The sequence below is a fragment of the Chryseobacterium subflavum genome, assembly GCF_055762745.1.
Map to the genome: position 1 here is coordinate 173,014 of NZ_JBVTMR010000005.1, position 57,671 is coordinate 230,684.

Genomic DNA, 57,671 nt, shown 5'->3' on the forward strand with positions numbered 1-57,671 from the left:
CATCTATTAAAAGTAACGGAAGATTATTTAATATTGATTCGCCTTCTGAATTCTGTAAAACGTATTCATCACCAAGCGTATCCAAACTCTCGCGAAAATATCTTATAAGATTTCCTAGTACTGAAACATTTTTCTTTACAATAAGAATCATTGGTCTGTCAGATCCGGGTTGAACTCCTCCGACCTGTTGAGCAAAGCTTCTGGAAAAATCACCACCGTCATTTTGAGTAGTAAAGGTATCTACATTGATGTACCCTTCACCCGGTAAAGTTGTAACACCAATTCTTTTTAACTGTGCCTGATCACTTGTATCTCTACCAATTACTTCTTCATCAATTCGCATCTGGGTCTGACTTCTTAAATTTTTATGCATTCCACTAAGAACAATTATCACTTTATATCCGGAATCAATTGCTTTATTAATTAACCCGGTAAAGTTTGCCGTTTTTCCTGATTGAACATATCCAACCACCAAACCTCTTCTATCAAATGCTCTATCTTTTACTGTAGGATCTTCTAACCTCTCTATGATATCATCAGTAATTTCATCAAGTCGATCTACGGTTGATACAGGCCATTGCTTTATATTTAGAAGATATTTTCTGTAACGTTTCCAAAATTTAAAATCAATCTTATCTGTTGCTACTTTATCTCGATACCAGGGGATATGCCCCGAATCATCTGTAAGTGTGTGATATTCTCCAGCTTCAACACCTTGATTTATATTTACTTCATACTGTAATTCCGAAATCAAAAAGTCTCTGATTTCTTCTTTAGAACTGAAAGTAATTGATGGGTGATCAACACTTTTAACATCCAATGGCGTCAAGACATTCGACACTGCCATATCCATTGCTTCTTCATAAGACATTGAATCTTTAAAAAGCTCATAGTTATCCTTAACAATACTTTTAATAAAATTGTAGGGTTTGCTCATTTTTAATTCATTTTAATTGTTGAAAGCACTCGATACTGTTTACTTTTTCAGTTGCTTCTTTTTCTGAGAAGCCAGCATTAATAAGTGCTGACAATGTATTTTCATATATTAGTTTAAGTTCTTTTTTTGAATCTTCAAAGAAGTCTTTCATTACAATTGAATGATCAGAAAAATCTGATACTATAAAACTGATCGGCAATGATTCGCCAACTAATTTCATATAATCATTAAAAATATATGCCTCTTCTTCAAGATTGTCTGCAATAAGATTATAAATCGGATGCTCTTTATTTATTTCATAAAATCTTTTACCCTTTTTTTGTCTAGCCTTCCATAAATAGACAATTTCTTTTTTGAGTTCTGTACGTCTGAGATACGCCCCTCTATGGGTATAAACCTTTACTGCTTTTTCTATAGAAATAATACATATTGTCTTAATTCTTTTGCGAATGACATCCGGGATTTTAGCAGAAGCTTTTTTTACATCAATTTGCCATTCAGGATCAAGAGTGTTTGGTATGTCGATTCTGATTCTACACAGACGCTGATTTTCTTTTTTCTTAAAACCAAGGTCAAGCCAGGTTCCATCTGCTATAAGACGTTTATTTCTGTAGAGATAAATTCCCTGGTGTTCTATCCATCCTTTTGTTATCTCAAGATTATTTCTTTCAACATTAGAAAGTTTTGATTCATGTGGAAGTATAAATGGCTGTATATATATATTCTGCTGCTTTATTGAAAGTTGCTCTTCCGCAAGTTCTACTGAAGGATACTCATTAGAAATATTAAAAGGATTAATAGCATGTAACTCTTCATCGAAAATAAAAATTCTGATTTTTTTCTCTTCAATAAAACGATGAAATACCAGACCCAAATGCTTGCGAACATTCACAAATTTTCTGTAAAAATGTTCTTTATCTGATTTTAATTCCTCAGACTCAACTAGTCTGTCAAGTTTTTCCCAAAGTACTATTGTTCCTGAACCAATATCTGGAAATTTACCAAGAAGCTTTTCAGAGTTTTTATCTGCACAGTTTCGAAGCAATATCCAATCTTTTTTTTCTTTTACAATATCCAAATCCCAACAACGAATAAATTCATTATTTGATTTATTCCTTGTTTTTACAGTAAGTCGTTTACATTGAGAGAATGATGCGGTTTTTAGCCCCAAACCAAATCGTCCTAAATCATTATTGTTTCTATTATCAAGAGGATTAAAACTACCCATTTTCATTGCGTTCAGCAATTCTTTTTCATTCATCCCCTTTCCATTATCTTCAATTTTTATATATGAAGAATAGCGATCAATTCCAAAAGTAATTTTTATATCCTTTGCTCCGGCTGTAATACTATTGTCAATTAAATCTGCCAGAGCTGTTTCAACAGAATACCCAAAAGATCTTGCTGACTGAAGCAAGCTTTCTGGCTGCGGTCTTACAATATCATATTGATGATTCTGTTTTTTCATTTAGTTTTTTTTATTAGCTTTTTTAAGTCAGAAGCATAAAGAAGTCCAAAATTTTTGTCCAACACTTTATGACAATTGCTGCAAACAATTATTGAATCATTTATTTCCGTCGAGTCCAATGTTGGTTCATTTTTAAGCTCAAAATGTACTTCCATCAAGTCGTCTCCTATTTCTCCATAAAAAGATTGTGAATTAAAACCACAAACTTCACATTTAAGCTGATTTGTAGTAACCAATGCCATTTCTTTTTTTATTTTTATAAATAATGGATCTGTTTCCCTATTTTTATGAAAATGAAACAGAAATTCAGATTTATATTTTACTTCAGATTGTATTTTTGATTTTGGTTTTAGATAAATCTGCCTAATAATGTCTGCCTCATTATTAAGCTTTTCTCTATGTTTATAAAATTCATTCCATATATCTTTATCCATTTTCCCCCCCATCTTCATACCCTTACCTTTAAAATTCCCATCTAATCTTTTAAAATTTGCTAATTTGAGAGAAACACTATTTATACTTCTAAAAGTATTGATATTTGCAATATTTTTATGTAAGTCCAACTCTCTCAAATCTTTACTTAACTTTATAATTGCTGGATTACTACCATGCATTTGGCCATAGTCCATTTTAAAATATAAGTCTAAGCAAAGTATAAGTTCTTCTCTACTAAAGTTGGGATTCTTTTTCATATTTCTTGAATCTTTAGATGTACAAATAAATAATGAAGAAGAGCATATCCGGTATTTACACTTAGTGCATTTCCTGCCTGCTTATAAAGTTGATGTTCACTAACTCCAGCAGCTATAGCTTTATTATAGAATGTTTCATTAAATCCTTGCAACAGTAAAGCCTCTTTTGGGGTTAATCTTCGAACTGGTTTTTTAAAAAGAATCTCTTTTGAAGTGTTTTTATGAGATTCCCCATTGATAATAAAATCATCAGAATAATAATTATCTTGACAAGCCCTATGCATTTTCATCATTGTTGCTGTCAGTGTTCTTGCTATTTCAAGATCTATTTGTGATTTGCTTTTAAAATTTTTAGAACCATCAGCAAGAATAGTATGTTTAATTTTTTCTGAAAGATAATATTTTTTATCAACTGATTTTTCCAGTATGTCTAAGACATTATTATAGGTTTTAAGAGAATGTTTTTTTATATTTCTAAAATTCTCAATAATTGCTTCTTCGGTTAAATCAATGTTAATTTTTCTTGCACTACAAACAAAAAAAATCCTAGCTCTTTTTTGTGGTAATCCAAAATTCTGAGTGTTGAGCACTACGTAATTTACATAGTTATATTTATGTTCTTTAAAATATTCAAGAATCTGATTTAATGTTTTACCTTTATCATGACTAATAATATTTCTTACATTTTCTAATACAATGAATTCTGGTTTTTTTGTTGTCAAAAGTTTATCAATACTAAACAAAATTCTCCCTCTTTCATCTTCAAGTCCTAGTTTTTTACCTAGTAGACTGAATGATTGACATGGAAATCCGCCAAGTAATAATTCAAAATCTTTAAGCTGTTTAAGTTTTTCCTTATCTTCAACAAATTCTATGATATCATTCATTCGCATTTCTCCATTCAGATTATAATTACTATTATATGTAGAAACTGCAAATTTATCAATCTCAGAAAATCCTACACATTTCAGTTTAATATCAGTATCACTCGAAATACTTTCTGCTGCACTTCTAAAGCCTCCTATGCCTGAAAATAATTCTGCATATTTCATAAATAATATTTTTTTATTTCTTTAGCAATCATTTCCGCAAGTTTTACTGGTACAGCATTACCTATCTGTTGGTACCAAGCGTTCAAAGAACCTCTGAAAACATAATCATCTGGAAAAGTTTGAATCCTTGCTGCCTCTCTTGGGCTTAACCCGCGAGCTTGTATCGGATGAATATACATGTGACAATCATATTTCATATGAGATGTTATTGTTTTACAAACTTCATTTTGCTTTAGCTTATAATATTTATCTTTAAAAATGTGATTACGGTTATTATAATTACTTAATTTTTGAACACTTGGGTGAAGTGAATTTTCGCCTTCTGGTAAGGTTTTGAATATTTCCAGATCGTTCTCATTATTATATCTTGATTTGTGATTAAAAACATAATTAATTTCTTTATTTCCGTTTATTCCTTTCAAAAACTCATTTTGTTCTGTTTTTAACTTCCTGATTTTGTAGCCATGAATATTACTTTCATAATCAACTCTCAGTTTATATGGATTTGTAAATATTTCAGGAAGACCAAAAAGAGCATCGATAAGTTTATATTTACTCGTGCGATTTTTTTTGCTGTAAATAGTTTGTTTTACTTGCTCAATAAACATAAAATCTTTTCCTCCAATAAGAATATACCTTTTTCTGCTCTGTGGAATATCAAAATTTTGAGAATCTAATTCGAGAGGAATAAAAAAGAACTCCTCATTAGTTTCTTTCTGAATATCTTCTTCGATCTGTTTTTCAACCTTCATCATACCTCTTACATTTTCCATTATGAAAAAATCAGGTTGAATCAAACCTAACAATTTTACAAAGTATTTATAAAGAACATTTCTTTCATCCTCTATAAAACGTTTCTTTTGAGTTGATTCTTCAACTTCAAAATTCCACCTGTTTGCGTTCGAAAATCCTTGACAAGGAGGTCCTCCGCAGATAATTTTCACATTTTTAAAAAGATGTTTATAGTCAGAAAAATTCTCTACCAATATTTTTATATCCCCATTATAAAAATTATCAAGAGGGAGAGTGTGGTTAAAATAATAAGTTTCTAACGCATCAGTTTTATTATCATTAACAAATGCAGGATAGAACCCAGCATTAATTAGCCCTTGACTTAATCCTCCTGCACCACTAAAAAAGTCCGCAAATAAAAGCCCTTCAGGCTTTTGTCTTGTTTCTGGTAAATATTTTTTTAATAATGGATGATTTAATCCATTATTTTGTCTAATTGTAAAATAAATATTATTTAATCTGATAAATAAATCTTCACCTAATTTTTCTTTATATTCAATTGGAAGATCGAGTTGCTCTGTTGCTATTATTTTTATTTTTTCATTTTCTAAAACAGATGCAAGTTCATCTGCAATCTGTTTGCATTTACCTTTGAAAGATTTCAAATGAAAATTATAATAAAATTCAAGCATCAGTTTATTATTTGTTTTAAAAGTTTTTGCATTCTTATCTCGTTTTTTATTTCGCATTCCCAAATTATAATGACGTTCCATCCATCTTTTTTTAACGCTTCTATATTTTTGTTATCGTTTGAGATATTTGTTTTAATTTTATTCAGCCAAAAATCAGTTCTAGTTTTTGGGATTACAAATTTTTTACATCCATCGTGACCGTGCCAAAAACAACCATGAACAAAAATAACAGCATTATACTTACGTAAAACAATATCAGGTTTCCCCAGCAATTTTTTGTCATGCAGTCTATATCTAAATCCATGTGCAAACAAAAACTTTCTCACCAAAATTTCAGGTTTTGTATCTTTCCCCTTAATTTTGCTCATATTATAACTCCTTATTTCTTTGGAATGTACATCCATCATTGTTTTTTTTAGAATACCCCTTTTTAACAAATATAGAAAAACTGAATAACTATATCAAGTCCTATTTTGATATTCAAAGATTTTGTAGTAGAATATAATATTAAAATGTAAAGAAAAGGAAAACGAAAGAAAAAATAATACGGATAACCGTAAGCAAAGGTATTTGACATTACCTTAACCTTAAAATAATTCTTTTCTCATTACTTTAACCAGGACAAACTACTCCACTCCCAACATCTTTGTAATAGAAGTAACATTCTCTACAGTATCCAGTCTATAATCTGCATCACCCCTTTATTAACATCAGCTTGAGCCTGTACATTTGTTGGTCTTGATTATTTATAGCATTTTCAAACATAATTCCTGTAGAATATGCCAGTAATTGATATACAGTTATCAAAGCAATATTAGTTGAAAGCAGTCATTATAATACAAGATTTCATTTTCTAGTTTTTCACTCCAGGGTATTCCTAACAAATGTACTCAACAAAACAGGAACAGCAATCCGTAGAAAAACTGATTTTTTCAGAAAGAAAACTAGCTCTTTAGCCGAAAAACAATTAAAAAAACAAAAATAATTCACATTAGAGCTGGAATTCTTAATATTTACAAACAACTATATATCAACACATTAATCAACACAACACTGTTCTCAAAGCTACCTCATTCGACCGGTAATTCACAATCCTGCAACACAATTTCTCCTATTTCTTACCCGCGTGATTTAAAAACCATTTTTTTTGTAAATTTCAAAAATAATTTATTATTATTTACAAATAACTAATACCATGACAACTGAAAGTATTTACCAATCCATTAAAAAATGGAAAACTTTAATTGACGCTTACAAGAGCGGAATTGACGGAAGCGAGGCGGAAATCCTGGGCTACCTCAACCAGGGTACCCACTTTTCTGTTTCCGGAAAGGAGATTGACCAATGGAAAATTAATCTTGGAAATTCAGAAGACCCAAAGATCCATGCGTACCTGGGTATTGATGAGGACCGGCTTAAGTTCTTCCTGATCGATTCCGAAAGCGATAAGACCGCAGATTTCAATGATATTGTTATCAGGGAATTCACCCGCGATTCCCCCAATGTCACTGTACAAAACACCACCAACCTGGAAGTTGATCCGCCGATCACTTCGGAATCAGCGATCAACCGAAATTTCAGATGGAATATGTATTGTACGACCTGGCTGAAGGCCCAGAAAGTTCAGGACTTCGTCCAGATAGTAGCAATTCCGTTTGCAGATTTTGACCGCCTGGGACTGGATGGTGATCAATCCGGCACCTGTTTCTTCGGACTTACGGATGATCCTGAGAATGCCTCTGTCTTCGCTTATCATGTGGAGATCATTACCGTAAAAGACCTTACGATCAGCGAAATGAGTAAAACCGCAGAGAACTACTCTACTCCGCGACCTCCGTTTACCGCTGCCGATCCTGTTGACAATTACCAACTTTTGAAAAAAAGCGGTGCTTTCTTATAATGACCTATCCCTCTGTTTACAGGTACTGATCAACCTCACCCTATTCACCGGGCTGATCCTATTGGTAAGAAGGGGGATAACCTCCAAGGAAGCGATCCTGCTATTCCTGCTGGGTGAACTGGCCCTGGAACTGACGGACCTCGTGGACCGCCTGCTGAAATTAAACACACTGAACACCTACAACTATGCATTGAGCCAGTCTTTTGGCCTTATAATGCTCACCGAGATCTACAGCAAATACTGTATCAAGCTTCCCCAACCGCTCAGGTGGATGATCTACCTCTATGCTGCAGTATTCCTGGTCATCAATATCGTGAATGTCCGGGACCATACACCCGCTACCTTTTATTCCAACATCATCAGCAGTATTATCATCTGTAGTTTTGCGGCAGCGTATTTTGTGAAGGTATTGAAAAGAGGAAGCGTAAAAAAAAGCGTGTTGATCTTCAACATCTCTGTTTTTCTTTTTTTTTCTGTTGAATGCCTGATCTCCACTACTTTTGATTTCCTGATCAGCAATCACCTGGAATGGGTGGCTCCGATCTGGCTTTTCAGAGGGATCCTGTTATGGTGTTTTTATCTTGCTCTTATTAATCTGGGATGTTGCAGTGGGAAAATCCGGGCCTGGTAGTTGAATGGATATGGATTGGCATTGGTTTATTCCTTTTAACAACAATACTGATCACCGTATTGGTGGTGAACTACCTGAAAAGCATCAGGAAAAGCAGGCAGAAAGTAATGCAGCTCGTCCGCAACACCCAGACGGAATGCTGGGAAAACACCCTGCACATCCAGGAAAAGGACCGGGAACGTCTTGCGGAAGAACTTCATGATAACATAATCTCCAACCTGAACCTGATCCGCCTGAACATCAATCATAAAAACAGGGACGAACTGAACCTGGATCTGAAACAGTCGATGCAGCTGATCCGGGAATTATCCCATAACCTGACGCCTCCGGATCTGGGGGAGATTACGTTAACGGATCTGATCGCCGATTACCTGAACCAGATCAGTAAAACCATAGAGATCGATTACCGTCACAGGGTTACCGATGCATCGATCAGCAGTCCGGTAAAATTAAATATGTTCAGGATCGTCCAGGAGCTGGTCACCAATACTTTAAAACATGCCAATGCCACCCGGATTGATGTATCACTAAGGATATCACTGGAATACCTGATGCTGACCATAGAGGACAACGGAAACGGATTCCGCCAGGAAAACAATTACAACGGGATCGGCCTCAGAAATATCCAGTCCAGGGCACAAAAGATCAGCGCGGCGTATAAGCTGAAGTCGAAACCGGAAAAGGGGACAAAGTTTATAGCGTGTGTGGTAATAGAGTGATGGGAGTTGAGGGTGCGAGTTCTGAGGTTAGAAGGTTTGAGAGTTTGGGGGTTTGAGGGTTTTGGAGATGGCGGGTGAGAGAGTGAGGAAAAGTGGAAAATTGAAAGTGGGAAATTGTGAAAAGGCAGAATTGCTGAGGGGTTGAAAGACTAAACTGCGGAAACGTGAAATCGTAAAATAGTAAAATGGCTGAAAAGCAAAGGGGCGAAATGACTGAAAGAGGAAAAAAGAAATCCGCCTATTTGCCCATTTGCCTAAATAAAAATTAAAAAATGAAAAACTTAAAAATTAAAATTGGTATCGTAGATGATGACCTGTTGTTTGTACAACTTTTAAAAAACTACATCGATCAGGATGATCGTTACGAAGTGGTAATGACCTCAACAAGTGGTCATCATTTTCTGAATGAAACGAACATTGATCTGCCGGACGTCCTTTTGCTGGACCTCAGAATGGCTAACGGGGACGGTATTGAAGTTATGTCCGCCCTGCCACAAAAGGAAGCGGAGGTAAAAATCATTGTCCTCTCCAGCTTTTACCGCCGGTCATTTATGGGACAAATGCTGAAAATGGGAGCCCATGCTTTTTTATCCAAGGAAATTGAGCTTGATGAGCTTTTAAAGGTGATCGATGCAGTGCATCATCATGGCCATTATTTTTCCGATGAACAGGTGGATGTGATGCGCGGACAGCTGTCCAATAAACTTCCGGAGTTTCATGCCTACTCTAAAGACGATCTTACGGAAAGGGAAATTGATGTGTTGCGATTGGTTTGCCAGCAGCTCAGCACCAAAGAAATTGCAGATCATTTATTCATCTCTCCCAAAACAGTGGAGACCCACAAAACCAACCTGATGATCAAAACCAGTGTGAAGAATATGGCCGGGCTGGTGATCTATGCGGTACAGAATAATTTTGTGAATGCTCACGAGATCGTACTGCTGGATAAATAGCTGGAAAACGGTGGTTGAGAGTTGAGAGTTGATGAGTGATGATTGATACTGAAGAGAATACAAATTTGTGAGGGTTATTTTTACCGGTTATATAATTTGTATTCTTTTTCAGTATTATCTGTTTTGAAAGATCATTTTTGAAATTTGCCCTGAAATTATATTGCAGGAGCACTAATTATTGATTTCTTCAACCGTATGCTTTATACGGGGAAGGTTACGGTATTCTCTGTATGCTTCTATATTGGCTCTTCCCATATTCGGAAATACCCAGCTTCCAAAACCTTGATTTATGGTAGAAAAATTATTGTATCCACCTCCTTCAAGGATAACATATGTATTCCCGTCATTCTCATCTACAAATGCCAGATCCAAATACCCTTCACTGAAAACGTGTCCCGGCTCAGCATAATTTCTCATCGTCATGTTTTCATCATCATGAGTCATTCTTACCTGTCCACCGAACATAGCCGTTGTGACTACGTTCTGACCTCTTCTTCCCATGAAGACCCCTCCTTCCCCTCTCATCGCACCTGGTACTGTTTGCCCTACAAAATTCTTTGAATGTTCAAAAAGCAAACGTGCATTCAAATCGTAATCCGTAGGTCCTGCCAGTATTTTAAATTTAAATTTATGCTCGTCGTAACAGATCTTCCAGCTCAGGGCTCTCCCGAGAATACGGAAAGGTTCCATGAACGGTGATCCCACTCTTCCTGCGGGTGATACGATCTGATCAACAAAACGAAGTTGAGGGGCAAATTGCGGCAAACGCAAGATGTGTCTGTAAACCGGTGTTGCATTATCCCAACGGACGCGCATAGCTCTTGTTACCAGCACCACTCCATCTTTTAAAAATCCCATATTAATTTTATTTTAGGTTATTAAGGTTTTATCCTATTAAAAAAATCAGGGAGAATCAATAAAGCATTCTCCCTGAACAATATAATTCTAAAAACACGCTCTGATTAAGATGGATTCAGCATCTTAGCGATGGAAATAGCATCCGCTACGGTATCCACGCTATAGATCTGCATCACGCCTTGTGTAGTCGCTGCCTGACCTAGGATGTTCTGTTGATTTTGCGTATTTACCGCATTTTCAAACATGATCCCGGTAGAGTGCGCTGCTGTCTGATACACATTCCCTAGAGCGATAGCCGGAGCTTCTGCCACTACTTTTACGTTGGACTGCGTTACAGCATCTGTGATTTGTTCATTAACTACTGTTGCCATAATGATAATTGTTATTAGATTTTATACGGCCGGACTCTCCGGCCGTGGTTGTATTGTGTTTCCCGCTATTGCAGAAATGAGGTATTAAGATCCTGCGTTAAGCATTTGAGCAATAGAAATCGCATCTGCTACGGTATCCATGCTGTAGATCTGCATCACCCCTTGTGTTGTTGCAGCCTGTCCTAAAATATTTTGCTGGTTTTGGTTATTTACCGCATTTTCGAACATAATCCCGGTTGAATGCGCCGCCGTTTGGTATACATTTCCTAAAGCGATTGCCGGAGCTTCTGCTACTACTTTTACGTTGGACTGGGTTACTGCGTCTGTAATTTGTTCATTAACTACTGTTGCCATAATGATTGATGTTGATTAGAGTTTTAAAAAATGATCAGTCGATCCGATCATGGTTATTGATTTTTAAGAGTTCGGGTTAAGCATTCTTGCAATAGAGATTGCGTCCGCTACGGTATCCAGGCTATAGATCTGCATTACACCTTGTGTAGTGGCCGCCTGTCCTAAAATATTTTGCTGATTTTGATTATTTACTGCATTCTCAAACATGATTCCTGTTGAATGCGCCGCTGTCTGGTATACATTCCCTAAAGCGATTGCCGGAGCTTCTGCCACTACTTTTACGTTCGTTTGCGTTACCGCGTCCGTGATTTGTTCGTTAACTACTGTTGCCATATTATTAATTTTTAATTTGATTTTGAATAACAACCGGATGATCCGGTTGTTACAAGATTATTTTGCTTTTACGCATCGGGACTTTTATGCCGGATTCAGCATCTTTGCAATAGAAAGAGCATCTGCAATGGTATCTATACTATAGATCCTCATTACGCCCTGCGTATTAGCCGCCTGTCCTAAAATATTTTGCTGATTTTGCGTATTCACCGCATTTTCAAACATAATTCCCGTTGAGTGAGCGGCAGTCTGATACACATTACCCAAAGCCATAGCCGGAGATTCCGCCACTACTTTCACATTCGCCTGGGTAACGGCATCCGTAATTTGTTCATTAACTACTGTTGCCATAATGATTGTTGTTGATTAGAGTTTTCTTTAACCTGATATTCCGGTTATGGTTATCGTTTTTCTACTAAAGCAGAAACAGGTTATTAAGAATTAGGATTCAACATTCTTGCAATAGAGATCGCATCTGCTACGGTATCCAGGCTATAGATCTGCATTACTCCCTGAGTAGTTGCTGCCTGACCTAAAATATTCTGTTGGTTTTGCGTGTTCACCGCATTTTCAAACATGATTCCCGTAGAGTGAGCCGCAGTCTGATAAACATTACCCAAAGCCATTGCAGGAGCTTCTCCTACTACTTTTACATTCGATTGAGTAACCGCATCTGTGATTTGTGAATTAACTGTTGTTGCCATAATTGTAATTTGTTTTTTTTGAGATTTAAATCCCGGTTAATAATTATTTGATTGTTAAACTAGTTTTCTGTTTCTTTTGATCTTTGCGATCTTTTTTTTCCTATCTCACCGATCAGACAGATGGAGCAGATCTTTTGATTATCTGCTATACCTGCTGAATCAACAAGAACTTTACAATCACCATTTGTGATGAATCTTATCTGCATTATCCGCGAAAACGGCAGAAATTAAAATTCTGTGTTGGTTTGATAAACACGTGGGTACTAACTATCACGACCTGATGTGTTTTTTATATTACTTTTATTTTTTTCCGCGGATCTTGCGGACGGGGCAGATAGTATATATACATTGTTATTTAAAAAAAAGGATGCGGTCCCTTCTTTGGTTCTTACCTCTATATGAAAGAAACCATTCTTCTCCTGCAGGCTGTTGTACAGTGTTTACATTTTGAGCGAGAGATTGCATTTCCACATGATATTTGCTCTTTGGGGGCATCGGCAACATTCTAAAAGCGGGTGGGAGGATGAAAAATTTTGACTAATATATATGTTGAGGTCACCAGCTTTTATTTCTGCAGGGAAGAAAACCGCATCCGTAATCTGAGTATTCAGACTGATCAGAAATTAAAACGTCCTTTTCTGAAATTCAGCAGCTCTTTTTTTAATTTCCGGGAGCCGATTTTTTTAATTCCCATAACTGAATTGCTTAAACCGATCAGGGCATCCCTTTGTTGGTGCGATACAGATTGCTCGTACATCAATCCTGTAGAGTGCGCATTCACCTGCATAGATATCGCCGTAGGTACAGTGGGAGCCATTCCTACAATTTCCAAATTGATTTCATTTTGATTGTGTATCATAACTATTAATTTTTGGTTATTTGGTTATTTGATTATTTACGGATATTGGCAAATCTTGCCTGCAGCTTGGTCATCCTTTCGGCGATCTTCAGTTCTTTCTCTTTTAATTTTCCTGTGGAAGCCTCCTGAAGTTTTTTCAGCTGTTCTTCATAGGTCATCGCAACCGGATTTCCTGTGGCCGGCGCTGCAGCCTGATAAGCCTGCTGCTGTTTAACCGCTTCCTCAAGCTTTTCCAGCAAAGGAGCTAAAGATTTCAACGTTTCCTTGGTTGCTTTCTCCTTGATGTAATTAATGATCTCATCTTCGTTCGTGATCACAAAAGGCATTAAGTCTTCTTCCACAATTTCCGGCTCAATGGTCTGTATAGATTCGATGATTTCTACAGGTTCAGTTTCTATCGGAACCGGGGCAGGATCAGGGGTACGCGCAGGTTTGGAAGACCTGTGATTGATTCTTCTTCGCATAGGTATTATTTTTTGATGGTGAGTGAAAAGAGACAGCCGCGCAGGAATGATCTCCTACAGCAAATAGCCGAGAAAAGCGCCTGCAGTCGTCCAGTCCCTGTTAAGGTCCAGAATCACATTGGCTCCGATAATTTCCAGGGCAATACATCCCGTGATCGCACACGCTGTCATCATTTCTTTGATCTGGTCGTTGGGAAGGCTCAGGATATAGTCGTCCGGAATTACCGGCGGCTTGCCATGCACGGGAACAGCTTCATTAAGGATAATATCAAGGATTTCCTGGAAATAATGAGCCATTAGTTTTGATCCCTGGAATTCCAGCTCCCTTTTTAATTCTATAATTTCCTCCGGAGTCACCAGGTTAGCAATTGCGTTCACATCTACATCATGCACTGAATAAAGGGCTTCACCTGTATTGGATGCGGTGATCGTAATATCGGTCTTGAGAACACATTTCGATTTTTCAAGATTAATGGTAAGAAGCCTGGAATCTACTTCCGGTTCGGTAATATCTGCCAGGGTGCTCAGAGGAAGGATCCTTATATTACAGAAAAAAGTCTGATTTTCTTCCAGTTTGATCATCACCACTACAATTCCGGTCGCTTTGTCTTTAGGTTCGATAACAAACGACTGATAGTTGTTGGTTCTTTTGCCTTTCATACTAATGACCGGCCTTACCGTAGGCTGAATGGTGACATTGGAGGTTTGCAGACCGAATATATCACGATCGCTGTTATTTTCCGGCTTCTTTACACTGAAATAGGCATTGTCATCCGTTCTGGTAAGATAAAGGCTTTCATTCAGCTCCCTGAGGGTACGCAGGTTTAAAACCTTCGCTGGTTTTGGTTCAATTGAATAATTCATCTCTTATTTTTTTAAGTTTTTCGATTAGTTTTGTTAGTATAGTTTTTTTGGTGTGTTCACTGATGTGTTGTTCAACAGGAACTACCGCTTCTTTGATTTCCGGTTTTACTAATGGCTCCGTTAATTTTATAGATTTCAGCACAACTCCCCCTCCCTGCTCGTCAGCCACGGTAAAGTTCTTTTTCATAGGATCTTCCGGTATCGGGGTTTCTTCCGCTGCCGGCAGCGTTACTCGTTTTTTTTTTCGGAATCCTCACTTTCCACGGTTACATCTGCCAAAGGGGGAAGGTCTGTGTTTCCGTTTGAAAAAGGAGTAATGTTGCTGTTGTAAATGGTCCCGGAGAGCTTTGTCTTGGCTTCTGCATAATCACTTACTATTTTGAAAAGGTCCTTCATCATTGCATTTCCGTTTCCTCCTGCCGGATCATATTCCGGCACTTCCATATCTTCATCATCTTCTTCCTTTGGACTCTTTTTTTTCCCGCCGGGATAGTAATTTCCATATGTTAAATAATTGAAAGCCAGTTTACTCAGAGCTACCAGACCCACCTGTTCAAATCCTTTTAAAAATGACTGTAAATCCTGCACCATCATCCCGGTCGACTGATCAATCATTATTTTCGCAGCGCCTAACATCGGGTCGGTAGGTGGCGGCGATAAAACTTCTGTGTTCACAAACACTACTGCTTTCTCCTCCGGAGTGGTAGGATCAGCTTTTGCAGCTTTTTTTGTTGCATCTTTATCATTCTCAGCCATGGTTGTAAGGTTTTAGGTTATCCTTTTAAAATCTTTATGGCATCCGCAACAATCGCAGGGTTTAATTGATTCAGGTTCTGCTGATTGGATACCGAGTTCTGGATAGAAATCCCGCTGGCGTGTGTGGCCATCTGATAAAGCATACTCATGGCCTGTGCCGGAGACTCACCAAGCACGGTAACATTCGTCTGCGTAACTGCATCTGTAGTCTGGTTGTTTACTGTATCTGCCATATTTTTCGTTTAAATGGTTATTTTAGTTTTAGTTTTTTTTGACATTCTATAAGATTTCTCTCATCTCCATTCAGTCTTTTGTTTTATATTGCGATTGAAATGGTAAGTACTTCGTTACTTTCTCTCTTTTGTCTGATACAAATTTCATAAACTAAAAGAAGTCATCGTTCAGGGAAAAAACTGATTTTTAAAAATGAGGGTATTCTCCTAAAGGTGAAATTAAAAGCACAATACATTGCATAAAAAGCCCATCCTATAAGCCTTTTGATACTGTTTTAGGATTATAAAGTTCTTTGAAAACATTTAAAAAATTTCAATTTTAATAGTAAAATCCATTTAATTTCTTTCTTCAGGATTTATTAACCGGTATTCAGGATGAAGATTCTTAATTACGCATCTGTATTTTTACCTCCTGTTCTCCATGTATAATAACCGACACCAGATACACTTCGGGAAATATCGTCAACACCGCGGGAAATGCAGGTACCACTTCTGAACGGATGTCCCAATATCTTTGCTTTGTAATTTAAAATACTTAAGCAAATGAAAATGAATAAATTAAAATCCAGTTGGCTGACATTAGCTGCAATACCTTTGGTCCTGCTTTCGTGCAATGACAATGATGACAGCCCTATGGAAAATGGAATGCCATCAACGATCACAGTTGAAAATGTTCTGGACTCAAGACCCTTGGTGGAATCCGGAACGTTTAAAAACAATGGAGCCTCACCGGTTATTATGCCCGGAGAATCTATCTCTTTCCAGTTTTCTGCTGCTAAAGGACAAGCTTTAAGCTTTGCTACGATGTACGGCTGGTCCAACGACCTTTTTTTCGCACCGGAAAATCCAGGAATCAAATTATATCAGGATAACGGCACTCCTATAGAAGGGGATGTTTCGGCCCAGATTAAATTATGGGATAACGGAACAAGAATCAACCAGACACCGGGAGCAACCCTAATACATCCGGGAACGGCAGAGACGACCGCCAAAAATATCACGGAAGTAGCAGGAACAGATGCCCAGGGACACACCTATGCACCGGCTTCTTCTTTAATGAAAGTATCTTTACATTACGATGGAAACTCAACGTTCACGGTAACAATTGCCAATACATCCGGAAATACCACCAATCCTACTCCTTTCAGTCCCGGCGTTTGGGCCATCTCTTACATTGCAGGGGGGAATCTTCTGAATCCGGAACCCCTTTATAAAAAAGGAATGCCATCCGTTAACGGGCTAACCAAAATCGCAGAAGCCGGCGATCCTACTGATCTCGGAAATTACATCAAGGGACAAACCGGAATTTTCACTCCTCTTTCCCCTATTCTTGTAGTCGTTTACAATGGTATAGACAATCCGATCTACAAAAACGGAGAAAATGACAGAGGGCAGGGATTAAAAGAACTGGCACAAAAAGGAGATGCAAGTATTTTGGCAGGATATCTGAAAAATGTGCCCGGAGTTAAACAAGTCTATGTTTTAGCAGCAGCCGGTTCAACCGTATTATTGCCTAAAATAGGTGGACAAGCAGGCGGGAAAGTTTCCCAGCAGCTGAATGTATCACCAGGCGATAAAATTGCAGTCGCTACCATGTACGGCTTCTCTAATGACTGGTTCTTTGCAACCAAAGGAAGTGGTGTGGATGCTACGCAAAAAGGTAATATTTCAGCTTCAATAGCTCTGTATGATAATGGAACAGCCCTCAACCAGTTTCCGGGTGCAGGTATAACGCAATTCAACCTGGCAGGTACTCCGCTTACGGAAAGTAAACCAATACAGGAAGTACCTAATCCGAATGCATTTACAACGTTACCATCGATTTCCAATATCATTAAGGTAACCCTGCAATAGATTGAGCTCTTAGAAGAAATAAAAATCAATAAAAATTGGACACTTAAAGGTGTCCAATTTTCCCAATCAAAAAAAATAATCCAACGTGAAAAATTTAATACAGCGTACGATCATATCAGGAACATTAGGCTCATTGTTCTTTCTTATCCCTTCATCATTCCATGCACAGAAACAACAGAATCACATGGAAATGACGGAAAGTGAAATGCAATCACCCGCTTACACCATTCCTCAAAAACCTGAAGATATCAGTCCCCTACTTAACGGAGAAAAAATTCCTGTAGCCACTTTACCGGACGCAAACGGAAAGCGTTTCGATCTCAATGCTGCAGTATCCCAAAAACCGACTGTCCTGATATTTTACAGAGGAGGCTGGTGCCCTTATTGCTCCAAGCAGCTTTCAGGATTACAGGAAATTGCACCCGATCTTGAAAAAACCGGATACCAGATCATAGCGATCAGTACGGACCAGCCTGAAGGACTTATGCAGTCTGCCACTAAGGAAAAATTAAGCTATACCCTATTATCAGATGCAGACCTGAAGCTTTCCAAACAGTTCGGGATTGCTTTTAAGGCACCGAAAGGGTATTGGGAAATGCTTCCGAAAACGACAGGTGGAAAGAATACCGAACTGCTACTTCCCGTGCCATCCGTGTTTATTTTAGACAGAAAAGGAACTATTCATTTTGAATATATAAATCCCGACTTTAAACAGCGGCTTAATCCCGAACTATTAAGATCAGCAGCCCATCACCTTATAAACGATTTATAGACATGATTACCCATAAAAAATATCAATTACTCTACAGCCTTCTGGCCTTCTTATTCACGGTAAACTTTTGTACGGCTCAACAAAAAACAGCCAAAGCCAACATTTCTCCGGAAGAAATCAATTTCAGAAACATCAGCTGGAAAGAAGTCAGTGCCGAAGCAAAGAAAAGTGGTAAAACCATTTTTGTAGATGCTTACACAAGCTGGTGTGGTCCCTGCAAGCTATTAAAATCAAAGACTTTCAAAGATAAGATGGCAGCCGGCTATTTTAACAGAAATTTCATCAATTATACAATTGATATGGAAAAAGGAGAAGGTATTGAACTGGCAAAGGACTGGAAAGTAAACTCTTATCCTTCATTACTGTTTTTTGATCCTAATGGCAAGCTTGTGCTGAGGCAAATAGGATATGTAGATGGTAAAGGCCTTATAGAATTAGGAAAGGAAGCATTAGAAAAAAAATAATTAATTTTAGTAACCAGGATTACCTATATAAACAGAGTACTGATATCATAATGTAAAGATAAAATGATCCGGAAATACGAAGACAAATCTACCCTCGCCCGTTTTATTATGCATATCAATAACGAGGAATTAAAAGGGATCGGATTGCGAAATGGCTCACCAGTTCCTATCAACACATTTGTTTACAACAAAGGCGAGGCACAAACTGTGACCATAGATGAAATAGAATATACGCTGCCGGAAGGTTGTATTTTACCATTGGTTGCCAGTTTACATTTTGTTTTCGAACGTCCGGATCAGCTCGTTGCGTGGCAGTTCAACCGTGAATTTTACTGCATTGTAGATCACGATGCTGAGGTGGGCTGCGTAGGATTTCTTTTTTATGGAATACAACATCCGATGTTCATCCGGCTGAATCCTTCCGAAAAAAGAGCGATGCTTCAGCTCGAAAAACTATTTCAGGAAGAATGGGAATCTACAGATAACTTCCAGGGAGAAATGTTGCGAACACTCCTCAAACAGCTAATTATTAAAACAACCCGGATTGCAAAACAGCAATCTGAAAGTTATCAGTTGTTTCCCGATGAAAAAATGGATTTGGTAAGGAAATTCATGCTGGTTCTTGAAGCGCACTTCAAACAGGAACACGGTGTCAATTTTTATGCAGCAGCCCTTCACAAATCTCCCAAAACACTAAGCAACATCTTTGCTATCCTGAAACAACCCGCACCGTCAAAGATTATACAGAGCAGAATTATCCTGGAAGCTAAACGTTATCTTCATTATTCAGATAAATCCGTAAAAGAAATAGCTTACGAACTCGGATTTGAAAGTTCAGCTCATTTCAGCCGGTTTTTTAAAATCTACTCGGGAAAAAATGCTTCCGAGTTCAGAAATTCTTAAGAAATATTCTTTTCTTCTTCTCAAATCTCCCGAAATGCCTTCTATCAGGGCAATCATCATTTATATCTCTAGCCATTCAGTTTTGTCGGTACTTTTATGCTTTGGATGAATACCATTTTTCCACTGGAAAAATCCTCATTTTAAAATATCACAAAGAAGAGAATTAAAAATAAAATAATGCCTATTTTAACCTGAAAAACATAGAGTTACGAACCGCCCGTCATATAAAAAATATTTTCCATTAAAGTTTTACAATTTAACATATTGTAAATAAAATAATCTTATTATTTTTACAAAATAAACAAATTTTTAAGATTAATTAATAAAAACAAACATGGTCGTAACTAATCGAAAAAAAGTCATTTTCAAGATGAGAATTCTGATGGCTTTATTGATAATTGATGTATTCTTAGCCATTGGCAGCTACATCCTAAAATCCTTTATGGAAGAAAGTATTTTATGGACAATACTGTCTGCTTCTCTTGTTGTATTCGTGCTGACTTTAACCAGTATCATCAGGTTAAGAGTTTTTCATTTTGAAAACACCGGAGCTGTCTTCTCAATTAAATATTATCATCCGCTGAAAAAAGGAGTCATATTCCCTAGTGTTGATTATCCGGTCAACCGTCTTCGTGCATTTAAAATTGAAGAATCCTTAATGGCAAAAAAGATTGTAATCGAAGTCAACAGCCAGCAGAAAGAATCTCCGGTTCGCATTAAAGTGAAGGCATCCAATATCAGCGATAAGGATTATCACCGTATGATCAAATCATTTGCATAAATATCCCAAACGACTATCAATTTGCACAAATAGAGATGTGAAAAACATAACAAATACATCTTTTAACGCATTTAACCCTACAATATTTGGCATAAAACTACACTTTTAATTCTCCTACTGTAATTCAGAAAAATCATTAATATTACAATACACCATCTTAATCTTCAATAAAAACTAAACAATACATGTTAATATCCATCAATAAATAGACAACAGTTAAACAAATATAAATTTTAATTTTTTTTTAATTTTTTCATTCTATTCATTTTGTGCTGAACAATTAGATTTGCGGTGTCAAAAAAATTAAAACTATTAAATTCAAAATTATGAGAAAAGCATTTCTATTTGTATTTGCGCTGGCAACTCTGGGGTTAACATCATGTGGACAGGATGAAGAAAATGTACAACAAAAAGAAAACAAGGTCGTAAAGAATGATCTTAGTGCCAAATTTAAGGCTTACATTCAATCTAAAATAGGAGATAAAAAAACATCTAGAGTTATAGACTCTACTGTTTATGATACGGATAATGTGTATTATAACAAGGAAGTAGATGCTTATTATTTTCTGCAGAGGGATTTCAATTTTGATTCCAAAGAAGAGCAAATGGCCATATTTGCAGTTCCTGATGATCAGGGAAATTTCGGAGGAATTTTAGAAACAGGAATGAGTAAGGTAGATGATGAAAACTTTACTGTTAAGTATTATGATGGTGAGGAATTAATCAATTCTGTTGATTACGTTTTAAATAAACAGGAAGGGCGCATCTATTTCAGAAATGTTCAGGATCTGAGCACATCCGGCACAACAAGCAGAGGATGTGGGCAGGCAGTAGCTAATTGCATTGCGGGGACTTATGTGAACCACGGCTGGATGAGTGTAACACTGTGGGTTGAAACAGCCTTTATTCCCCAGACTTCTATTGCAGTTACGGCGGCTTGTGCCATCAAAAATTGTTCACTATGAAAAATGCATTAGTTTATTATATTGTTATATTGATGCCTCTGTTAGGGCTTCTTTTTATCAACAGCTTAAATTCTGTCTATTTTGTAATTTACCTCTTCGTTTATGTCATCATTTACAGACCTGTCGTTGATATTGCACGTTTGAAAGAAAAAAACATTCATGTAGCGTCCATCAAATCACTGATTCCGTTTTATTTACATGTGAAATATTTCAAGCAATTATATACTTAGTATAACATCCCATTAATAAGCTAACAAACATAAAAGCAGGTTTTAAAAAGCCTGCTTTTTCATGTACTATTATACCAAATCGATTAGGTAAGATTACCTATTCTGTAAATCGCATGCAAAGTATGGGGTAAGTATTTGTACGGAAAGTTATATTTGGTTATTTCTACTCTACAATTCATCTCTTTTTGTTTGTTACTTTGAGCTGTTCATCCGGAATAAGACAAAAATGGTAAGAATCCATACATGCTCCTCTCATGCGCGTATGCTCTTCCATCAACACCCTTTTCAATCATATCATTTATACCCGTAAGGTGAGCTTCACAGCTCATCTTTTTGTTTTAAACACATTATTATATGCGTCCATATAATCAATCAGGGTATACCCCCAATTTCTAAAAATGGGTATTTACTCTCTTTTACAGGCTCACTATTCCTTCGAACTTTGTGATGTAAATAAGATCATAGATCATCACCAAATTATACAAAATGTTAAATTACCAGAAACTATTAGAACCGGGCGAGAAAAAAGAGATATTACCTTTAAAGGCTTATGAGTATGGGATAAAAGTAATGCATCTTCTGCCCAGAGATTTAAATATAACCTATCTTCAGGAAACGTTTAATGAATGGATACGGTCTGAGCCATGGCAACTGCCTTCAGGAATCATGCTTGGCTCCGTAAAGCCCTCGATCGGATTAGACGACGACCAGCCTAAAGCTTACTGGAAATCATTTCCGGACAAGCCATCTTTTTACAGGCAGCTCATTTACGATTCACATCCTTCTTTGCGGAAAAATAAGCAAAAGGAAACTGAGCTCGCCATAAAAATTTTAAGTAATGAGAAAATTGCTGCCGTTCTCAATGAATTACGAAGGGCCATAGCAGCTGAATTATGGAAAAAAGAAAGTATTAGTGGAAAGCTAAGTTATTACCTGACCACAAACCCTATTGCCAACCTGCTCCCGAATATGGGAGGCAGCTACAACCTTGCCAATTCCTATCCAAGATTACGGACCGAACCTACCATAGATAATATTGGAAGCATACAACCACTATTAGAAATGATGTTCATAAAAACAGACAGGATCAGTCTGGCTTTTTCAGAAAAGGATTTTACCGTGAGTGAAAATATTGCTATCCTTCATGATATTAAAGAACTGTTTAGCCCCCGGGGAAACAGCAGAGCGCTACCTACGGCACATCCTGTCTTAATCCCACATCCTTACCAGGGTAAAAACAGCCCACCCAGACCCATGAGATGGGAATTAAATGAGGATTTTGATTACGAACGCGTAGCAGTACTCCAAAAGAATCTTACTCCTTTTTCAAAAGACCCTAAAAAACACAAAGGAGAAATCAAATGGGATCAGGGAAGATTAGGAGCAGGAACAAGGAACGAAGCTTCACCGGACACCATAATGGCAAGAAGAGCAAGAATGCCTATTGAAACAGGCCGTTCCCATACGGCTGCAAGACTCTTTGAAATGGTTTCTCTTTTAAAACCTGCATCAAACGCTTCAATAGAAGAACATAAACTTTTCAAAAGGAGAATACAGGCAATAGCCTATGGAATATTCGCTTATTGGAACGCACCAAACGAATATGGCGGTTATCCTAAAAGTCTTACCCCGATTCATACCTATCATGAAGTCATGGATCCTGCAGAAGATTACGCACCCGGAATATACAGTCAGCCATTTTCCTATGAAGACCTGAAGGATTATCTTCAAAAATCAAGCAGCCATGGCTACGCAAGACTTTAGAAAATGAGATAATCCAGATTGTAAATTTATTAATTACACATGCGTATACCTACTGGTGACCTTTCTTCAGCATTTATACAACAACCTAAATAACTATATCATGAAATTAAGCAACGAAGAAGTGGCCTTACACGATAAAATGGCCGAAAAATTACCCGAACTTATTGAAGAATATTTCCAGAGACCTGAAATAACCTCGGTCGGGGTTTCTCTGAAAACCGTTAACGACAGCCTTACCAAAACACTGAGCTATACCTTTGGAGTGAAAAATAAACTCCCTTTGTCTGAGGTTTCACAGGCTATTCCCCTGACCATCTTTGGGTGCCCTACAGATGTTATTGAACTGGAAGTAGATCCTGAACCTTTGTCTTACGAAGTAGCTGAGGTAACCACCCGAAATGAAAAAACCGATCCCCTGATAGGCGGAATCAGTATCTCAGCCAATGGGACACTCAGACAAAACGGTAAAAAAATGGCAGGCAGTGGTACTTTAGGGGTAATGGTAAAAAAGGGACCCGACGAACATCCATATATGCTGACATGCGCCCATGTTCTTGCGGGTGTCGGTACCGAATTGGATTCTGATGTTTGTCAACAGTCTAAATGGAGAACCGCTTTAAATTACTGCCACAACTGTGCAACCCTGAAGGATTATTATTATGAAAATGTTCTGGTACCACGCGGAGACTTTAAAACGATCAATGTTTGGTTAGATGGTGCCATTGCCAGAAAAGGAAAAGATAGAAATGCCACGATAGGAAAAGTATTTGGAGCAGAGGAAATCATTAGTGGATTTGCACAGATTGACGCATTTCTTATAGGAGCGGAAGTTCGTAAAAGCGGGATCACCAGTGATATCACCACCGGAAACGTCACGAGTATTACAACCTCCCTTAGACTAACAGACTTTAACGGAGATCAGGTGATTGCCAATAACCTGGTGATGATTCAGGGAAATTCAGGACTCTTTTCAAGACCGGGAGATTCAGGATCTGCTATTTTTACTACAGGAGATAATCCTCAACTGGTTGGCATACTGGGAGGAGCAACTCTCAGCGGCAGCCCAACTTATGCATCTGCTGCAGATGCTATTCTAAGTAAATGGCAGGACTTAAGCTTTTAACAAAACTAATTAAATTAAAAAATAACTTTGCCCTTATTATTTTCAGGGCATTGTTTATTCTATTGATAATTTCACCCGGAATGATCAGGAAATCTCAGATGAAATGATTTCCTCCTTTCCCTGATTTGGCAGCTCTTTCCGCTTCCTCCAGAAGAAATAAGCCACCACCACTGTCGCAAGCGGTACCGCAATACCAAATTCATCGATATAGTAATTGGTGTTCCCGTTATCCACTGTAAGAGGTGTAAAAATCGATTGTATAAAAAGATTATGGCTGGCATGCATAATGGCTGCCGTCCAAAGGCTTCCCGACTTCAAACGGATCCATGTAAAAATAAAGCAGCTTGCAAATATCATAACGGTAAAACAGACAAGTGCCAACCATTTAGGCCCTCCCGTATTGTAGTTTGAAAAGAGCAACAATGGATAGTGATAGAATGACCAGATTAGTCCCATCCAGAGTGAGGTAGCGGTATAGGAATTGATTTTTGCCAGCTGAGGAGTGAGAAATCCCCGCCATCCGATCTCTTCACCTAAAGCAGAACCGACAGATCGCACCATCCCAAAACTGCTCATCAACAGGATATACAAGACGAGAACCGCTCCATCTGGCAGGTCCCAGCCCATCCCTTTTCCTGTTTCATCTATAAACTGATGATTATAAAAACCTCCTGCCCCGCTGATCCAGATGATCACGTAGGGCACAAACGAATATAAAAACGGAACTCCGTACGCCAGCAACTGGTATTTTGTAAGCCCCCATTTCCAGCCCAGTGATGAAATGGGAATACCACGTAAACGACATGTAAGTAAGGCAGCGATAGCCGGACACCACATAACAATGGTAGCATAAGATATGATTCCTCCGCCTAATTTACCTGTACGGATGCACATATAATAAACCGGCAAACAGAATAGAAGGGTAAATCCAAGATAAGTAAGGATGTTTTTCCTGATGGAGGACGTGGTGTTGAAAGTATTTTTCATAAACAAATTGGGAATAGGTTAAAAAATGACTCCCACACCATAGACCATACTCATGATGAATCACTTAGATAAAATTACACCTATTTTCCATATTCCAATGAATATTTTTTTGATATAAATACAATCAGAGTTGGATACAAATCAACGTATTGATGATAGGCCATCCAATACATGATAAAATATTTTTTAAAATATACTGAGATGATATTGCCTCACCAGATCCAAAATCATATGATAACCCGCCAATGAGTTACCATGCTGATCCAAGGCAGGACTGAAAACCCCGATACCCATTTTTCCGGGAACGCTTATCGCGATACCTCCCCCAACTCCTGATTTACTTGGCAAGCCTACGGTTCTTGCATATTCCCCACTGAATTCATACATCCCCGCAATAAGCATTTGGGATTCTATCAACTGGGCTATCTCTGCATTTTTATACTGAGAATCACCATCAAAACGAACACACCCGTTCGCAAAAAAATAGCCTATTTTGGCAAGATCTTCTGCTGTGAGTTCGATGGAGCATTGTTTGAAGTAATTATCAAGCTGATCTTCATTTCCTGAAATCAACCCGTTATTTTTCATCAGATAGAACATTCCCCGGTTACGGTGACCGGTAGATCTTTCCGATTCATACACGGATTTGTTATAGTCCAGTGTCTGATTTCTGGTAATGTACCGAACCATTTCTAAAATCTTAAGAAAAGGTTTCTCTCCATCCCCGGAAATTAAAGAAGTCGTAAGAATGGCTCCTGCATTCATCATAGGATTAAGAGGTTTTCCAGATGTTTCCAGATTGGAAAAGGAATTAAAGGGCTGACTTGTCCCGAAATATCCCATCTTATCAAAAACATGAGCTTCTCCCTTTTCACTAACTGCAATCATTAATGCTATGATTTTAGAGATACTCTGCATCGTAAATTTCTTGCCTACATCTCCTACATTCAATACTTTTCCGTTTTTTCCGACGATGGATAAAGCAATAGACTGAGCATCCATTTTTCCCAATTCGGGAATGTAGTTTGCTACTTTTCCCTGTGTATAAAACGATCTGTTCTTTTCTAAAATATGGGTGAGATCTTTTTCTGAAATGGTGGAAATATCTTCCGTTTTCTGGGCATTTACACCGATGTGTAAAGAAAAGAAAAGGGCAAGAAAAATTCCCTTTCCGGGAATTAAAGAACTATTTATTTTCATATCCTGAAAAACCTTATTTTACTTTTTCCAAAAGATATAGTTTAGCTCCGGTAAATGCCAGTTTAGGCATCAGGTTTCCTTCCAGAACCATTGTTTTATTATTCACGTCAATAACTGAGATATAATTATTGGAATTATATTCTATATAATTTTCTTTTTCTTTGGTTACAGGATTTTTCCCGAATTCCATTGAATATTTCACCCAGTCTTCCTTCTCAGAGCTGCAGTGTACCGGCTGAAACTTAGATTTTTTAGCTTTGAAAATGATCTGATCAAAACCATCTGTACATTCTGATGTAAATGAGCTTTCAGGATTCTGATCTTTTGAAAAGTCTTCAAAAGAACCTTTGTAAACCCCTACTACTTTCCAGGTACCATCCAAACGGTCTTCATCAATCTTTCCTTTTGCTTTGCTCACTGCCCAGCTGATTCCGTTTACTGTTCCTTTTACCGCTTTGTAGCTTACATTTACAGCTCCCTTCACCACTTTTGCCGCAGTAGAAACGACACAAGAATTGAGTACAAGAACCGCTGAAGCCAGAAATATTACTTTTTTCATCATGCTATTTTTATTGTTCACAAAGATAGTATTTTTAGAAAAAAGACCTCCGGGAAAAACTATCAGGATTGTTGTTCTATCAAATTTAATGATTTTCTATTCTTCTCAGGAACTATTGACATCTTTTAAAAATTTCCTTTACACTTACTTAAATCAATTATCGTATTGTCTCGTATTGTCTTTCTCAGACATTATTTGTAAGCTTAAAATTAAAGAAGAAAACCCTACAATGGGTAGTTGATCACAAATTTAATTCCCAAACTTTTTAACCCTGATGTTTTTTTCTTTCACCTTAATAATGAACGGTTCCAGACTAACGATCTTTCCTGCCTCCACTGTAAAATCAGCGGTCATTCGTTCACAATAAGTATTGGCGGGCAATGAATTCCCATTAAGTTCGATCCTGTAACTTCCTGATTCAAGAAAAGAAATAAATTCTCCGTTATCATCAGTCATTACCCGTTGCAGGAACTGATCATTATGAATTATATTAAGAATAATCCCTCCGATTTTAGGACTGAATTCTAAAGCTGTTTTTGCATCAAACTGATAGATAACTTTTCCTTTCGAAGTCCCATTCTGATGAAGAGGAATTTCCAGGGAATAATGGTGTTTATCCACCTCAAATGATGCCTCATCATAGTACCAGCCTTGCTGGATAATCTGTTTTAAAGCATACTTTCCAAAAGGAATTGATTGATACCTGATATTCCCTTCTTGATCTGTTTTGAATGAAATATTATTCAGCATAATTAAATAATCCTTTGCCTCCTGGTCTTCCCCATCATATACATTGTTATTATTACGGTCGTAATAGACAAATGCTTTTATTTCTCCTTTTTTTCCGGGATTTAGTGTACTGGTCTGAAAATTTATGGTAACACCTGCTTCGATCGTTAAAAGGTTATTGGTAAAATGGTTAGAAGAATAGTTAAACCATGAAGAGTTGAGATACAGCCCGTAGCGTTCCTTAGAATATTTCAGGTTGACAAAACCGGACGGCGACCTTCCATATAAAACATCATGGGTATAGGATACTCCTGAACTTATATTTATTTTTTCCCGGAAAAGATTTTTATTGACAAAAGCAGAAAGAGAAAGCTTTTCATAAGGAGTATTTACATTCATCATTTTTGAAAAAGCATATTCTGAAAGAAAATAGCTTCCATATTGGTACGTACAATTTACATTAAGCCACTTATAATTGTAGTTCCCATTAATTTTCATCTGATAATCCGGGTGATCTGCATTAGGGTAATTAACAAGTCCGGTCTCAATCCCAATAATGGAAGAATGCTTTTTATCCGGACTTAACCACGTTATATATTCAGTAAGCCTCTGTGCTTTCAGCTGTTTTGACTCCTGGTTACCCGGAACATTAAAAAAGTTATTATAGGAATTGGACCTTTCTTCCTGATACTGATATCCTACCCCTAACCCAAAATTACCTTTTTTAGGAAAATTGATTCCGGTATCCACTCTTATATTATCAGACTGCATGGCTGTATTATAAAAATAAAATTTAGGAGAAAAATCAGACACCGTTACATTAGCATACACATAATGATCGGTAAAAATATGGGTGGAAAAATTCTGCTGAATCTGTAGCATTCCCCTCCTGTTTCCAGGATAATAATCGGTACTGTAAAAATAATTTCCGTTCAGGTTCACCTTCTTTATCCTTCCTGAATACTGAGATTCCAGTGCTAAAGAAGGCTTAGTAGTATTGATATCTTCATAAAAGCTAAGTCCACTGTACATTTTAGCATTCATTTTCCAGTCCTGATTGAAAGCATATTGTACATCTGTACCTGCAAGATGATGCCTTGCTTTGTCATAAGGATCGTTTCTGAAAATATAAGTTCCCGATATGCTTCGAGATGCATTTTGTGCTCCCAGGGTTCCTCTGGTATAAAAACCATAGCCGTTTTTTAAAAATGAATTCCTTTCAATCAGACTAAAGCTTTGATCTACAAAACCTACCTCTATTTTCTTATCTTTATCAGAAGATGTAAATGCATACTCTGCTCCTCTTCCAAAGAGGGAAAGTTCAAGTAATTTGCTCATGTTACCCAGGGTAAATTCATTATTCTCCCGGTGGTACGATATATAAGTATTATTCACAACGGGATCACTATGATTGTTCATTGCATAGATGTTCCCTCTTATATAGAGATATCCCGAAGGAAGATTAAAGCCTCCAGACCCGATCATCTGGTACATATCCAGGTTTTCACCCACACGCCTGTAACTGGCTGTAATACTGTTCTTACTGAAATTTGAGAAAATATCGGTTTCCCTGTCCTCATAACGTTGGGTGGAAGATATATTCTGAACCGAAACAGAAGTATTTCCGAATATTTCCTTATCCGGCTCTCTGAAGCCTGCAATCTGGACTGTAAATTGTGAGCTCCGCATCAACACTTTAGATGGGAAAAAACGAAACACAAATACTGAATCTTTCTCCACTTCAATGGTACCGCTTTTTTCGATAAAAATACTTCCCTGGGAAACTTCCGGAATTTTAAATACCAGCGTGACGTTTTGCCTTTTATTACCAAGATTAGAAACCCTTGCTTTCACTTCTACAGAATCATTTACATTATTCATATAAACTACCGGGTTTTCAGGAGTGATCCGCATCATATTATTTTCGGACACCACGTAGGGTATCTCCTGCTTTGCGATCACAAAATTTTGTCCATCCGTAAGTTTACATAGAATATGAGATTTTCCGGCAACAACATTGTTATTTACCAGGATCTTTACCGGCAGATATAAATTTTCACCCGGCTTCATATGTACTTCCGTTTTGCCAGGTGAGATGTTCCTGAACCCTGAAGGTGTGGTGATTTCAACCTTCCCGCTGAATGGATCGTTTCCGGTATTTTTTACCACTACGATAAGATCTATTATATTTCCTTTATCCGCCCTGGATTCATTACGGATCTCCAAAATAACCCCTGCATTATTCTGTGCGGAAATCAAAACAGCAATAAGTATCAAAAAAACAGAAAATGTCCTTTTGAAAAGATTATATAGCATGGTTATTGAGGAATTATCTCGTATTGAATTGTAGTGGTATATTCTTCCGATCTGGCATTAATCAACCGTTCATCATTAGCATTCGTGGAATATCTGATATCGTAATAAACATTGGAGCCTTTTGTAGAACCTCCCGTTGCGATCAGTTGAGGTGTGGCACTTAAAGTAACCGGATATACATTTCCTTTATTATCTGCAACAGGCGTAAGACCCATTTTAACGGTTCCCAGAGGAATCGTATTCCCTGTCGGAGAATTAAACTGCCCCTGAAGAGACTTCATCCTGATCTGATAATTCGTATTACTGCTTACAATCAAAGCATTGGTATACAATACACTCACGCCCTTTATGTAATCTTCCATACTTTTAAACTCCAGCGATCCATTGGTTGCATTCGCAGAAAATTTTAGTGAAAGTTCCGGAACTTCCGTTGGGGTTCCTGAAAGAACACCGATCTGAAACTGGAAATTATGATCCGTTTTTCCTATGATATTATTGTATTGATCATAGGCCGTGAACTGTACAGGTGCCGTAAAAGTGATCCATGAAGGGTAATTTCCAAGGTAAGATCCTCCCGTTACATTCAGGCTGTATTTCACCTGAAGATTATAATATCCGTTAGGCTGTACAGGCTGATTATTCAATGGTGCATTGGACTGGGGGATTAAAAAAACCTCCTGTCCTTCCTGAAGAAAAACATGTAAAGGCATTCTGATCTGGGGAAGCGTGGGAACAGGTCCGGGATAGGCCTGACCTGAGGAAGATACCGGCTGAAAAGAAATTTTATTGGCAGGCATTACATATTTTCCGTCATTGGAAGTAATGGGTTGCTTTAGTCTCATGGATACCCTCCAATGAGGAATATTGAATTGACCATTCCCTGCCAAAGTAAAAGTATAGGCATCCGGATTGGTATTACCGCCATAAGAATTGATCTGTAAATAGCTGTTTATCCATGAAGTATATGTTACTTGCGAAAAACAACCCACAGAAATCAGCCCAAAGAAGAGGACGAGCTTTTTACTTTTCATAAGTGAAGCTTAGCTCTCCCAGTTCAAGATTGTTACTGTCCCCATAATCGATCATTACAGAAGCAGTGTATTTTCCTTTTTCGAGGGTGGAAGGCAAAGAAATATTCATTTCCCTCTTATTTCCCGGCATTGTATAAAAGATAACAGGATCAAGTGCCGTTTTCTTACCGTTTTCCATATTCACAAGGTCCGTATATACTTTTCCGTCAATCCACACATCTCCCTGGTTTTCAAAAAACAGATCCAGCTTGTTGCTCAATTTCCCGTAGACAAGATTCTGAATTTCAATTTTTTTAGTCCCCGGTAATGGCAGCTTATGAAAAAGCTTGATTCCGGATCGTATGCTGACCTTTATATGAGCCCCCTTACTATCTACATCATCCACAGGATTCATTTGACTGACATACAACACTGCAGTATGAGCTTTTAAATTATCCGATAAGGTGGTGGGAGCAGTAATGGTAACATCAATGTCTTTTTTTTCGCCCGGAGCGAGCGTAAAATAATTTTCTTCTTTTTTCACAGACACCCAGCTTGCACAGGATGCAGGTCTTGTATTGGCTCCATAGGTCATATTTTCCCCTTTTTCATCATACTCCCAGTCACCGAGGCTTATGGCCAGATCCAGAGAGTTCTTTGCGCTTACATTCGTTACAGTTACTTTTTGAGTATTGCTATGTCCCGGATCAGATTCGAAATACAGCCGTGGTGGAGATACAGAGACTCCTGTTTGTGCAAAAATTGTAGAAAACAAGCCGCAGAACAAGGAGCAAAAGAAGAAAGAAAATTTTCTCATTACAGATACTTCATATTAAGAATAAAGTGCAGCAATAGACCTGCAACACTTTATCCTGTAATCGTATTTACATTATCTTATTGGGAAATAATAGTATACGTTAGCTCTGTAGTGTATACTGTAGGATCCTGACCCGCGATATAATTATCAAGATATGCGTTAGCTCCGGCTCCTTTGTATTCAATATTGATTTTCTTATCCACTCCTCCGTTAGAAGATGTTACCAATGTTGTTTCATTCGCTGATAGCTGCACGTTTTGTGCATATTGAGCTCCGTTTACTGCCTCAGAACCAGCACTTGCTTTGATCTGAATGGTATTGGCCTGGATATTTTTACCCGCATTCTGTAAAGCAGCATTGGCACTTTTTACTTTTACCTGAAATCCACCGGTGCTGTAGATGCTCAGGTGATCTGCATTCACAGAAGAAACTCCGTTTACATAATCGTCTTTGGTTACATAGTCTAGGTTAACAACCTTCTGTGCATTATTCACAACAAGGGTCTGAATAGGCTTCAGTCTTACGTTTAGGGTTACATTCTGTTGAGCTTTCAATGTTGCAAATCCTACTAAAGCAAAACAAGCTAAGACACATTTCTTCATAGTTTAAAATGATGTTTGTATTAATTTTTAAAATTCGCTGCAAATGTATAGAGAAAGAAAGCCTGCATTCTTGTGAAAAAACACTTATAACTTGTAATTTTATGTAGTGAATTATTCACAAAAAGAAATAGCCTTTTATGAAAAAATCATAAAAAGCGTCGAATAATATAACGATAGAACCGCTATTCCGTAAAAGCGCTATTATTTTAATCTCAAATAATTCACTTTTACATACATATCGGTAAAAAAGGCATTTTAAAAAAATACCATATATTCAGTAGTAATTTTCACAAGTCTTATTAAAATTTTACTGAGAAATTAGCGTAAGCACGACGTGATCAGCTTTAAAACCCGAGTCACAACCTGATTTTTTTAGTACAGCTTCTAATTTTTCATGTATTTTATATACCTTCTGAATTACTCCCTTTTGACGATCAATCAGATTATGTTCTTTGTAACAGTTATCATTGTTTTTAAGATTTGCACTATCCTCATTAAAGGTCTCATGATGTACTTTTACTTCAAAACCTGAGGGACTCGATACGGTCACGGATTTAAATTCCGGTAATCGAGACGTTGTTGCTCCGGAATCTTCTTCATCATTATTGATAGAAAATATCTGTGCCGGATACAACCGTACATTTAATCTCAAAGCATCAGAGTTCTGAGCAAAAGATTTTGCACAAGCAAAAAATAAAACAATTAATAAAAACCATTTAAAAAGCATATTGCCTGGATTTTTCACCAATCGGTTACATAGGTAAATATACAATAAATTCTATACCCACCTACAATAAATTCGATAATTATTTCATTTCGGAGGGATTTTTACCGGTATGTTTTTTGATAAAGTTGCTGAAATTCCCTTCATCGCTGAAACCCAGCTCATAAGAAACTTCGGAAATCGTACAATTGGAAAACTTCAGGGCTTTTATACATTCGTTCACCAGTTTTTCAATGATCACCTGTTTTGCAGTTTTTCCCAGCATGTATTCAGTCATCTCCGTCAATCTCCTTGAAGATATACTGAGTTCATTGGCATAGTAAGAAACCTTTTTTGCCGTTTTATAATCCCTTTGCAAAATCACTTTAAACCGATTGACATAATACATATAATCGAATTTAAAATCATTTTTTATTTCTTCGGTAGGAATATGCAAGAAGGCATCCAGTATAAGCCTTTCAATGGCATTATGGGCGGCGGAAATATATAAGCTTTTATCTTTACGCTGAAAGCTTTCCATTCTTTCCATAAATACCACACGCATCTGTTCTATATTGATAAAAGGAGCAACAAAAACATCTGAATTATAGTTAAAGAAAAGCTGGGAGTTGATAAACAGGCTGTCTTTTGTCGATCTTTCATAAAAGGTTGAAGAAAATACGATCGCGAAGACATCGGATCTTTTTGTCTTGCCAAAAACGATTTTCTTCTGGGGACCTACAAATGCAATATTACCGGCTTTAATGCCGTACGCAACATCTTCCACCGTTAATGTAATATCTTCTAAAACAATATAAATACAAAAGTATTCCAGCGTGTTCATCTCCCTTTTGTTGTTATTTCTTTTTATGATATAATCCAACCGGTTGATACTAAACCCATTATCTTTTAACTGATCCGTTATTATATACATATTCCTCCCAATTCTGTAAACGAAAAATTCCTTTTAAATAAAACGAATATATAGATATAAAAATTTTGCCAAAATGGCTTTATAAAAGGAAAAATTATTAAAAATAATTTATTATAATTTAGTATATCATTACAATATCCATTAAAAACTTTCTGCAAATCAAAAGAGAAGCACGAAAATATCTGTACCGATTATATTTTCATTGCTTATCACAGCCATTAGTATTTTCTATTTTCCAACAGATATGTTGAAATGATATTTTCATAACTTGTAGTTTTTTAAATTCAATAAAAAATTAAGGAATATTGCAAATACATTTCGCTTTGATTCAGGACTGAAACAATCACTTGGTTCCTTTATTACATTACAATTTTACTAAACAAAAAAAAGCAGTTAACCGAAAAACCGCAATGTCTTATGACAAACAAATATTTAAATTTTCAAAAAGGTTTTACTTTCAGTAAACATATTCCGGAAGAAACATCAGATTTTGACCGGGTCTTTGATGTTTTTAAGGATCTGCTCACCCACACTTCCGGAGATATCGAGGAAGCTTTTCACTGGCTTGATCTTCTCGATAAGGAGTATGATATTTTCAATGATGAATATACGCTTCAGGACTTTGAGGAAGATCTGAAAAAGCGCGGGTACATCAAAGAGGAAGATGATCCGAAAGACGGCAATACAGGATCCGGTAAAGGGAAAAATATATTAACCGCCAAATTAGAGTCTGCATTAAGAGAATATGCACTGGACCAGATTTTCGGTAAACTGAAGAAAACGGGAATCGGAAATCACCGCACTTCAAAAACGGGAATCGGTGATGAAAAAGATGGTGAGAACCGATCTTACCAATATGGAGACGAACTATCTTTGGTTAATATGACAGAGAGCTTAAAAAATGCACAGATCAATAATGGCATTTCTGATTTACGCATGACGGAAGATGACCTCATCGTAGAGGAAACAAAACATAAAGCTCAAATGAGCACCGTATTGATGATTGACATCAGCCATTCCATGATTTTATACGGTGAAGACCGCATCACTCCTGCCAAAAAAGTAGCCATGGCATTAGTTGAGCTGATCAATAGAAAATACCCTAAGGATTCTATTGACATTATCGTCTTTGGCAATGAAGCCTGGCCCATTAAGATCAAAGATCTTCCTTATTTAAAAGTGGGACCGTATCATACCAATACGGTGGCAGGTCTGGAGCTTGCGATGGATATTCTCCGCAGAAAAAGAAATACCAATAAACAGATTTTCATGATCACCGACGGAAAACCGAGCTGCATTCAGCTGCCTAGCGGTGAGTTCTATATGAATAGTGTTGGTCTTGACGAAAAAATAGTTACACAATGCCTGCATAAAGCGGCCCAGGCCCGAAAGCTGAAAATTCCCATTACAACCTTTATGATTGCCCAGGATCCCTATCTCCGTAAATTTGTGGAAGTATTTACAGCACAGAATAAAGGGAAGGCATTTCTTACAGGTTTGTCTGGTTTGGGGCAGATGATTTTTGAAGATTATGAAAAAAACAGGATAAGGAGAATATAGTTTGATGCTAGATTTTAGATCTTAGAATTTAGAGGTTAGAGGTTAGATATATAGATTCTCATCCTTTTATTACAGTATATAGATTATTTATTTAAAAAAAACAATGAAAAACGATATTACATTCAAAGAGTTAAAAGATTCCGGATATACCCATAAAACGATTAGTCAGGAGATTCAGGCGAACCTTATTGCCAGGATTAAAGCTAAAGAACCCGTATTTAAAGGGTTACTGGGTTACGAAGACACCGTAATCCCTCAATTGAAGAAAGCCATTCTAGCAGGGCATCATATTAACTTACTGGGCTTACGCGGACAGGCAAAAACAAGAATTGCGAGAAGCATGGTAGACCTTCTGGATGAATACATGCCTGTTGTAAAAGGATCTGAAATTAATGACAGTCCATTTCATCCGATCTCAAAATTCGCCAGAGACCTTATTGATGAATTGGGAGACAACACCCCTATTTCATGGGTACACCGATCAGACCGTTTTTTTGAAAAACTGGCCACACCGGATGTAAATGTTGCCGACTTAATCGGAGACATCGATCCGATTAAAGCTGCCACTCTGAAGCTTCCATATTCTGACGAACGCGTGCTGCATTACGGAATGATTCCGCGTGCCAACCGTTCGATATTTGTTCTCAATGAACTTCCTGATTTACAGGCCCGCATCCAGGTTTCGTTATTTAATATCTTACAGGAAGGAGATATTCAGATCAGAGGTTTTCAGTTGAGAATGCCTCTTGATATTCAGTTTGTATTTACTGCAAACCCTGAAGACTATACTAACAGGGGAAGCATTGTAACTCCTCTTAAAGACAGGATCGGTTCGCAGATCTTCACCCATTATCCCCGAACCATTGATCTTGCCCGTCAAATTACGGAGCAGGAAGCTCTTATATCACCTGAAGACAAATCAAGGATACAGGTTCCGGGTCTTGCAAAAGATCTGTTGGAAGGTGTTGCCTTTGCAGCACGTGACAGTGAATATGTGGATGAAAAAAGCGGGGTAAGTGCCCGATTGACCATCAGTGCAATGGAAAACCTTGTGGCTGCCGCAAAACTGCGCTTAATAGAAACCGATGCAGAAAAAACAACGGTTCGCCTGCTTGATTTTATGTCCATCATTCCATCGATCACAGGGAAAATCGAACTTGTCTATGAAGGGGAGCAGGAAGGAGCAGATTATGTAGCGAAAATATTAATCGACAGAGCCGTGATGGTACAGTTTGAAACGATTTTCCCACGCATTTCCAAGCTGGAGAAAGAGGGCATCAAAACTCCTTATACTGACCTGATCAAATGGTTCAACAAAAATCAGCTGGAACTGAACTACACGGATACGGATGAAGAGTTCTATTCCAAGCTTAACAGTATTGCTCCTCTGGTGCAGGTGGTTGAGGAAAACGCCTCCGAATTAAGTGAAGAAGATCAGAACTTCTGTAAGGAGCTTGTTTTATGGGCGCTTACCATTAACAAAAAACTGGACAAATCTGAAAATCAGACTGCCTTTACTTTTGATTCTTCAGGGGTAAGCCCTTTTTTCCGTAACTAAAGCTTTCGCTTATTCATCTTAAGATAAGCGTATCAATAATAAATCCTCCGTTTCGGAGGATTTTTTTTATGATCAGGTCTTTTCGATGACAAATGCTTTCAATTCTGCCATCTTTCCATCACGGAATCGCCAAACATCACAATAAGAATAATCAACAGCTCTCCCTTCTTTATTCTTCATGCTTATTGTTCCTATAGCCACCACATAATCATTTTCAGCTACTAATTTTTCTACTTCAAATTCAGGTGGTTCTGTATAAGCAACTGCCATATATTTTCGCACTTCTTCCTTTCCTTTCAAAACCTGTTCACCTACAAATGTCCACTGTGTATCATCGGTACAGTAGGAAAGAAAACCTTCATAATCTCCTTTAGCGATAGCTAGATTTGCCTTTTCAAGTACTGTTTTATTGTCCATATTCAAATTACTTTTAAAATGATGCTCTGATAAATAATAAGGTGACCGTACAGCAGATGAAAAATCAGTTGATCCCATCATCAATAATGTTATAAATACCATTTTCATGCCTATATTACTTTAGATCAGGATATTCCTGACTCATCACAGACAAAGGTAAAACAGAGATTCGGGATCATGGATAAGAAAGGCTAAATGTAAGATACTAACAATAATGTAAGGAACAGACTTATTTTACCTTAGGTCTCAGTAAATCGTTACAGGTCCTGCTAGTCCCAAAGATTGCAGGGGCTGGTCTTTCTTTTTCTGGTTGGTCCAGTACTGAGCCACTTCATTATCTTTAAGCGTTTTCATATAGTTTACCATAACGGTAATGACCTTGATTTCGATTTCATTTTCACCGATATGGAGCAAGCCATCGAGAGGATACACCCTTCGGCCGAACCATTGGGTTCCGGCTTCTGTTCCATTCAACTTTACTTCACAGATTCCATATACACTTCCAAGATTCAGGAAATCCTTGGTATCATGATCTCCAAGTTGAAATGTAGTACGGTAAACTACAGTTCCGGCAAAATGATTGTAAGAAGGCAGCTCTTTAAGATCAGTAAGACGATCCAGCTTTTCTTTGTTGACGGTCCCGTCATAATGCCAGAACTCCACATCCCATGCAGTGCTCAGTTCTTTTACTTGAATTCCTGTTAACGGATGAGCTTTCCACATGGTTCCTTTTCTATGATGATCAAAAACAATCAGTTTTGAGTCTGCAGGACCTAAATTTATATGAAAAAGCCCCTCTTCTACTGCCAGCTTACTTCTCCTGCCTGTTGTCGCATCCCATAACCACGCCTGTTTACGCTTAATGATCTCCTGATCAAATTGAATATCCAGTGAAGCACTATGCCTGCTGCTCGAATTGGTAAGTAAGAATAGCTCTGCATCTGTTGTCTGATAACGCACTTGAGTTATAAAGGACTCAGGTTTCCGGATTTTCATATAGGGCTTTAGGTTGTATTTCTCCTGTACCGTTTTATACCACCCTGAAAAGTCAGCCGTCGGTTTATGCAATACAATGAAACGGTCAGGATAAGCCTCCATCTTTCTCACCCATTCCTTCACTTCCTGATCTCTTTTTTCATAATTATTCCAACCCGTTGATCTTTTGGGAACCGTTTCAATACAAAAGACTCTTCCACCCTCCCTTATAAAATCATACAGTTTGCTTGCTGTAGCTGTATCAACACTACGCACTTCAATTAAAAAAAGAGTATGGTATTTTCTGCTTCCATACGTAAGGAATCCTTTTTTCACTTCCGAGTCTTGGATCACGCGTTCAGAAACATAATCACAAGCGTTACCATTCTGATGAATGGATTCCCAGATCAAAGCCTGATATGCCGGCGATACGATAACCGGAAAAGGTTCCATCTGGGCCCCGTATTCCGACCACTGATCTGCAAAGGGAGCTAACAGCCCAATGTCGGCAAACATGGTAGCCCGCTGCAATACCGCCGATAACCTGGCACGATAATCTGTGTAATGTTTAAAATAAGGCCACATCGTATTCTTTTCATTAAAATATCCACCATAGGTAATCCAACCCGGAAAAGCTGATTCCGGCGGAGAATAATTAAATCCATGAAAAACGGGATGTGTAACTCCCGATATCGTACTCTGATCCCCCGCTATTTTGAAAATTTCCAGAGACTCATTGAACACCATATCAGTATTGGTAAGCTCTTCGGAACTGATCATTTTTTTATTCTTCAGATGGGCTGCAGAAGAAACCAATTTATTGATCATCGTGTTTCCCCTGCCAAGATGCCAGGGATATTGTGTGAATTTCTCTTCACTGATATCTTCTCCGATACCGTATTTCAGCCAGGTTTCACATTCTGGAATATCAATTTCAAAACTTCCTTCCAATGGAAAATAGCCTCTTCCATAGGCCTGCGCTCTCGATTGTATTTTATTCTCTTTGCACCAGTCTACATAGGGAGTAACAAACCTTTCTTCAAAAAGCTCTGCTTTGGTAAGCTCAAAATCATACCGCATACGGTCTGTCATTTTTTTGAACACTTCGCCCGTCTTTACGGGATATTGGATATTCTGCCCCGTGGTATTTCCCATTGCTCCAATTTTAAATAATACAAAGGGCAAATAAGGATAAATATCATATCCTCTCCTTCTTTTAAACTCTGTGATCATATCCTCACTCCAGTTGGCCCCCTCTATTTCCAGACTATCCACAAAGAAAGAGCGGACATAGCCTGCAAGAGGTCCTGTTTTTCGCTGAATGCTATCACTCATCCTGTTGAGGTATTTTTTCACGGCAGCAGAATTATAATGATTCAGAACGGGTCCCATCCCACCCGGCGCCCCCTGGATCACCCGCATAAAGCGTTCTATTTTCACCAATCCATAAACCGCATAATTACCTTTGGGTATAGAAACTTTTATCATTCCGCTTTTAATCTGATCCGAAAGATCCATCACTTCGTCTATCCTATTGAGCGGATCCGGCACAAGTTTTACGTCCAGCATTTCCATCGTCCTTCCGCTGTATGGGCTGGTAATCGCCGGATCGGCTTCTTTATAAAGATCAAAAAGAGAAAATTCCGTGGTAAGAGGACCCTTTAATTTTTTTACGGCGATCACCACTATTTGTGAGCATTCTTCTTTTTCTAAAAAATCGCCCCCCATGGGAAAACCCGTACCCACCAATATATCACAGGTCATCTCCAGAGATTTAGCTTCTTCCAGCGTAAATTTCAATAAGTCTATCCATTCGTCACTTAGCCAATCAATACTTTGCTTCCCCATGTCATCCGTACGCGAAGGAAATGATATCGGATTGATCTCAACCCCTCCTATTCCCGCATCCTTTAAAATCCTGAGCTCCCTGGCAAGTTCTGATCTTTCAATTTTATTGCCATTCCACCACCAACGTACAAATGGACGGTACCGATTTTCCGGATTACTGAAAACTTCAAACAGTGATTTACCTGACCGTAAATGTTCTTCCCGCAACATGGCACTGGCGTAGGATGGTAGTATATTCGCAAGAACCAAGCCGGATGCAGCAACTGAACACTGTTTCAAAAATTCTCTTCTTTCCATGGATCGTTTTTATATTAAAATTACACCGGTGTAATGACTACATAGGCTATGTCCTGTTTATGAGAGAGCAGGATTATCAAATTTAAAAGATTTGCCTATAATATAACAGTTTTGTAAAAAATAATAAAAGAGGATATCTCTGGAGATATCCTCTTTTATACTTCACCTTTCCGGTGTAACATCCGGTAAATACTAATTTTAATCAAGCTGATCTAGATTCTGTTTAATTACCACGGGGCACCATTTCGGGCACATAAAGTAGAGCACTCTTCAAGTCCTCCCGGATCAGATGGTGAGCTGGGTTGATTTGAGGCCCAAGCTACACAGCAATTAAAACAAACATCATAACTATCATTGGACCAGTCATCACAAATCCCACCACCAACGGCTTTTTTTGCGCCTGTTACATTTTTCAATTTAGTTCTGCTAAGTAATTTTGCATTTTTCATATTAAAAGATTTAGTGTTATGCCATTCAATCATGCAAGAACGGCTTTTGCAATCAGTGATTATATCTATATTTTTTAAACATCATCCTTCCTATTTAGCCCTTTGGTAGGGTTTTAATAACTCTTTCAACGAATGTATTTATAAAATACTTCTTAAAATTGTAAAAATGTAACTTACAAATAAAAAATCCAGGAAAGTGATTCCCTGGATTAATTTATAGGTTAGGATTACAGTATAATGAAATACTGACTTTTTATGTTTTAAATCAGAAACTAATTAGTTAAAAACCTGTCCTTTGATGTAATCAACATCCACATCCCTGATATAATTGATAAGATTGGTATATTGGGAATGGAAATGGTAGCCTCCTTCTGTCATTTCTTCAGTGGCATCCTCTTTACTCCAGTTCTGGAAAATAATACGGTACATCGCCATCGTAACACCGGTTCTGTCACTACCATGAGCACAATGCACATCAATAGGTTTCGGGGCGGTTCTTATTATCCGCAAAGCTTTAATGATCTCAACATCTGATACCGATGAAGCATTCATGGGAACATTATACAGGTTACCTGCATAGTTAGTTCCTCCCACATGATCTGTATGACCTTCCCTCAGATTAAGGATCGAAGCAATATGTTTTTGCTCAAGAAAATTAAAGCCCGCATTGTCAGGCTGCTCACTTCTATACACATCATTATTTACTTTATACAGATTATCAAAAGGAGAACCTGAAACTTTTTGTGCCCAGGTCTGGGGCCTTGAGGTTTTGGATGTGACGGACAAGTCGGAACTTTGGAAAACATTACCCGATTTTACCAGTGCATCATCAGAATTTTCAGGAGCACAAGCCAGTGTACTTAATGCTAGCAGGATAAAAATTGCTTTTTTCATGTTTTATTTTTATTATTAAAATGATCTGTTTATTGGCTACCATCATGACGTGACCGGAATTCCAATGGTAAGGAATCTTCAACGATCTGTCATATATTATAGGAAATAAGCGGGTACAATCGGGATGAAATAATGGAAACAAAAGTATAAATAAATCACAATATATCAACACATAGAGAAATATAATACATTAAAATATTATTAAATTTTCTTTGTGTAGGTTAAGATCTCTTCGTTCAATTTTGATTTGGCGCCAATTATAATTAGCTTTATATATTAAATATAGAATTATCATTATGAAATATTCAAAAGAATATGTGACTAAAGAAGAGCACATTGATGTACAGGGAATTATGGACGGTTTATATTATCCGTTTTATATGGAATATTGCAGACACCAGTATATTGATGAGGTTTTGGGATTTAACCTTGAAAATGAAGCAAAAAATGGGGTTAATATGGTTTTATCAGGATACACGATCAGTTTTCTCAGGTCTCTGAAAAAAGGAGATACCTTTACGGTAACCTGTGAACTGTTCAGGGATAAAGGTGACGCTCCTAAGATTCATTTTAAGCAATCCATTATCCTGAATGGTAAGGTGACGACAAAAGCAACTTTTACCGGAACTTGTGTGCCTTCAACCGGTGGCAGGCCTTTTCTTCCTGAATCTTTAAAAGCACTTATTGAAGAGGCACCTGTTTTGGAAGACTAGTGTCTTTTCCATCACATTATAAAAAGCAGGTATAAAAACCTGCTTTTCAATTTTCATATCCAGTCCTGTTGAAGACAAGTCAATTTAAAGTTATCTCCAATTCCTTACTTTTGTAAAGTATTAAACGGCTTAACAGTTTATTCCATCATATGAATCCTATATTTTCCAGCAGCAAACAAATTGAAGTGGTATCTTCCTTTTCAGAACTCATCGATACCGATTTTTACGGAACTATGAATGCAATCTGCTGGCACAGGAATTTAACCGGAGACTTTAAAGAAATTGTCTCTAAGCTTCATTTAAAAGATCATATTACGGAAGTTTCCACTGACGATCTTTTGGCATTACCACTTTCAGAAAAAGGAATTAGTGCGAGGGAAACGATTCTCAATGATTTACGTTTATTGGAAGACTTCGGGGCATTGCCCTCCCTCAACCTGCTTAAAAATTATGACCGGGACGAGGAGCTGGATTTTATCTCAACCGATGTGTATTCATATCACGTAGACCGTTCCCCTATTGGTACCGATACTTTTTTGTGTACTTATCACGGTGCTCCCAGTGAAATTATACCCAATGACCAGGTGGAGCAAAAAATTCTGATCCCCGAGATCAGGGAAAAGCTTAGAAAATTACATAACGGTCCGGAAGCAGAATTTGAAGATTTCCTGAAAGAGTACTTCTTCGACCTGCACTATCAGCCAAAGCTTAATGCTGAACCGGTCAGTCTCGGATCAGGGCATCTTTGGCGACTGGCAGTAGATCATCCGGAACAAAAAGTTCTTCCTTGTGTTCACAGGGCCCCCATTGAAAAAGATGGCGAATACCGCTTACTTCTTATTTGCTGAAAACGTTATTGATATTGACGAATCTCTTTTTATGATCCCGAACATATAATGATACATACTGAATTGCTTGCAATGCTGCTTAATTTTTGGTACCTTGAAATCCTATTTTATCCATTAATCATGACCTCAAAATGGCCGATACCGTAATATTATCTGAAGGAGCAGAATTTGACCACGTTATACAAGAAGTTTCAAAGTATATCCACCTGTATGTAATGGCATTCCAAAAAGATGAAAGAACCATTACCCGCGTTGATAAACGTGAAGGTATGTATGGCGGAAAAGGAACCGTTTATATGTTACAAATGTTCGGCGATAAAGAGCTGGCCAATAATCGCCTGGCTGCTTATATGGTCTTGCTGAACAAAGGAGATGAATCCGGATATCATACCCACCATGCAAGAAATGAAGAAGAACTCTATGTCGTTGTTCATGGAACAGGAGAATACCGGGAAAGAACAGGAACTCACGGACCCGAGCGTAAAAAAACACTTCAGAAAGGTGATATTACAGCCATCAGTTCAATAGGTTATCATTCCATCGAAAACACAGGCGATGAACCTTTGATCATGTTTGTTATTACGACTAACAATCCCTAGATCAATGTGCTAAAGCCGGAAATTCCTCCTATGATCAGTAATAGGAACTATACTCTTTTCTTCTTTACAAATACAAACTCCAGAAAGCAGAAAAACTTGCCAATATTTTTATAATATCGGACTCAGTATTCCCTTGGCTATATTTAAAATACCATCTATTTCCTTTTGCATAATCATTTTCTCGAATTATTTTCCAAATGATCTACCATGATTTGGGATCATATTACACCAGCACAACTAATACAGTACAAACGGTTTTGTTCACCAATTTATTTCCTATATTTTTGGTATATGCCTGTCATTATGCTATCAATACCTTATTCTATTTCGTAGAATTACTTACTTACATTACAGATGAAATTGGTAAAAGAAATTACTTCTGACACAAAATTGGAGATTTATAATACTATTATCAATTGTTTTTATCTCTTTCTCTAAACAAAAGGTTCAGTGATATAATCAATGTAACTGGTATACTTTATTATACTGGTAACAAAAGTATATCATTTTTACTATAAATTTGTCTGAGAATTATAAAATATAAACAATGAATATAACACATTTAGAAAAATTAACAATCACAGACGATATAAGAACAGTCATGGCAAAATATGTCCGTCATGCCGACAGCAAAAACTTCACTGAACTTGCAAATTTATTTACGGAGAATGGAATATTTACTCCATTAGATGTTAACGGTGAAACACTCGTCCAAATGGCAGGGAGAAGAGAAATAGAAAATAAGATTTCGGAAAGTGTGGGAAATGCGACAGCAATTCATCATTTATTTTCTTTTGAAATAGACATCGAATCTAAAGAAATGGTCCATGCAGTATTTTCTATGGAAGATCATCTCATAAGACCGGAAAATGAAGAAAATATATTATTGAAAGACAGCAATGTACCAGTATTTAGAACATTACATGGTTTTGGACATTATCATGGTGATTTTGTTAAAATCAAAGACACATGGTTTATAAAAAAACTCATACAAACCAGATTAAAATTAGATTTCACATATTAAAAAAAGAAAAATGAATACAGACTTAAAACCTTTCGAAATTAATGTATCCGGGGAAATCCTTAACGACCTGGAAACCAGATTAAAAACAACACGTTGGTCAGAGGATTTAAATAATGAAGATTCTTATTATGGCATCAGTACTGCATACCTCAAAGATATTGTTCATCATTGGATTAATAGTTATGACTGGGAAGCAGCACAAAAGGAACTAAATTCTTTTAACCAGCATAAAATAGAAATTGATGGCCAGGCTATCCATTTTATTTACGAAAAAGGTAAAGGACCAAATCCTACACCGATTATCCTATCTCATGGCTGGCCTTGGACTTATTGGCATTGGAGTAAAGTCATTCGCCAGCTTACCGATCCGGCTTCCTACGGTAGAGATCCTGAACAGTCATTTGATGTGATTGTCCCATCGCTTCCTGGGTTTGGTTTTTCTACGCCTGTAAAAGATGGAGAAATGAATTTTTCGAAGATGGCAGAACTTTGGCATAAACTGATGACAGAAACTTTGGGTTATAAAAAATATGCTGCTTCAGGAAGTGATTATGGAATGCTGGTAACCGCTCAATTGGGACATAAATATGCAGAAGAGCTTATCGGTATCCATTTGGGACAGGAAATGCCATTAACAATTTTCCAAAGCGAAAGACCATGGGACTTAACAGAAGGACAGATGATACCTAAGGAAGCCTCTCCCGAGCTACGTGAAGGCATCATCAAGTTCCAGCGTACCTATGCTTCCCATGTTGCAGTCCATATGCTTGATGCTCAGACCATCACACATGGATTAAATGACTCTCCTGTTGGAATGTTGGCATGGATACTACAACGTTGGAAAAAATGGAGCGACATCCATGGAAATTTTGAAGATGTTTTTTCGAAAGATGATATCATTACATTTGCCATGATCTACTGGGTAAATCAGGCTATTGGTTCTTCTATACGTGTTTATTCGAATGCTAACAGATATCCCTGGAAGCCATCACATAATAGAACTCCAATAGTAGAAGCTCCAGCGGGATTTACTTTCCTTACAGGAGACGCTTACCCGCCTCTGGGTACTGAGGAAAACCGTGTTGGTATTTTCGAAAACGGTCCTATGGCATCACAATTTAACACAATCTATGCTAAAGCATTTAAAAAGGGTGGACACTTTGGTCCATGGGAAAATCCAGAGGCCTTTATTGAAGGTATAACAGATACTTTTAGATTACTTAAAAATTAAACGTACACGCAAGGCCTACTTATTCCAAATCCTTGTAAATACCCAAAATTCTTAACCCCAATATGTGTTGGAATCAATTCATAAGGGGTTATTTTTTATTATCATGACTAAACGCCATGAAAGATGCCTGTAATTCTTCTTCTGTTTCAGGTAACTGAACTTTTAAACCCCATTTAATGCGAGACTGAATGCTTTCCGCAAAAGGTTTGAAGGTTTCATTGTATTTTTTGAAAGCAGTTTTATAATCATCATTTGCATCAAGCTCCTTTGCTAACAAAGTTGCGCCTTGCAATGCGAGGCTTGTCCCCATTCCCGTAAAAAAACTTGGCGCGTGCGCAGCATCACCAACCAGGGCTACACGTCCTTTAATCCAGGTCGGCATATGGATCTGATTCGCTTCATCAAAATATAAATCGTCGGAATGAAGCATGGAATCTAAAATTTCAGGAATTTTCCAATTCGTATTGTTCCCAAAATATTCTTTCAGAATTTGTTTTTGTTGTTCTGTATTTCTGTAATTCCAATCCAGTTCCGGAGCTCTGAACATCAGTATTGCATTAGCTCCATCTTTGAAATGGTATATTACTGCCTGCTTGCCCAGCTCCCGATATACGATTCCCGTATTTCCTGACCTGCCTGTTTGTATATGATCTGCTTTGGTAAAAGCAAAGTAAACACCGAAAAATTTTTTGAAATTTTCTTCAGCACCAAATACCAGTTTTCTTACTATTGAGTGGGTGCCATCTGCCCCAAATACAAAATCAAAACTTCTGTTATCCCCTTTTTCAAAGGATACCTCAACACGATCTTCATGTTGGACTAATGTCTTTATGCTGTTTCCGAAAATAAATTCTACCTCATTCTTAGGGACAATATCAAAAATAAGTTCTACCAGGTCACTGCGGTGGATTTCAATATCACCAAGATATTCTTCCATTGCATTTATTGAAAAACGACTCAATGTGTCGCCTTTAGCATCCACGATTTCATCGGTATGGATAAACTCACGGTCCTTAATTTTTTGTAATATTCCCATTTCTTGTACCACATCCAGTGCTTTACCCCGGACATCGATGGGTGAACCTCCTTTCCGAAGACCTTTACCTATTTCTACGACAGTTACCTCATAACCATATTTATTTAACCAATAAGCCAAAGTTAATCCGGCGAAACTTGCACCTGATATCAAAACTTGTTTTTTCATAACTTAAGAATTTAATTGTTCTATAACATTTGTTATATCAAAATTACCGGTAACTTTACGATTAAAATACCTCAATAACAACTAAAAATAGTCGTAAAAATATGAAAGACGAAGATCATAAAGCTATAGACAGCAGAATTCTTGAGTATGCAAGCAAGGTAGGACTGACGACAAAAGATGAGCTACAGCATTTCGAGGTCAAACTTTTTAAAGCTTTTATTTTTTTACCCGATATGGCGCTGCACTTTGGTTCAATGATCGCTAAAAAGAATTTTACACGACAAACTGCAACATCCGTGATTAAAGACAGTATTGGTTTTTTATTTTACAACATCTTTGAAGATCATAATCAAAATACGTCCGGTACAATCAAACCGCCTTCAGATGCCACATTTGTACGTATATTTCCATTTACGATACCACAAAAAATTCAGTTCATAGAAAATACACAGGCTACCTATGTTTCAATTAGCATCAGTGCCGAGTATTTGAAGAGTTTTTTAAAAGAGGAATCCGAATATTTTCAGTTTCTTTTCGATAATACCAACAGCTTTCTGATTGAAGAATTGATGACCGATGATATTTTGCGCACCGTAAATGATATTGTAAAAAAAGAAACTCCGGCAACAATGAGAAGCTATTACTATAAAATCAAGGCTATGGAGTTGCTTTTTTATTTATTTGAGAGTTTACGAAAGCGGGAAAATTCTACCCATCAAAAACTAAGTCGGAAGGAAATACAATCTATTTATCAGGTACGCGACAAAATTGTTTCCTCATTAAGCCAGCCAACCAGTATTGCAGAACTGAAACAAATGGCCGGAATGAACGAACTTAAGCTCCGCCGGATATTCAAGCAGGTCTTTGGTATGGGAATTTACGATTACTATCAGCACCTACGTATGAAAGAAGCTGCACGGCTTTTGCGGGATGAAAAACTGTCGGTATCAGAAACAGGCTATCAAATGGGGTTTGAAAACCTAAGTCACTTTTCAAGGGTATTTGAAAAGCATCTGGGTAAAAAACCGAAAAAATATAGTCATGATATGAAATAGAGGAAGATGTTAGTAGTTTGAGATTGTGACCAATATATATATGTGTGTAAATAAAAAATATTAATCAAACAAACTAATTGTTTATACACATTTCGAGAAAAGTAGTATCATGATTAGTGAATGATTTTGTTATATTTTAGCAAATAAGAGATTTCCAAGTGATCACAAAAAAACAGGAAGGAAAAATTCCCTCCTGATTATAAATAATGTAAAGTTCAAAATTAAAGGCAGAGCATTTATTGTAATATTCTGTAATTAGCCACTTGTTAAATTACATCTTAAATATCAAATTTTTATTTACTTTTTTTTGTCATAGAATATCTCCTTACAAGAGAATTAATCATATTTTCTTAAACTATAATAACCAACATAATCATTTAAAGTTATTATGAATTCATCTTCAAACATTCTGTACAATATTGTATATCTCTCAGATGAATTTAAATTTGTTAAAAACAATAAAAACTGTCCATTTTTCGCTTTTAAATACTCTTTTTGGATATCCTCAATGTTTTTCAAATTAATATTATTATCAATTTCACTAAAATTGATTAGATAATCTGCTCCTTTATATTTAGTTAAATTATTAACTTTTATAACCTCATTATGGAGAAAAAGAGCTTTTAAAAAATCTTTCAAACTTGAATACTTATTCGAATACTCATCTTTATAAAGCTCAAACAATAAATCAATATTAGTTTCTAAAATTTTATTATTATCAATTGCAAAATATAGCCTATAATTAAAATATGGGGACGGTAATCCATTTTCAATAGAAGATAATTTATCAACTAAAATTTCTTTTTTAAATTCACTCTTACATGAAGAAAACACTAGTAAAAGTAATAGCAGTAAATTTTTTAGAAATATTTTCATAATTATCTGCGTTTTTTATCTTGATTAGCAGGTATTATATAATTTTGAGGATTTGGATTAATCTGCACTTCTCCATAGGTAGTTCCTCCGTGGCTCGAGCGTCACGCTCGTTGCCATTCACATCACAAATTTAAATCTATTTCCAGAATTTTCTGATCATCATTACAGTAGTTTATTACACTACCATATTTCCATTTGTATATTTCTGCTACAAAGCTACTTTCAGGTCCATTAATCTTAAATACTAAAAATAAAAATCCAAGAAAGTGTACCTTCTCGGATTTATATATAGATTGTTAATCTTTATTCGGGCACGAGCGTGACACTCGCTCGAGCAGTTGGCTCTAATATTACAGTAAACTTTTATGGTTATTACCGAACAACCATAAATTAACTATCGGGTTGTTATTTTTTTCAATTCAATAAAAGTTATTTCCCAATACAAAAAATTGACATTCCCAATTTTAGGGCTATAATTTCTTTTGGGGGACAAGACGGTACCAATCTCTCACAAACTGATAATTTTCAAAACTAAGTTACACATTTGTTTATAAATTATGAAGCACAAAATATTCACAAAACCAAGATTATGTATTTCTTAACGCGCATCTATTCTATGATTAACACTGAGCCTACCTTGTTAACACTGTAAACTCATAGCTACTTATTAAATTGCAACAAATTTCAACAGATACAGAACACTTACAAAAAATTTCATTTATTTGTTTTTTGTATATTGGTTATCTAATAACCATAAATGAAAAGAGCATTTTTATACATAGATATATTAGGGTTTGAAAACCTGGCAAGAAGCAATCCCTCGAAGATTGACAAAATTTTCCAAATTTTTGATTCTCTTAAAGTTCATAGCCATCATGCACTCCAGACTGTTGTCTTTTCCGATACCATTCTTGTTTTTAATAAAGATAATGACTGGAGTACGGACTATTATTGTACCTACTTAATTGAATATGCGCAGGAGCTTTTCTATAGACTATCCTTCATTAATGTTTATTTCAAAGGATTATTGACTTATGGGGAATTTAATTTTTCACAATTAACCAACATTCAGGCATACTATGGTAAAGCCTTAATTGATACCTACCATGATGAGGGAACTTTGGAGGGCTTTGGGCTCTACATTCACAAAACTCTCACGGAGTACGTCGTTATTTTTGATAATACCCAATTTACCGAAAATTATGATTATATCTTGCTCTGTCAGTCACTTAAAAACCTTTACGATTACGCAAATGGTATATTGCCCGTTTCCTTGGAAGCACTCACAGAAACAGACACTTTCCACCGAGTTGACGAAGATCTCAGATTTTTGCGAGAAATAGCATTTATAAAAGATAATCATCCTATTGAGAGGGTTCGCAAAAAATACAAGGATGTATACGATATTTATAAAAGGGAGCTTCCGCTGTTTTTTGATGCATTTGAAAAGGAAGGTTTTTTGCCGTGGCTCATTAATGAAAATTATACGGGAAGTTTTAATCCCTTTGACCTGCTAGCTGAAAAAGAATTGTCCCAAAATAAAAAATATGAACTTTGATAGATGCGCACTAACTGGCTATGCTTTGTTCGCTGGAGATATTAAATCGACCGTAGGAACGTTTATTGAATATGAAACAGATTATGTCGGAAGAGTCAAAATTCCCATTTCCACTTATGGTCAACTTATAAATGGGAGACATGAAAATTATCTGCTAGCTGGAATATGTAAACAAAGAACTATAGATAATCAAGAGCCTATTATGCTAGATACCGCTTTTATTACTGAAGGATATAAAAATACGAATCCGCCATCCCAGTTTGAAGAAAAATGTGTTCATCTGTTGAAACATATATATGAGAATTATGGCAAAGAAAACAGGGAATTCGAATTCAATTCCACGAAAGATTTTGCTTTAGCGTACGCCAGCCCAGAGGAATTTGTAAGAATTATTAATCAACTTAAACAGGATCACTTTATATCAGTTCGTAAAGATCATCGACTGGCTGGGGGTGCACGGCTATACATGGGAATAACAATGACAGGTATAGGAAAAGACAAGGCTAAAAAGCAACTTCCCAAGATGCCAATGTTTGGCCTTGTCAGTCAAGAAATCACAAGTGGCGACACAGCGATCGATCTGAAAATAAACGAAGCACGTCAGCGATTCTTCTCTGAACCACAATCAATGGAAAATATGAGGTCCGCCTGCGAAACATTAAGTTATGTCCTTGAGCCACTAAGAAAGGATATTTCTACCGTGCTGCCATCAAGAGATGTATCAGACTTCTTCCTGATTGTCAACACCTTTGATATACGACACAATAAGGACACTACAAAAAATCTAATCTATCCCGAACAATTGGAATGGGTATTTTATACCTTACTAAACTCAATAAATACCTACATAAAGCTTAAGAAGATATTATAATTTTTACAGGTAATCGATTTTCTTAAACCAAAAGAGAGCTGCTAGAAAATTCTCAACAAAGTTAAATCGCATTTAAATAAAAGATGTAATTAACTGCGCTAAAGTGTTTTAGGCTCATTGATTATAAATCATTTGACTACCGGATATCTTTAGATTTTAGCTATCTGTCTAAGGAGTTCTACTGTTCATTCTCTCTGAGTACCCAAATCTATCATGTATTAACCTAGGTTCAGTCTAGGCAAAGCAATCTAGCATTTCTTTTCTTTTCTCCCAGTCGGGCATCATCATAGTCAAAAGATTAAAAAAATTTTGATTATGATTTTTATAAACTATATGACATAACTCATGCATAACGACATACTCTATACAGCGCTTAGGAGTATGAATTAATTTAGGATTAAAGATAAGCTTATTGCTAATGGTGCAACTCCCCCAACGCGTAGACATATTTTGAAAGAAAATATACTCAGGCGCTTCAAATCGCTCAGAGAATTTATCAATAATAGGTTTGGCGATCTCGGTTATTTTACTCATAGCCCTATCTCTCAGCCACTTATCAAACACACCTCTAGCCTTATCTTTACTCTTAACATTAATCAGGAACAGATTACCTTTATAGAAGACCTCTACCTTATTCGATTGTTCGACTACAATTTTATACTTACGCCCCAAATAATATACCGAATAGCCAGATTTAACTTCATAGTCCACAAGATTTGAGTCCAAATTTAACATAAGAGATTTTTGCTTGATAATCCAGTTAGCTTTTTTTAAAAGCTCTTCTTTAATCTTATCAACACCCAAACCTATCGGCGCAGTAACTTCAACAGAAGAAGTCGGTAAAACTTTTATCCCTATACTTTTTCGTTTTGAATATTGCAACTCAAATTCTATAATCTGCTTTCCGTAATGAATACTATCCACCATCACACTATCTATTTGCAACTGCTATCTCTATTAATTTCTTAGTCAATTCGTCCGCCTTTGCTATTGATAAGTCGAAAACATCCATTAAATAATCTCCAAAGTCCAATTCTATCTTGTTGATAATGTCCGTCCGCTTGTACCAGTCCACAACTTCAAAATTGGATACAACCTGATCAAACATCCTGGTAATCTCTATCTCCTTACCATCCAAATCACCATAGGCCTTTAAAAGATTATAAATCGACACATTTCTCTTTTTATCCCTGACTTCCTCTGGAATCGTGGATGTATGCCCATCCAGGGCCTGTTCCTTGAATACAGTCAGCTTTTTCAATGCTTCTAATTCAGACAAACGATTTGCGCGCATTTCGGCAATAGTATCGCTGATCAATTCGGATAATCTCTTAAATAGCGCTGGGTTTAATTCCAAATTAATTGACAAATATCTACTTGTAGCAGCTGCAATTTTCTCAGCCTTAGCTCTTGGACCAACCAACTTTTCAACTTCTTCCGCAAAAGCATCAACATCCATGATATTCAAGGGTTCAACCAAACGGATTATTTCTTCAGTGACCACATGTTGGTCTAGTAATTTCTGAATTTGCTTTTCATACTGTGCAAAACTGATTGTGTCCATATAGACTGAATTTGCAGCAACACGAATCCCAGCATATTTTTTTAATTCCTCCTTATAATGATTTATTTCAGTTTCCGATATTGAATTATGAAAATCTATTGAAGACAATGCTACTTTTAAAATTCTTGCAAAAATACTAAACTTACTATAGAATTCTTCCCTGATTGCCTGGTCAGATAGAAATACAACGTATTCATCAATGTTGAGTTTATTAGTCACGTCCTTAAAAATATTTACGACATCTTTATGTGCATGAGGCAATTTTTCCACTTCTACTGAAATATTTGTCAAAGAACCCACAAGATCATCAGGATCAAATGAATCATCACCAGCATAACTTTCCAACGCCTCTTTGAGATCTTCCATAATACCCGCATAGTCTATGATAAATCCATAATCCTTTCCTGGATAAACTCGATTAACACGTGCAATAGCTTGTAGTAATGTATGCTCTTTCAACTTTCTACATAAATACATGACAATAGTCTGTGGTACATCAAAACCAGTTAGTAGTTTATCGATTACGATCAAAAGTTCGATATCCTCCCCATTTTCATAATGCTGGATAATATTGCTATCTATATCAGGTCCATATTTTGCCTTAAGCAATTCATAATACTGCGTGACTTCAGGCGCTTCGGAGCTGTGGATGTCCTCATTATTTTCTCGTGTATCTGATGCCGACATTACTACCTCAGTTTTCACTTTGCCAATAAGATCAAAATTCTTTTTATACTTAACGGCAGTCAATTTATCCGGACAAACTACCATTCCTCTGAAACCGGAATGCCCTTTTAACCTATCGTTTCCCCAATTTGATTGAAAATGTTTGCTAATGTCAAATGCAATCTGGTAAATATTCTGTTCAGTTTTCGAAATCAGTTTCTCCCTGCTCATTTTATTTTTAAGATCACCACGATGTTTTTCACTGAGATCTTCAATTACCATATTAACCGTATTGTCAAGAGCTTTTTTATTGACATCCTGTACAGCCAATCTGCCCTCGTATAGAATCGGAACTATTGCACCATCTAAAACAGCTTCCGATATAGGATAGGTATCTATGATTCCACCAAATTTATTAGCTGTATTTTTTTGCTTTTTCATTAGAGGAGTACCGGTAAATACAATAAAACATGCATTAGGTAACACTCTTTCCATGTTAACATTAAATATTCCATGTTGAGTCCTGTGCGCCTCATCAATGAGAACGAAAATATTGGGGCTTAACAACTGATTGTCCGATAGACTTTTTACAGCTGCATCAAACTTATTTATAATCGTAGTAATAACCATATCACCATTTCCTTTTAGTAAACTAACTAATTGCTTACCGGAATTTGCGTTTATCACATCAACCTCAACTTTTTTTAAGGTGGCAGTAATCTGCCTGTCAAGGTCAATCCTATCCGTAACTAAAATGATTTGGGGATTTTGTATTGTATTCTGGATTTTACGTGCAAGCATTGCCATTGTCAATGACTTTCCGCTACCCTGCGTGTGCCAGATCACCCCACCTCTTCTTTTACCATTACGAATAGGTTTAATACGATCCATTATCTTGTTAATTGAAAAGAACTGCTGAAAACGTGCAATCTTCTTCACGACTCCTCCTTCAAACAGAATAAAGTCTTTTACAATAGACATTAACCGATCAGGGTTAAGTAAACCGTGTATGAAAATATCCTGTTGGCTAGGGGCGATATATTGACTATATTTTTCTCTGAACAACGTGAGATCGGATGAAGTTCTCAAATCGGGGTCGGCAAAGAGTTTTTCCTCTACGGCTTCTGGCAATGCCGTATTCACTAAAACATCTAATTCTTCTAGGAAATTAGGATCCTTTTCCTTCCATATCGCCCAAAATTCTTCCTTTGTATTGGTTGTTGCATACTTCGTACTAACTAAAGAAGTAGCCACTAGAATCTGGCTGTAAACATACAGATTAAGAATACCGTTTTCCTGTTGATTTCTAATGTGCTGAGATATTGCCTTTTTCAGAGAATCTTTGATAAGTGGACTCTTGCACTCAATAACAGACAATGGAATACCATTAACAAAGAGAACAATATCCGGACGGTACGTATCTTTACGACCAGTTCGCAGTACAGAAAACTCTTCAGCAACGTGAAAATAATTATTACTTGGAGTATCCCAATCAATATATTTTAATGTAAAGCTCTTTTTGTCGCCATCTATAGATTGCTCCAAAGAATAACCAAATATGAGTAAATTGTAAATTTGATTACAGGCATGTACCAGCCCCTCGGACAACGGAATGTCTCCTAGCTTCTGAATTGCTTTTTCAATATTAGAAGAATCGAATTTCCTTTTCTTTGTACCTATCTTAATTTCATTAATATGCATAAGCCGCTCACGCAATATATGTGTTAAGATTACATTACTTTCCTTATTATCACGAAGTACCAAACCCTCTTTTTTACTCAGATAAGTATAACCTGAATTGACTAGTAATTTAAGTGCTGGAATCTGTGATATATTATTTTCTGTAAAAGCCATGGTTAATCGGTTTTTGACACTTTGCCATCTTTATTTGCTATACAATGCAAACCTTAACAATATGTTTAACTAATTTTTAGTACTTAGGCAAATTACGGAAATAAATGCGAATTACGGGCAGTTAACCCGTAATTCAAGGTATGGAAATTATCGAAGTGCTTTAAACATCTGCTCGATTGCTTTCTTTTTCTGTTCCATGTTTGGATGAACATACAAATTTAACGTAGTACTAATATTGGAATGGCCCAGTAAAACACTTACAGTTTTATAGTCACAATTACTTTCGATACACCTGGTTGCAAAACTATGTCTTAGTCCATGAAATTTAAGATCTGGCATTTGCAATTCGCTCATAAAGTTTTTATAATAGCTCCGGTATGTCCTGGGCTCTGTAGGCTTGGCATCATTAGTCAACACAAAATATGAGGAATTAACAATTTTTTTAAATGGCTTTAAAATTTTTAGCAATTCTTTACTTATTGGAATATCCCTGATAGAGTTTTTTGTTTTTGGGGTATCCAAAATTAATTCAGTCCGCCTAACACCATCTTCTATCACATAAATACGCTGTATCGTCTTATTAACACTGATAATTGATCTATCGGTATCAATATCCTCCCAGCTCAGCGCGCAGATCTCCCCTATCCGCATCCCTGCAGTTAGACAAATGTAAACGCCTAAGTTCCTAAAAGTAAAATGCTCCTGAATATGACTCATAATTTTTCTCTGATCTGACCTGCTAAGCACCTCAATATTGCTCTTTTCCCTTTCTGTTGGAAACTGAACTTCAAAGGGAGTGTACTCAAATAATTTCTTCTTAGCTCCAAATTTTAGTACCATCTTCAAGACTATAAGAATATCTTTGATCGTCTTATGGCTCAGGCCTTTTTCAAGTTTTTGAAATACAAAACCTTGTACATCTGGCTCTTCGATCGAATACTTATCGCCAAAAACGGGAATCAAATGATTTTCTATCAATAGCATATAAGCGGAATAACTTGATTTCTTTACATACTGCTTTTTGTCCACTTTCCATAATTCAATAACTTCTGCGAGTTGTTTTTGTTGATTCATTATAATATTATTTTTAACGATCCAAAGAAAGCAATTAAGGATTCTAAATCTTCGAGATAATTTTAAATTAAGGTTCCAAATTTGAGATTTCCAGGATTTGAAGGGGAGTGGGAAACTAAGAAGTTGGGCGAGATTGCTAAGTTTTCAAAAGGAAAAGGAATTTCTAAAAGTGATATAGAAGAAAATGGAGTTACTGAATGTATAAGATATGGAGAACTCTATACGCATTACAGAGAAGTTATTAACGAAAT

Annotated in this window: 61 protein-coding genes (2 of these 61 only partly in view); 24 read left to right on the forward strand and 37 right to left on the reverse strand. The window is 36.9% G+C overall.

The genetic code is table 11. The features are described from left to right. The 6 genes in view from AC0INN_RS19895 to AC0INN_RS19920 are tightly spaced (at most 7 nt apart) and all read right to left on the reverse strand, a layout consistent with a single transcriptional unit that may run on beyond the window. A protein-coding gene (locus tag AC0INN_RS19895; protein ID WP_306614758.1) for a Z1 domain-containing protein crosses the window boundary here: on the reverse strand, nt 1–937 show its 5' portion. The gene continues 1,832 nt to the left of window position 1, outside the view; only the first 937 of its 2,769 coding nucleotides appear in the window; its start codon is at nt 935–937; the stop codon falls past the left edge of the window. Nucleotides 938–944: 7 nt separating this feature from the next. Next, nucleotides 945–2,405 (reverse strand): ATP-binding protein, encoded by a 1,461-nt coding sequence (locus tag AC0INN_RS19900; protein ID WP_306614759.1) that lies wholly within the window; start codon nt 2,403–2,405, stop codon nt 945–947. Then, nucleotides 2,402–3,097 carry a hypothetical protein gene (locus AC0INN_RS19905; protein ID WP_306614761.1) on the reverse strand — a complete coding sequence of 232 codons (696 nt, stop codon included), beginning with the start codon at nt 3,095–3,097 and terminating at the stop codon, nt 2,402–2,404. The genes AC0INN_RS19900 and AC0INN_RS19905 overlap by 4 nt, the downstream gene beginning before the upstream one ends. Beyond that, nucleotides 3,094–4,149, reverse strand: a complete 1,056-nt coding sequence (locus AC0INN_RS19910; protein WP_306614763.1) for a DNA cytosine methyltransferase — start codon at nt 4,147–4,149, stop codon at nt 3,094–3,096. The genes AC0INN_RS19905 and AC0INN_RS19910 overlap by 4 nt, the downstream gene beginning before the upstream one ends. Next, nucleotides 4,146–5,654: a DNA cytosine methyltransferase gene (locus tag AC0INN_RS19915; RefSeq protein ID WP_306614765.1), complete on the reverse strand. Its 1,509-nt coding sequence runs from the start codon at nt 5,652–5,654 to the stop codon at nt 4,146–4,148. The genes AC0INN_RS19910 and AC0INN_RS19915 overlap by 4 nt, the downstream gene beginning before the upstream one ends. Continuing rightward, nucleotides 5,573–5,980 (reverse strand): very short patch repair endonuclease, encoded by a 408-nt coding sequence (locus AC0INN_RS19920; RefSeq protein WP_306614767.1) that lies wholly within the window; start codon nt 5,978–5,980, stop codon nt 5,573–5,575. The genes AC0INN_RS19915 and AC0INN_RS19920 overlap by 82 nt, the downstream gene beginning before the upstream one ends. 788 nt (nt 5,981–6,768) lie before the next feature. Between AC0INN_RS19920 and AC0INN_RS19925 the strand changes: the two genes are divergently transcribed. The 4 genes from AC0INN_RS19925 to AC0INN_RS19940 all read left to right on the forward strand — a co-directional run bounded on the left by AC0INN_RS19925 (nt 6,769) and on the right by AC0INN_RS19940 (nt 9,776). Continuing rightward, on the forward strand, nt 6,769–7,473 hold the full coding sequence (locus AC0INN_RS19925) for a hypothetical protein (protein WP_306614769.1): 705 nt from the start codon (nt 6,769–6,771) through the stop codon (nt 7,471–7,473). Continuing rightward, on the forward strand, nt 7,460–8,104 hold the full coding sequence (locus AC0INN_RS19930; RefSeq protein ID WP_306614771.1) for a hypothetical protein: 645 nt from the start codon (nt 7,460–7,462) through the stop codon (nt 8,102–8,104). Before AC0INN_RS19925 ends, AC0INN_RS19930 begins: the two co-directional genes overlap by 14 nt. Next, nucleotides 8,074–8,823, forward strand: coding sequence for a sensor histidine kinase (locus AC0INN_RS19935; protein ID WP_306614773.1), 750 nt, complete (start codon nt 8,074–8,076; stop codon nt 8,821–8,823). The genes AC0INN_RS19930 and AC0INN_RS19935 overlap by 31 nt, the downstream gene beginning before the upstream one ends. 272 nt (nt 8,824–9,095) lie before the next feature. Then, on the forward strand, nt 9,096–9,776 hold the full coding sequence (locus AC0INN_RS19940; RefSeq protein WP_172279378.1) for a response regulator transcription factor: 681 nt from the start codon (nt 9,096–9,098) through the stop codon (nt 9,774–9,776). 171 nt (nt 9,777–9,947) lie between these two features. Here the strand turns inward: AC0INN_RS19940 and AC0INN_RS19945 are convergent, their stop codons facing one another. From AC0INN_RS19945 to AC0INN_RS20000, 12 genes are all read right to left on the reverse strand, one after another. Then, the gene (locus tag AC0INN_RS19945; protein ID WP_306614775.1) at nt 9,948–10,634 is read right to left on the reverse strand and encodes a hypothetical protein; all 687 of its coding nucleotides are present in this window, start codon (nt 10,632–10,634) and stop codon (nt 9,948–9,950) included. A 104-nt stretch (nt 10,635–10,738) separates the two neighbouring features. Beyond that, nucleotides 10,739–11,005 (reverse strand): RebB family R body protein, encoded by a 267-nt coding sequence (locus AC0INN_RS19950; RefSeq protein ID WP_034684388.1) that lies wholly within the window; start codon nt 11,003–11,005, stop codon nt 10,739–10,741. Nucleotides 11,006–11,089: 84 nt separating this feature from the next. After that, a complete protein-coding gene (locus tag AC0INN_RS19955; RefSeq protein ID WP_089027138.1) occupies nt 11,090–11,359 on the reverse strand; it encodes a RebB family R body protein in 270 nt (89 codons plus the stop codon). A 63-nt stretch (nt 11,360–11,422) separates the two neighbouring features. Beyond that, nucleotides 11,423–11,692 carry a RebB family R body protein gene (locus AC0INN_RS19960; RefSeq protein WP_172279382.1) on the reverse strand — a complete coding sequence of 90 codons (270 nt, stop codon included), beginning with the start codon at nt 11,690–11,692 and terminating at the stop codon, nt 11,423–11,425. A gap of 84 nt (nt 11,693–11,776) precedes the next feature. After that, nucleotides 11,777–12,043, reverse strand: coding sequence for a RebB family R body protein (locus AC0INN_RS19965; protein WP_172279385.1), 267 nt, complete (start codon nt 12,041–12,043; stop codon nt 11,777–11,779). Between the two features lie 83 nt (nt 12,044–12,126). Beyond that, a complete protein-coding gene (locus AC0INN_RS19970) occupies nt 12,127–12,396 on the reverse strand; it encodes a RebB family R body protein (RefSeq protein WP_034684380.1) in 270 nt (89 codons plus the stop codon). A gap of 616 nt (nt 12,397–13,012) precedes the next feature. Continuing rightward, on the reverse strand, nt 13,013–13,255 hold the full coding sequence (locus tag AC0INN_RS19975; protein ID WP_306614779.1) for a RebB family R body protein: 243 nt from the start codon (nt 13,253–13,255) through the stop codon (nt 13,013–13,015). Between the two features lie 32 nt (nt 13,256–13,287). Next, a complete protein-coding gene (locus AC0INN_RS19980; protein ID WP_172279389.1) occupies nt 13,288–13,719 on the reverse strand; it encodes a hypothetical protein in 432 nt (143 codons plus the stop codon). 54 nt (nt 13,720–13,773) lie between these two features. After that, nucleotides 13,774–14,583, reverse strand: coding sequence for a hypothetical protein (locus AC0INN_RS19985; protein ID WP_273648573.1), 810 nt, complete (start codon nt 14,581–14,583; stop codon nt 13,774–13,776). After that, a complete protein-coding gene (locus AC0INN_RS19990) occupies nt 14,567–14,770 on the reverse strand; it encodes a hypothetical protein (RefSeq protein WP_172279393.1) in 204 nt (67 codons plus the stop codon). The genes AC0INN_RS19985 and AC0INN_RS19990 overlap by 17 nt, the downstream gene beginning before the upstream one ends. A gap of 41 nt (nt 14,771–14,811) precedes the next feature. Beyond that, nucleotides 14,812–15,339: a hypothetical protein gene (locus AC0INN_RS19995; RefSeq protein WP_306614782.1), complete on the reverse strand. Its 528-nt coding sequence runs from the start codon at nt 15,337–15,339 to the stop codon at nt 14,812–14,814. Nucleotides 15,340–15,356: 17 nt separating this feature from the next. Beyond that, nucleotides 15,357–15,572 (reverse strand): RebB family R body protein, encoded by a 216-nt coding sequence (locus AC0INN_RS20000; protein ID WP_034684366.1) that lies wholly within the window; start codon nt 15,570–15,572, stop codon nt 15,357–15,359. Between the two features lie 549 nt (nt 15,573–16,121). On the opposite strand from AC0INN_RS20000, the gene AC0INN_RS20005 reads away from it, so the two are divergent. The 7 genes from AC0INN_RS20005 to AC0INN_RS20035 all read left to right on the forward strand — a co-directional run bounded on the left by AC0INN_RS20005 (nt 16,122) and on the right by AC0INN_RS20035 (nt 21,541). Continuing rightward, on the forward strand, nt 16,122–17,426 hold the full coding sequence (locus tag AC0INN_RS20005; RefSeq protein ID WP_306614784.1) for a spondin domain-containing protein: 1,305 nt from the start codon (nt 16,122–16,124) through the stop codon (nt 17,424–17,426). Between the two features lie 85 nt (nt 17,427–17,511). Then, nucleotides 17,512–18,198 (forward strand): peroxiredoxin-like family protein, encoded by a 687-nt coding sequence (locus tag AC0INN_RS20010; RefSeq protein WP_306614786.1) that lies wholly within the window; start codon nt 17,512–17,514, stop codon nt 18,196–18,198. A 2-nt stretch (nt 18,199–18,200) separates the two neighbouring features. Further along, entirely contained in the window at nt 18,201–18,662 is a 462-nt protein-coding gene (locus tag AC0INN_RS20015; RefSeq protein ID WP_273648578.1) for a thioredoxin family protein, read from the forward strand. Nucleotides 18,663–18,725: 63 nt separating this feature from the next. Beyond that, nucleotides 18,726–19,565 (forward strand): AraC family transcriptional regulator, encoded by an 840-nt coding sequence (locus AC0INN_RS20020; RefSeq protein WP_306614789.1) that lies wholly within the window; start codon nt 18,726–18,728, stop codon nt 19,563–19,565. 382 nt (nt 19,566–19,947) lie between these two features. Then, complete coding sequence (locus AC0INN_RS20025; RefSeq protein ID WP_172279403.1) at nt 19,948–20,346, forward strand: hypothetical protein; 399 nt, start codon at nt 19,948–19,950, stop codon at nt 20,344–20,346. Between the two features lie 326 nt (nt 20,347–20,672). Beyond that, entirely contained in the window at nt 20,673–21,311 is a 639-nt protein-coding gene (locus AC0INN_RS20030) for a hypothetical protein (RefSeq protein WP_306614792.1), read from the forward strand. Then, nucleotides 21,308–21,541 (forward strand): hypothetical protein, encoded by a 234-nt coding sequence (locus AC0INN_RS20035; RefSeq protein ID WP_172279407.1) that lies wholly within the window; start codon nt 21,308–21,310, stop codon nt 21,539–21,541. The genes AC0INN_RS20030 and AC0INN_RS20035 overlap by 4 nt, the downstream gene beginning before the upstream one ends. A 206-nt stretch (nt 21,542–21,747) precedes the next feature. Here the strand turns inward: AC0INN_RS20035 and AC0INN_RS20040 are convergent, their stop codons facing one another. Continuing rightward, the gene (locus tag AC0INN_RS20040; RefSeq protein ID WP_306614794.1) at nt 21,748–21,870 is read right to left on the reverse strand and encodes a hypothetical protein; all 123 of its coding nucleotides are present in this window, start codon (nt 21,868–21,870) and stop codon (nt 21,748–21,750) included. A 157-nt stretch (nt 21,871–22,027) separates the two neighbouring features. Here AC0INN_RS20040 and AC0INN_RS20045 point away from each other — a divergent pair, with 157 nt between their 5' ends. After that, entirely contained in the window at nt 22,028–23,305 is a 1,278-nt protein-coding gene (locus AC0INN_RS20045; protein WP_306614795.1) for a PH domain-containing protein, read from the forward strand. A 100-nt stretch (nt 23,306–23,405) separates the two neighbouring features. Continuing rightward, the gene (locus AC0INN_RS20050; protein WP_306614797.1) at nt 23,406–24,428 is read left to right on the forward strand and encodes a chymotrypsin family serine protease; all 1,023 of its coding nucleotides are present in this window, start codon (nt 23,406–23,408) and stop codon (nt 24,426–24,428) included. A gap of 84 nt (nt 24,429–24,512) precedes the next feature. On the opposite strand, the gene AC0INN_RS20055 is transcribed toward AC0INN_RS20050, so the two are convergent. The 9 genes from AC0INN_RS20055 to AC0INN_RS20095 form a co-directional block, all read right to left on the reverse strand. Further along, entirely contained in the window at nt 24,513–25,415 is a 903-nt protein-coding gene (locus tag AC0INN_RS20055) for a CPBP family intramembrane glutamic endopeptidase (RefSeq protein WP_306614799.1), read from the reverse strand. 186 nt (nt 25,416–25,601) lie between these two features. Continuing rightward, a complete protein-coding gene (gene glsA / locus AC0INN_RS20060) occupies nt 25,602–26,615 on the reverse strand; it encodes a glutaminase A (protein WP_306614801.1) in 1,014 nt (337 codons plus the stop codon). Nucleotides 26,616–26,628: 13 nt separating this feature from the next. Continuing rightward, nucleotides 26,629–27,174: a hypothetical protein gene (locus tag AC0INN_RS20065; RefSeq protein ID WP_172279417.1), complete on the reverse strand. Its 546-nt coding sequence runs from the start codon at nt 27,172–27,174 to the stop codon at nt 26,629–26,631. Between the two features lie 249 nt (nt 27,175–27,423). Then, the gene (locus AC0INN_RS20070) at nt 27,424–30,219 is read right to left on the reverse strand and encodes a COG1470 family protein (RefSeq protein ID WP_306614803.1); all 2,796 of its coding nucleotides are present in this window, start codon (nt 30,217–30,219) and stop codon (nt 27,424–27,426) included. A gap of 2 nt (nt 30,220–30,221) precedes the next feature. Beyond that, entirely contained in the window at nt 30,222–31,250 is a 1,029-nt protein-coding gene (locus tag AC0INN_RS20075; RefSeq protein ID WP_306614805.1) for a hypothetical protein, read from the reverse strand. Further along, complete coding sequence (locus tag AC0INN_RS20080) at nt 31,240–32,046, reverse strand: fimbrial biogenesis chaperone (RefSeq protein ID WP_306614807.1); 807 nt, start codon at nt 32,044–32,046, stop codon at nt 31,240–31,242. The genes AC0INN_RS20075 and AC0INN_RS20080 overlap by 11 nt, the downstream gene beginning before the upstream one ends. A gap of 77 nt (nt 32,047–32,123) precedes the next feature. Next, nucleotides 32,124–32,648, reverse strand: coding sequence for a hypothetical protein (locus tag AC0INN_RS20085; RefSeq protein WP_172279425.1), 525 nt, complete (start codon nt 32,646–32,648; stop codon nt 32,124–32,126). 307 nt (nt 32,649–32,955) lie between these two features. Next, nucleotides 32,956–33,375, reverse strand: a complete 420-nt coding sequence (locus tag AC0INN_RS20090; RefSeq protein WP_172279427.1) for a hypothetical protein — start codon at nt 33,373–33,375, stop codon at nt 32,956–32,958. 79 nt (nt 33,376–33,454) lie between these two features. Beyond that, the gene (locus tag AC0INN_RS20095; RefSeq protein WP_172279429.1) at nt 33,455–34,285 is read right to left on the reverse strand and encodes a helix-turn-helix domain-containing protein; all 831 of its coding nucleotides are present in this window, start codon (nt 34,283–34,285) and stop codon (nt 33,455–33,457) included. 417 nt (nt 34,286–34,702) lie between these two features. On the opposite strand from AC0INN_RS20095, the gene AC0INN_RS20100 reads away from it, so the two are divergent. Both AC0INN_RS20100 and AC0INN_RS20105 read left to right on the forward strand, forming a co-directional pair. Further along, complete coding sequence (locus AC0INN_RS20100; protein WP_306614810.1) at nt 34,703–35,845, forward strand: vWA domain-containing protein; 1,143 nt, start codon at nt 34,703–34,705, stop codon at nt 35,843–35,845. A gap of 103 nt (nt 35,846–35,948) precedes the next feature. Then, nucleotides 35,949–37,403: a sigma 54-interacting transcriptional regulator gene (locus AC0INN_RS20105; protein WP_306614812.1), complete on the forward strand. Its 1,455-nt coding sequence runs from the start codon at nt 35,949–35,951 to the stop codon at nt 37,401–37,403. A gap of 72 nt (nt 37,404–37,475) precedes the next feature. On the opposite strand, the gene AC0INN_RS20110 is transcribed toward AC0INN_RS20105, so the two are convergent. The 4 genes from AC0INN_RS20110 to AC0INN_RS20125 form a co-directional block, all read right to left on the reverse strand. Further along, nucleotides 37,476–37,928 (reverse strand): nuclear transport factor 2 family protein, encoded by a 453-nt coding sequence (locus AC0INN_RS20110; RefSeq protein ID WP_306614814.1) that lies wholly within the window; start codon nt 37,926–37,928, stop codon nt 37,476–37,478. Between the two features lie 138 nt (nt 37,929–38,066). After that, nucleotides 38,067–40,940, reverse strand: a complete 2,874-nt coding sequence (locus AC0INN_RS20115) for a glycosyl hydrolase (protein ID WP_306614816.1) — start codon at nt 40,938–40,940, stop codon at nt 38,067–38,069. Between the two features lie 227 nt (nt 40,941–41,167). Beyond that, complete coding sequence (locus AC0INN_RS20120) at nt 41,168–41,422, reverse strand: hypothetical protein (protein WP_172279440.1); 255 nt, start codon at nt 41,420–41,422, stop codon at nt 41,168–41,170. A 243-nt stretch (nt 41,423–41,665) separates the two neighbouring features. After that, the gene (locus tag AC0INN_RS20125; RefSeq protein WP_306614819.1) at nt 41,666–42,283 is read right to left on the reverse strand and encodes a phosphatase domain-containing putative toxin; all 618 of its coding nucleotides are present in this window, start codon (nt 42,281–42,283) and stop codon (nt 41,666–41,668) included. 296 nt (nt 42,284–42,579) lie between these two features. Here AC0INN_RS20125 and AC0INN_RS20130 point away from each other — a divergent pair, with 296 nt between their 5' ends. From AC0INN_RS20130 to AC0INN_RS20150, 5 genes are all read left to right on the forward strand, one after another. Then, nucleotides 42,580–42,996: an acyl-CoA thioesterase gene (locus AC0INN_RS20130; protein ID WP_273648598.1), complete on the forward strand. Its 417-nt coding sequence runs from the start codon at nt 42,580–42,582 to the stop codon at nt 42,994–42,996. A 149-nt stretch (nt 42,997–43,145) separates the two neighbouring features. Beyond that, nucleotides 43,146–43,844 carry a DUF1826 domain-containing protein gene (locus AC0INN_RS20135; RefSeq protein WP_306614822.1) on the forward strand — a complete coding sequence of 233 codons (699 nt, stop codon included), beginning with the start codon at nt 43,146–43,148 and terminating at the stop codon, nt 43,842–43,844. Between the two features lie 131 nt (nt 43,845–43,975). After that, complete coding sequence (locus AC0INN_RS20140) at nt 43,976–44,443, forward strand: cupin domain-containing protein (RefSeq protein ID WP_306614823.1); 468 nt, start codon at nt 43,976–43,978, stop codon at nt 44,441–44,443. 547 nt (nt 44,444–44,990) lie between these two features. Further along, nucleotides 44,991–45,467, forward strand: a complete 477-nt coding sequence (locus AC0INN_RS20145; RefSeq protein ID WP_172279450.1) for a nuclear transport factor 2 family protein — start codon at nt 44,991–44,993, stop codon at nt 45,465–45,467. A gap of 10 nt (nt 45,468–45,477) precedes the next feature. Next, complete coding sequence (locus tag AC0INN_RS20150) at nt 45,478–46,698, forward strand: epoxide hydrolase family protein (protein ID WP_306614825.1); 1,221 nt, start codon at nt 45,478–45,480, stop codon at nt 46,696–46,698. Nucleotides 46,699–46,786: 88 nt separating this feature from the next. On the opposite strand, the gene AC0INN_RS20155 is transcribed toward AC0INN_RS20150, so the two are convergent. Next, the gene (locus tag AC0INN_RS20155) at nt 46,787–47,902 is read right to left on the reverse strand and encodes an FAD-dependent monooxygenase (protein ID WP_306614826.1); all 1,116 of its coding nucleotides are present in this window, start codon (nt 47,900–47,902) and stop codon (nt 46,787–46,789) included. Nucleotides 47,903–48,003: 101 nt separating this feature from the next. Here AC0INN_RS20155 and AC0INN_RS20160 point away from each other — a divergent pair, with 101 nt between their 5' ends. Further along, the gene (locus AC0INN_RS20160) at nt 48,004–48,957 is read left to right on the forward strand and encodes an AraC family transcriptional regulator (RefSeq protein WP_306614828.1); all 954 of its coding nucleotides are present in this window, start codon (nt 48,004–48,006) and stop codon (nt 48,955–48,957) included. Nucleotides 48,958–49,293: 336 nt separating this feature from the next. Here AC0INN_RS20160 and AC0INN_RS20165 read toward each other — a convergent pair whose 3' ends face one another. After that, complete coding sequence (locus tag AC0INN_RS20165; protein ID WP_306614830.1) at nt 49,294–49,833, reverse strand: hypothetical protein; 540 nt, start codon at nt 49,831–49,833, stop codon at nt 49,294–49,296. Between the two features lie 757 nt (nt 49,834–50,590). Here AC0INN_RS20165 and AC0INN_RS20170 point away from each other — a divergent pair. Continuing rightward, nucleotides 50,591–51,391, forward strand: a complete 801-nt coding sequence (locus AC0INN_RS20170) for a hypothetical protein (RefSeq protein WP_306614832.1) — start codon at nt 50,591–50,593, stop codon at nt 51,389–51,391. Between the two features lie 202 nt (nt 51,392–51,593). Continuing rightward, complete coding sequence (locus tag AC0INN_RS20175) at nt 51,594–52,262, forward strand: hypothetical protein (RefSeq protein ID WP_306614834.1); 669 nt, start codon at nt 51,594–51,596, stop codon at nt 52,260–52,262. Nucleotides 52,263–52,496: 234 nt separating this feature from the next. On the opposite strand, the gene AC0INN_RS20180 is transcribed toward AC0INN_RS20175, so the two are convergent. From AC0INN_RS20180 to AC0INN_RS20190, 3 genes are all read right to left on the reverse strand, one after another. Further along, nucleotides 52,497–53,189 (reverse strand): M48 family metallopeptidase, encoded by a 693-nt coding sequence (locus tag AC0INN_RS20180; RefSeq protein WP_306614836.1) that lies wholly within the window; start codon nt 53,187–53,189, stop codon nt 52,497–52,499. Between the two features lie 4 nt (nt 53,190–53,193). After that, a complete protein-coding gene (locus tag AC0INN_RS20185) occupies nt 53,194–56,346 on the reverse strand; it encodes a type I restriction endonuclease subunit R (RefSeq protein ID WP_306614838.1) in 3,153 nt (1,050 codons plus the stop codon). 147 nt (nt 56,347–56,493) lie between these two features. Then, a complete protein-coding gene (locus tag AC0INN_RS20190; RefSeq protein WP_306614840.1) occupies nt 56,494–57,420 on the reverse strand; it encodes a tyrosine-type recombinase/integrase in 927 nt (308 codons plus the stop codon). Between the two features lie 81 nt (nt 57,421–57,501). Between AC0INN_RS20190 and AC0INN_RS20195 the strand changes: the two genes are divergently transcribed. Further along, the coding region annotated (locus tag AC0INN_RS20195) for a restriction endonuclease subunit S (RefSeq protein WP_306614842.1) crosses the window boundary (this coding region is incomplete at its 3' end): on the forward strand, nt 57,502–57,671 show 170 of its 640 nt. 470 nt of the annotated region lie beyond the right edge of the window.

Excerpts from the sequence above, each read along its gene's own strand:
- AC0INN_RS19900 (WP_306614759.1), bottom strand. The coding sequence starts at position 2,405 with ATGAAAAAACAGAATCATCAATATGATATTGTAAGACCGCAGCCAGAA.
- AC0INN_RS19905 (WP_306614761.1), bottom strand. The coding sequence starts at position 3,097 with ATGAAAAAGAATCCCAACTTTAGTAGAGAAGAACTTATACTTTGCTTA.
- AC0INN_RS19910 (WP_306614763.1), bottom strand. The coding sequence starts at position 4,149 with ATGAAATATGCAGAATTATTTTCAGGCATAGGAGGCTTTAGAAGTGCA.
- AC0INN_RS19915 (WP_306614765.1), bottom strand. The coding sequence starts at position 5,654 with ATGGAACGTCATTATAATTTGGGAATGCGAAATAAAAAACGAGATAAG.
- AC0INN_RS19920 (WP_306614767.1), bottom strand. The coding sequence starts at position 5,980 with ATGATGGATGTACATTCCAAAGAAATAAGGAGTTATAATATGAGCAAA.
- AC0INN_RS19925 (WP_306614769.1), top strand. The coding sequence starts at position 6,769 with ATGACAACTGAAAGTATTTACCAATCCATTAAAAAATGGAAAACTTTA.
- AC0INN_RS19935 (WP_306614773.1), top strand. The coding sequence starts at position 8,074 with ATGTTGCAGTGGGAAAATCCGGGCCTGGTAGTTGAATGGATATGGATT.
- AC0INN_RS19940 (WP_172279378.1), top strand. The coding sequence starts at position 9,096 with ATGAAAAACTTAAAAATTAAAATTGGTATCGTAGATGATGACCTGTTG.
- AC0INN_RS19945 (WP_306614775.1), bottom strand. The coding sequence starts at position 10,634 with ATGGGATTTTTAAAAGATGGAGTGGTGCTGGTAACAAGAGCTATGCGC.
- AC0INN_RS19950 (WP_034684388.1), bottom strand. The coding sequence starts at position 11,005 with ATGGCAACAGTAGTTAATGAACAAATCACAGATGCTGTAACGCAGTCC.
- AC0INN_RS19955 (WP_089027138.1), bottom strand. The coding sequence starts at position 11,359 with ATGGCAACAGTAGTTAATGAACAAATTACAGACGCAGTAACCCAGTCC.
- AC0INN_RS19960 (WP_172279382.1), bottom strand. The coding sequence starts at position 11,692 with ATGGCAACAGTAGTTAACGAACAAATCACGGACGCGGTAACGCAAACG.
- AC0INN_RS19965 (WP_172279385.1), bottom strand. The coding sequence starts at position 12,043 with ATGGCAACAGTAGTTAATGAACAAATTACGGATGCCGTTACCCAGGCG.
- AC0INN_RS19970 (WP_034684380.1), bottom strand. The coding sequence starts at position 12,396 with ATGGCAACAACAGTTAATTCACAAATCACAGATGCGGTTACTCAATCG.
- AC0INN_RS19975 (WP_306614779.1), bottom strand. The coding sequence starts at position 13,255 with ATGATACACAATCAAAATGAAATCAATTTGGAAATTGTAGGAATGGCT.
- AC0INN_RS19980 (WP_172279389.1), bottom strand. The coding sequence starts at position 13,719 with ATGCGAAGAAGAATCAATCACAGGTCTTCCAAACCTGCGCGTACCCCT.
- AC0INN_RS19985 (WP_273648573.1), bottom strand. The coding sequence starts at position 14,583 with ATGAATTATTCAATTGAACCAAAACCAGCGAAGGTTTTAAACCTGCGT.
- AC0INN_RS19990 (WP_172279393.1), bottom strand. The coding sequence starts at position 14,770 with ATGAAAAAGAACTTTACCGTGGCTGACGAGCAGGGAGGGGGAGTTGTG.
- AC0INN_RS19995 (WP_306614782.1), bottom strand. The coding sequence starts at position 15,339 with ATGGCTGAGAATGATAAAGATGCAACAAAAAAAGCTGCAAAAGCTGAT.
- AC0INN_RS20000 (WP_034684366.1), bottom strand. The coding sequence starts at position 15,572 with ATGGCAGATACAGTAAACAACCAGACTACAGATGCAGTTACGCAGACG.
- AC0INN_RS20005 (WP_306614784.1), top strand. The coding sequence starts at position 16,122 with ATGAATAAATTAAAATCCAGTTGGCTGACATTAGCTGCAATACCTTTG.
- AC0INN_RS20015 (WP_273648578.1), top strand. The coding sequence starts at position 18,201 with ATGATTACCCATAAAAAATATCAATTACTCTACAGCCTTCTGGCCTTC.
- AC0INN_RS20020 (WP_306614789.1), top strand. The coding sequence starts at position 18,726 with ATGATCCGGAAATACGAAGACAAATCTACCCTCGCCCGTTTTATTATG.
- AC0INN_RS20025 (WP_172279403.1), top strand. The coding sequence starts at position 19,948 with ATGGCTTTATTGATAATTGATGTATTCTTAGCCATTGGCAGCTACATC.
- AC0INN_RS20030 (WP_306614792.1), top strand. The coding sequence starts at position 20,673 with ATGAGAAAAGCATTTCTATTTGTATTTGCGCTGGCAACTCTGGGGTTA.
- AC0INN_RS20035 (WP_172279407.1), top strand. The coding sequence starts at position 21,308 with ATGAAAAATGCATTAGTTTATTATATTGTTATATTGATGCCTCTGTTA.
- AC0INN_RS20040 (WP_306614794.1), bottom strand. The coding sequence starts at position 21,870 with ATGAGCTGTGAAGCTCACCTTACGGGTATAAATGATATGATTGAAAAG.
- AC0INN_RS20045 (WP_306614795.1), top strand. The coding sequence starts at position 22,028 with ATGTTAAATTACCAGAAACTATTAGAACCGGGCGAGAAAAAAGAGATA.
- AC0INN_RS20050 (WP_306614797.1), top strand. The coding sequence starts at position 23,406 with ATGAAATTAAGCAACGAAGAAGTGGCCTTACACGATAAAATGGCCGAA.
- AC0INN_RS20055 (WP_306614799.1), bottom strand. The coding sequence starts at position 25,415 with ATGAAAAATACTTTCAACACCACGTCCTCCATCAGGAAAAACATCCTT.
- glsA (WP_306614801.1), bottom strand. The coding sequence starts at position 26,615 with ATGAAAATAAATAGTTCTTTAATTCCCGGAAAGGGAATTTTTCTTGCC.
- AC0INN_RS20065 (WP_172279417.1), bottom strand. The coding sequence starts at position 27,174 with ATGAAAAAAGTAATATTTCTGGCTTCAGCGGTTCTTGTACTCAATTCT.
- AC0INN_RS20070 (WP_306614803.1), bottom strand. The coding sequence starts at position 30,219 with ATGCTATATAATCTTTTCAAAAGGACATTTTCTGTTTTTTTGATACTT.
- AC0INN_RS20075 (WP_306614805.1), bottom strand. The coding sequence starts at position 31,250 with ATGAAAAGTAAAAAGCTCGTCCTCTTCTTTGGGCTGATTTCTGTGGGT.
- AC0INN_RS20080 (WP_306614807.1), bottom strand. The coding sequence starts at position 32,046 with ATGAGAAAATTTTCTTTCTTCTTTTGCTCCTTGTTCTGCGGCTTGTTT.
- AC0INN_RS20085 (WP_172279425.1), bottom strand. The coding sequence starts at position 32,648 with ATGAAGAAATGTGTCTTAGCTTGTTTTGCTTTAGTAGGATTTGCAACA.
- AC0INN_RS20090 (WP_172279427.1), bottom strand. The coding sequence starts at position 33,375 with ATGCTTTTTAAATGGTTTTTATTAATTGTTTTATTTTTTGCTTGTGCA.
- AC0INN_RS20095 (WP_172279429.1), bottom strand. The coding sequence starts at position 34,285 with ATGTATATAATAACGGATCAGTTAAAAGATAATGGGTTTAGTATCAAC.
- AC0INN_RS20100 (WP_306614810.1), top strand. The coding sequence starts at position 34,703 with ATGACAAACAAATATTTAAATTTTCAAAAAGGTTTTACTTTCAGTAAA.
- AC0INN_RS20105 (WP_306614812.1), top strand. The coding sequence starts at position 35,949 with ATGAAAAACGATATTACATTCAAAGAGTTAAAAGATTCCGGATATACC.
- AC0INN_RS20110 (WP_306614814.1), bottom strand. The coding sequence starts at position 37,928 with ATGAAAATGGTATTTATAACATTATTGATGATGGGATCAACTGATTTT.
- AC0INN_RS20115 (WP_306614816.1), bottom strand. The coding sequence starts at position 40,940 with ATGGAAAGAAGAGAATTTTTGAAACAGTGTTCAGTTGCTGCATCCGGC.
- AC0INN_RS20120 (WP_172279440.1), bottom strand. The coding sequence starts at position 41,422 with ATGATTGAATGGCATAACACTAAATCTTTTAATATGAAAAATGCAAAA.
- AC0INN_RS20125 (WP_306614819.1), bottom strand. The coding sequence starts at position 42,283 with ATGAAAAAAGCAATTTTTATCCTGCTAGCATTAAGTACACTGGCTTGT.
- AC0INN_RS20130 (WP_273648598.1), top strand. The coding sequence starts at position 42,580 with ATGAAATATTCAAAAGAATATGTGACTAAAGAAGAGCACATTGATGTA.
- AC0INN_RS20135 (WP_306614822.1), top strand. The coding sequence starts at position 43,146 with ATGAATCCTATATTTTCCAGCAGCAAACAAATTGAAGTGGTATCTTCC.
- AC0INN_RS20140 (WP_306614823.1), top strand. The coding sequence starts at position 43,976 with ATGGCCGATACCGTAATATTATCTGAAGGAGCAGAATTTGACCACGTT.
- AC0INN_RS20145 (WP_172279450.1), top strand. The coding sequence starts at position 44,991 with ATGAATATAACACATTTAGAAAAATTAACAATCACAGACGATATAAGA.
- AC0INN_RS20150 (WP_306614825.1), top strand. The coding sequence starts at position 45,478 with ATGAATACAGACTTAAAACCTTTCGAAATTAATGTATCCGGGGAAATC.
- AC0INN_RS20155 (WP_306614826.1), bottom strand. The coding sequence starts at position 47,902 with ATGAAAAAACAAGTTTTGATATCAGGTGCAAGTTTCGCCGGATTAACT.
- AC0INN_RS20160 (WP_306614828.1), top strand. The coding sequence starts at position 48,004 with ATGAAAGACGAAGATCATAAAGCTATAGACAGCAGAATTCTTGAGTAT.
- AC0INN_RS20165 (WP_306614830.1), bottom strand. The coding sequence starts at position 49,833 with ATGAAAATATTTCTAAAAAATTTACTGCTATTACTTTTACTAGTGTTT.
- AC0INN_RS20170 (WP_306614832.1), top strand. The coding sequence starts at position 50,591 with ATGAAAAGAGCATTTTTATACATAGATATATTAGGGTTTGAAAACCTG.
- AC0INN_RS20175 (WP_306614834.1), top strand. The coding sequence starts at position 51,594 with ATGCTAGATACCGCTTTTATTACTGAAGGATATAAAAATACGAATCCG.
- AC0INN_RS20180 (WP_306614836.1), bottom strand. The coding sequence starts at position 53,189 with ATGGTGGATAGTATTCATTACGGAAAGCAGATTATAGAATTTGAGTTG.
- AC0INN_RS20185 (WP_306614838.1), bottom strand. The coding sequence starts at position 56,346 with ATGGCTTTTACAGAAAATAATATATCACAGATTCCAGCACTTAAATTA.
- AC0INN_RS20190 (WP_306614840.1), bottom strand. The coding sequence starts at position 57,420 with ATGAATCAACAAAAACAACTCGCAGAAGTTATTGAATTATGGAAAGTG.